This window comes from Pseudomonas turukhanskensis, from assembly GCF_027922365.1.
GTDB lineage: Bacteria > Pseudomonadota > Gammaproteobacteria > Pseudomonadales > Pseudomonadaceae > Aquipseudomonas > Aquipseudomonas turukhanskensis.
The window spans coordinates 114,226-171,896 of record NZ_BSFN01000006.1 but is presented as its reverse complement, the minus strand read 5'-3'; the positions used below and the strand labels follow the sequence as shown (position 1 = coordinate 171,896).

The 57,671-nt window shown below is 60.7% G+C and carries 49 protein-coding genes (2 of these 49 only partly in view); 19 read left to right on the top strand and 30 right to left on the bottom strand.

Features of this window, described 5'->3' with window-relative positions; all coding sequences use genetic code 11:
• From xdhA to guaD, 4 genes are all read left to right on the top strand, one after another.
• Nucleotides 1-564, top strand: the end of a protein-coding gene (gene xdhA, locus PKE98_RS12825) for a xanthine dehydrogenase small subunit (RefSeq protein ID WP_271195682.1). It extends 888 nt beyond the left edge of the window; the window shows 564 of its 1,452 coding nt (coding positions 889-1,452); its start codon lies beyond the left edge, outside the window; it ends in the stop codon at nucleotides 562-564.
• Nucleotides 557-2,950 (top strand): xanthine dehydrogenase molybdopterin binding subunit, encoded by a 2,394-nt coding sequence (xdhB, locus tag PKE98_RS12820; RefSeq protein ID WP_271195681.1) that lies wholly within the window; start codon nucleotides 557-559, stop codon nucleotides 2,948-2,950. The genes xdhA and xdhB overlap by 8 nt, the downstream gene beginning before the upstream one ends.
• Nucleotides 2,951-3,220: 270 nt before the next feature.
• Nucleotides 3,221-4,054 carry a xanthine dehydrogenase accessory protein XdhC gene (gene xdhC / locus PKE98_RS12815; protein WP_271195680.1) on the top strand — a complete coding sequence of 278 codons (834 nt, stop codon included), beginning with the start codon at nucleotides 3,221-3,223 and terminating at the stop codon, nucleotides 4,052-4,054.
• Nucleotides 4,055-4,098: 44 nt separating this feature from the next.
• Nucleotides 4,099-5,400, top strand: a complete 1,302-nt coding sequence (gene guaD / locus PKE98_RS12810) for a guanine deaminase (RefSeq protein ID WP_271195678.1) — start codon at nucleotides 4,099-4,101, stop codon at nucleotides 5,398-5,400.
• A 131-nt stretch (nucleotides 5,401-5,531) separates the two neighbouring features.
• On the opposite strand, the gene PKE98_RS12805 is transcribed toward guaD, so the two are convergent.
• The gene (locus PKE98_RS12805) at nucleotides 5,532-6,299 is read right to left on the bottom strand and encodes a GntR family transcriptional regulator (RefSeq protein ID WP_271195804.1); all 768 of its coding nucleotides are present in this window, start codon (nucleotides 6,297-6,299) and stop codon (nucleotides 5,532-5,534) included.
• A gap of 609 nt (nucleotides 6,300-6,908) precedes the next feature.
• On the opposite strand from PKE98_RS12805, the gene PKE98_RS12800 reads away from it, so the two are divergent.
• Nucleotides 6,909-8,252, top strand: coding sequence for an NCS2 family permease (locus tag PKE98_RS12800; protein WP_271195677.1), 1,344 nt, complete (start codon nucleotides 6,909-6,911; stop codon nucleotides 8,250-8,252).
• Between the two features lie 80 nt (nucleotides 8,253-8,332).
• Entirely contained in the window at nucleotides 8,333-8,962 is a 630-nt protein-coding gene (locus tag PKE98_RS12795) for a LysE family translocator (RefSeq protein ID WP_271195676.1), read from the top strand.
• 111 nt (nucleotides 8,963-9,073) lie between these two features.
• Here PKE98_RS12795 and uraH read toward each other — a convergent pair whose 3' ends face one another.
• On the bottom strand, nucleotides 9,074-9,427 hold the full coding sequence (gene uraH / locus PKE98_RS12790) for a hydroxyisourate hydrolase (RefSeq protein ID WP_122451424.1): 354 nt from the start codon (nucleotides 9,425-9,427) through the stop codon (nucleotides 9,074-9,076).
• Nucleotides 9,428-9,835: 408 nt separating this feature from the next.
• On the opposite strand from uraH, the gene puuE reads away from it, so the two are divergent.
• From puuE to PKE98_RS12765, 5 genes are all read left to right on the top strand, one after another.
• Nucleotides 9,836-10,765 carry an allantoinase PuuE gene (gene puuE, locus PKE98_RS12785; protein WP_271195675.1) on the top strand — a complete coding sequence of 310 codons (930 nt, stop codon included), beginning with the start codon at nucleotides 9,836-9,838 and terminating at the stop codon, nucleotides 10,763-10,765.
• On the top strand, nucleotides 10,762-11,277 hold the full coding sequence (gene uraD / locus PKE98_RS12780; protein WP_271195674.1) for a 2-oxo-4-hydroxy-4-carboxy-5-ureidoimidazoline decarboxylase: 516 nt from the start codon (nucleotides 10,762-10,764) through the stop codon (nucleotides 11,275-11,277). The genes puuE and uraD overlap by 4 nt, the downstream gene beginning before the upstream one ends.
• Nucleotides 11,278-11,333: 56 nt before the next feature.
• Nucleotides 11,334-12,329: an allantoicase gene (gene alc, locus PKE98_RS12775; protein WP_271195673.1), complete on the top strand. Its 996-nt coding sequence runs from the start codon at nucleotides 11,334-11,336 to the stop codon at nucleotides 12,327-12,329.
• A 156-nt stretch (nucleotides 12,330-12,485) separates the two neighbouring features.
• A complete protein-coding gene (locus tag PKE98_RS12770) occupies nucleotides 12,486-12,989 on the top strand; it encodes an ureidoglycolate lyase (protein WP_271195672.1) in 504 nt (167 codons plus the stop codon).
• 48 nt (nucleotides 12,990-13,037) lie between these two features.
• Nucleotides 13,038-14,366, top strand: coding sequence for a urate hydroxylase PuuD (locus PKE98_RS12765; RefSeq protein ID WP_271195671.1), 1,329 nt, complete (start codon nucleotides 13,038-13,040; stop codon nucleotides 14,364-14,366).
• A 164-nt stretch (nucleotides 14,367-14,530) separates the two neighbouring features.
• Here the strand turns inward: PKE98_RS12765 and murB are convergent, their stop codons facing one another.
• From murB to PKE98_RS12725, 8 genes are all read right to left on the bottom strand, one after another.
• Nucleotides 14,531-15,541 (bottom strand): UDP-N-acetylmuramate dehydrogenase, encoded by a 1,011-nt coding sequence (murB, locus tag PKE98_RS12760; protein WP_271195670.1) that lies wholly within the window; start codon nucleotides 15,539-15,541, stop codon nucleotides 14,531-14,533.
• Entirely contained in the window at nucleotides 15,538-16,002 is a 465-nt protein-coding gene (locus tag PKE98_RS12755) for a low molecular weight protein-tyrosine-phosphatase (protein WP_271195669.1), read from the bottom strand. The genes murB and PKE98_RS12755 overlap by 4 nt, the downstream gene beginning before the upstream one ends.
• The gene (kdsB, locus tag PKE98_RS12750; protein ID WP_271195668.1) at nucleotides 16,002-16,766 is read right to left on the bottom strand and encodes a 3-deoxy-manno-octulosonate cytidylyltransferase; all 765 of its coding nucleotides are present in this window, start codon (nucleotides 16,764-16,766) and stop codon (nucleotides 16,002-16,004) included. The genes PKE98_RS12755 and kdsB overlap by 1 nt, the downstream gene beginning before the upstream one ends.
• Nucleotides 16,767-16,952, bottom strand: coding sequence for a Trm112 family protein (locus tag PKE98_RS12745; RefSeq protein ID WP_108097092.1), 186 nt, complete (start codon nucleotides 16,950-16,952; stop codon nucleotides 16,767-16,769). It abuts the gene before it with no gap.
• Between the two features lie 36 nt (nucleotides 16,953-16,988).
• Entirely contained in the window at nucleotides 16,989-17,990 is a 1,002-nt protein-coding gene (gene lpxK, locus PKE98_RS12740; protein ID WP_271195667.1) for a tetraacyldisaccharide 4'-kinase, read from the bottom strand.
• A gap of 13 nt (nucleotides 17,991-18,003) precedes the next feature.
• On the bottom strand, nucleotides 18,004-18,444 hold the full coding sequence (pocB, locus tag PKE98_RS12735) for a flagellar polar localization protein PocB (protein WP_271195666.1): 441 nt from the start codon (nucleotides 18,442-18,444) through the stop codon (nucleotides 18,004-18,006).
• A complete protein-coding gene (gene pocA / locus PKE98_RS12730) occupies nucleotides 18,441-19,076 on the bottom strand; it encodes a flagellar polar localization protein PocA (RefSeq protein ID WP_271195665.1) in 636 nt (211 codons plus the stop codon). The genes pocB and pocA overlap by 4 nt, the downstream gene beginning before the upstream one ends.
• 100 nt (nucleotides 19,077-19,176) lie before the next feature.
• Nucleotides 19,177-21,417 (bottom strand): DNA internalization-related competence protein ComEC/Rec2, encoded by a 2,241-nt coding sequence (locus PKE98_RS12725; protein ID WP_271195664.1) that lies wholly within the window; start codon nucleotides 21,415-21,417, stop codon nucleotides 19,177-19,179.
• 136 nt (nucleotides 21,418-21,553) lie between these two features.
• Here PKE98_RS12725 and PKE98_RS12720 point away from each other — a divergent pair, with 136 nt between their 5' ends.
• Nucleotides 21,554-22,117, top strand: coding sequence for a DUF2062 domain-containing protein (locus PKE98_RS12720; protein ID WP_271195663.1), 564 nt, complete (start codon nucleotides 21,554-21,556; stop codon nucleotides 22,115-22,117).
• 349 nt (nucleotides 22,118-22,466) lie between these two features.
• Nucleotides 22,467-23,825, top strand: coding sequence for a hypothetical protein (locus PKE98_RS12715; protein WP_271195662.1), 1,359 nt, complete (start codon nucleotides 22,467-22,469; stop codon nucleotides 23,823-23,825).
• A gap of 66 nt (nucleotides 23,826-23,891) precedes the next feature.
• On the opposite strand, the gene PKE98_RS12710 is transcribed toward PKE98_RS12715, so the two are convergent.
• Genes PKE98_RS12710 through PKE98_RS12700 form a run of 3 tightly spaced genes read right to left on the bottom strand, consistent with a single transcriptional unit; the run spans nucleotide 23,892 to nucleotide 27,086 of the window.
• Nucleotides 23,892-25,136 carry a lipoprotein-releasing ABC transporter permease subunit gene (locus PKE98_RS12710; protein ID WP_271195661.1) on the bottom strand — a complete coding sequence of 415 codons (1,245 nt, stop codon included), beginning with the start codon at nucleotides 25,134-25,136 and terminating at the stop codon, nucleotides 23,892-23,894.
• Nucleotides 25,136-25,828, bottom strand: a complete 693-nt coding sequence (gene lolD / locus PKE98_RS12705; RefSeq protein ID WP_271195803.1) for a lipoprotein-releasing ABC transporter ATP-binding protein LolD — start codon at nucleotides 25,826-25,828, stop codon at nucleotides 25,136-25,138. Before lolD ends, PKE98_RS12710 begins: the two co-directional genes overlap by 1 nt.
• 7 nt (nucleotides 25,829-25,835) lie before the next feature.
• The gene (locus tag PKE98_RS12700) at nucleotides 25,836-27,086 is read right to left on the bottom strand and encodes a lipoprotein-releasing ABC transporter permease subunit (RefSeq protein ID WP_271195660.1); all 1,251 of its coding nucleotides are present in this window, start codon (nucleotides 27,084-27,086) and stop codon (nucleotides 25,836-25,838) included.
• 155 nt (nucleotides 27,087-27,241) lie between these two features.
• Between PKE98_RS12700 and PKE98_RS12695 the strand changes: the two genes are divergently transcribed.
• Genes PKE98_RS12695 through PKE98_RS12685 form a run of 3 tightly spaced genes read left to right on the top strand, consistent with a single transcriptional unit; the run spans nucleotide 27,242 to nucleotide 28,925 of the window.
• Nucleotides 27,242-27,820 (top strand): PilZ domain-containing protein, encoded by a 579-nt coding sequence (locus PKE98_RS12695; RefSeq protein WP_271195659.1) that lies wholly within the window; start codon nucleotides 27,242-27,244, stop codon nucleotides 27,818-27,820.
• 31 nt (nucleotides 27,821-27,851) lie between these two features.
• A complete protein-coding gene (locus PKE98_RS12690) occupies nucleotides 27,852-28,178 on the top strand; it encodes a phosphodiesterase (RefSeq protein WP_271195658.1) in 327 nt (108 codons plus the stop codon).
• Nucleotides 28,179-28,202: 24 nt separating this feature from the next.
• Nucleotides 28,203-28,925: a glycerophosphodiester phosphodiesterase gene (locus PKE98_RS12685; RefSeq protein ID WP_271195657.1), complete on the top strand. Its 723-nt coding sequence runs from the start codon at nucleotides 28,203-28,205 to the stop codon at nucleotides 28,923-28,925.
• A 51-nt stretch (nucleotides 28,926-28,976) separates the two neighbouring features.
• Here the strand turns inward: PKE98_RS12685 and sthA are convergent, their stop codons facing one another.
• Nucleotides 28,977-30,371, bottom strand: a complete 1,395-nt coding sequence (sthA, locus tag PKE98_RS12680) for a Si-specific NAD(P)(+) transhydrogenase (RefSeq protein ID WP_271195656.1) — start codon at nucleotides 30,369-30,371, stop codon at nucleotides 28,977-28,979.
• Nucleotides 30,372-30,625: 254 nt separating this feature from the next.
• Nucleotides 30,626-31,627, bottom strand: a complete 1,002-nt coding sequence (locus PKE98_RS12675) for an FAD:protein FMN transferase (RefSeq protein ID WP_271195655.1) — start codon at nucleotides 31,625-31,627, stop codon at nucleotides 30,626-30,628.
• Nucleotides 31,628-31,782: 155 nt separating this feature from the next.
• Here PKE98_RS12675 and PKE98_RS12670 point away from each other — a divergent pair, with 155 nt between their 5' ends.
• Nucleotides 31,783-32,337 carry a chalcone isomerase family protein gene (locus tag PKE98_RS12670; protein WP_271195654.1) on the top strand — a complete coding sequence of 185 codons (555 nt, stop codon included), beginning with the start codon at nucleotides 31,783-31,785 and terminating at the stop codon, nucleotides 32,335-32,337.
• Nucleotides 32,338-32,521: 184 nt separating this feature from the next.
• Here PKE98_RS12670 and PKE98_RS12665 read toward each other — a convergent pair whose 3' ends face one another.
• The gene (locus PKE98_RS12665; RefSeq protein ID WP_271195653.1) at nucleotides 32,522-33,970 is read right to left on the bottom strand and encodes a glyceraldehyde-3-phosphate dehydrogenase; all 1,449 of its coding nucleotides are present in this window, start codon (nucleotides 33,968-33,970) and stop codon (nucleotides 32,522-32,524) included.
• A gap of 160 nt (nucleotides 33,971-34,130) precedes the next feature.
• Here PKE98_RS12665 and mfd point away from each other — a divergent pair, with 160 nt between their 5' ends.
• Together mfd and PKE98_RS12655 are read left to right on the top strand one after the other, a co-directional pair.
• Nucleotides 34,131-37,580: a transcription-repair coupling factor gene (gene mfd / locus PKE98_RS12660; RefSeq protein WP_271195652.1), complete on the top strand. Its 3,450-nt coding sequence runs from the start codon at nucleotides 34,131-34,133 to the stop codon at nucleotides 37,578-37,580.
• Between the two features lie 18 nt (nucleotides 37,581-37,598).
• Nucleotides 37,599-38,123, top strand: a complete 525-nt coding sequence (locus PKE98_RS12655; RefSeq protein ID WP_271195651.1) for a CsiV family protein — start codon at nucleotides 37,599-37,601, stop codon at nucleotides 38,121-38,123.
• A 121-nt stretch (nucleotides 38,124-38,244) separates the two neighbouring features.
• Here PKE98_RS12655 and PKE98_RS12650 read toward each other — a convergent pair whose 3' ends face one another.
• The 14 genes from PKE98_RS12650 to flgK all read right to left on the bottom strand — a co-directional run.
• On the bottom strand, nucleotides 38,245-39,654 hold the full coding sequence (locus PKE98_RS12650) for a sigma-54-dependent transcriptional regulator (RefSeq protein WP_271195650.1): 1,410 nt from the start codon (nucleotides 39,652-39,654) through the stop codon (nucleotides 38,245-38,247).
• Nucleotides 39,655-39,660: 6 nt separating this feature from the next.
• Entirely contained in the window at nucleotides 39,661-40,863 is a 1,203-nt protein-coding gene (locus PKE98_RS12645) for a sensor histidine kinase (protein ID WP_271195649.1), read from the bottom strand.
• 121 nt (nucleotides 40,864-40,984) lie between these two features.
• On the bottom strand, nucleotides 40,985-42,457 hold the full coding sequence (locus PKE98_RS12640; protein WP_271195648.1) for a sigma-54-dependent transcriptional regulator: 1,473 nt from the start codon (nucleotides 42,455-42,457) through the stop codon (nucleotides 40,985-40,987).
• 221 nt (nucleotides 42,458-42,678) lie between these two features.
• Nucleotides 42,679-42,978: a flagellar protein FliT gene (gene fliT, locus PKE98_RS12635; protein WP_271195647.1), complete on the bottom strand. Its 300-nt coding sequence runs from the start codon at nucleotides 42,976-42,978 to the stop codon at nucleotides 42,679-42,681.
• A gap of 19 nt (nucleotides 42,979-42,997) precedes the next feature.
• On the bottom strand, nucleotides 42,998-43,378 hold the full coding sequence (gene fliS / locus PKE98_RS12630) for a flagellar export chaperone FliS (RefSeq protein WP_271195646.1): 381 nt from the start codon (nucleotides 43,376-43,378) through the stop codon (nucleotides 42,998-43,000).
• Nucleotides 43,379-43,504: 126 nt separating this feature from the next.
• Nucleotides 43,505-44,953: a flagellar filament capping protein FliD gene (fliD, locus tag PKE98_RS12625; RefSeq protein ID WP_271195645.1), complete on the bottom strand. Its 1,449-nt coding sequence runs from the start codon at nucleotides 44,951-44,953 to the stop codon at nucleotides 43,505-43,507.
• 79 nt (nucleotides 44,954-45,032) lie between these two features.
• Entirely contained in the window at nucleotides 45,033-45,398 is a 366-nt protein-coding gene (locus PKE98_RS12620; protein ID WP_271195644.1) for a flagellar protein FlaG, read from the bottom strand.
• 77 nt (nucleotides 45,399-45,475) lie between these two features.
• Entirely contained in the window at nucleotides 45,476-46,936 is a 1,461-nt protein-coding gene (locus PKE98_RS12615; RefSeq protein ID WP_271195643.1) for a flagellin, read from the bottom strand.
• 435 nt (nucleotides 46,937-47,371) lie between these two features.
• A complete protein-coding gene (locus PKE98_RS12610; RefSeq protein ID WP_271195642.1) occupies nucleotides 47,372-52,684 on the bottom strand; it encodes a glycosyltransferase in 5,313 nt (1,770 codons plus the stop codon).
• Nucleotides 52,677-53,339, bottom strand: a complete 663-nt coding sequence (locus PKE98_RS12605; RefSeq protein WP_271195641.1) for an NTP transferase domain-containing protein — start codon at nucleotides 53,337-53,339, stop codon at nucleotides 52,677-52,679. Before PKE98_RS12605 ends, PKE98_RS12610 begins: the two co-directional genes overlap by 8 nt.
• Nucleotides 53,315-53,917 (bottom strand): HAD family hydrolase, encoded by a 603-nt coding sequence (locus PKE98_RS12600; RefSeq protein ID WP_271195802.1) that lies wholly within the window; start codon nucleotides 53,915-53,917, stop codon nucleotides 53,315-53,317. Before PKE98_RS12600 ends, PKE98_RS12605 begins: the two co-directional genes overlap by 25 nt.
• Nucleotides 53,918-53,922: 5 nt before the next feature.
• Entirely contained in the window at nucleotides 53,923-54,684 is a 762-nt protein-coding gene (locus PKE98_RS12595; protein WP_271195640.1) for a class I SAM-dependent methyltransferase, read from the bottom strand.
• A 176-nt stretch (nucleotides 54,685-54,860) separates the two neighbouring features.
• Nucleotides 54,861-56,171: a flagellar hook-associated protein FlgL gene (gene flgL / locus PKE98_RS12590; protein ID WP_271195639.1), complete on the bottom strand. Its 1,311-nt coding sequence runs from the start codon at nucleotides 56,169-56,171 to the stop codon at nucleotides 54,861-54,863.
• 12 nt (nucleotides 56,172-56,183) lie between these two features.
• Nucleotides 56,184-57,671 carry the 3' portion of a flagellar hook-associated protein FlgK gene (gene flgK / locus PKE98_RS12585; protein WP_271195637.1) on the bottom strand. Its footprint extends 543 nt past the window's final position, so only the last 1,488 of its 2,031 coding nucleotides appear in the window; its start codon lies beyond the right edge, outside the window; it ends in the stop codon at nucleotides 56,184-56,186.

Sequence of the window (57,671 nt, the reverse complement as noted above, 5' to 3'; positions counted from 1 at the left end):
GGCACCCTGGGCGGCAATATCGGCAACGCCTCGCCCATCGGCGACGCCCCACCCCTGCTGATCGCCCTCGGCGCCCGTGTGGTGCTGCGCAAAGGCGGCCAGACCCGCAGCCTGCCGATCGAAGATTACTTCCTCGATTACAAGGTGACGGCCCGTCAGGAAGCCGAATTTATTGAAAAGGTGATCGTGCCGCGTCACCAGACCAACCAGGCGTTCCGCGCCTACAAGGTGTCCAAGCGTCTGGACGACGATATTTCCGCCGTATGCGCCGCCTTCAACATTGTGGTGGCCGATGGTGTGGTGCAAAGCGCCCGCGTGGCCTTCGGTGGCATGGCCGCCATCCCGAAACGCGCCGCTGCCTGTGAAGCCGTGCTGCAAGGCGCAGCCTGGTACCCGGATGTGATCGAACAGGCCTGCGAAGCCCTGGCCCAGGACTTCAGCCCGCTGAGCGACTTCCGCGCCAGCAAGGAATACCGCCTGCTCACCGCACAGAACCTGCTGCGTAAATTCTTCCTCGAGCTGCAAGCTCCAGACGTCGAAACACGGGTGACCGCTTATGTCTAACCACCACGCCCCGAAAAGCCAGGAAGAGCTGGCCGAATTGTTCCGCGCCGGCATCACCACTGGCGTTGGCAAGAGCGTCAAACACGAAAGTGCCGACAAGCATGTGTCCGGCGAAGCCGTGTACGTAGACGACCGCCTGGAATTCCCCAATCAGTTGCACGTGTATGCCCGCATGAGCGACCGCGCCCATGCCCGCGTTACCAAGATTGACGTGTCGCCCTGCTACGCCATTCCCGGCGTGGCCATCGCCATCACCCATAAAGACGTACCCGGCTTGCTGGATATCGGCGCCGTGGCGCCCGGCGACCCGTTGCTGGCCGACGGCCTGGTGCAGTACGTGGGCCAGGTAGTGATTGCGGTGGCTGCCGACACCCATGAAAACGCCCGCAAAGGCGCCATGGCGGCAATCATTGAATACGAAGACCTGGAGCCGGTGCTCGACGTGGTCGACGCGCTGCGTAAAAAACACTTTGTGCTCGACAGCCACCAGCACCGCATCGGTGATTCGGCCAGCAAACTGGCTACGGCGCCGCGCCGCCTGCAAGGCTCGTTGCATATCGGCGGCCAGGAGCACTTCTACCTGGAAACCCAGATTTCCTCAGTAATGCCCACCGAAGACGGCGGCATGATCGTGTACACCTCCACCCAGAACGCCACCGAAGTGCAAAAACTGGTGGCCGAAGTGCTGGGCGTGCCGATGCATAAAATCGTTATCGACATGCGCCGCATGGGCGGCGGTTTCGGCGGCAAGGAAACCCAGGCGGCCAGCCCGGCGTGCCTGTGCGCGGTGATCGCGCACCTGACCAAACGCCCGACCAAAATGCGCCTGCCGCGCGTTGAAGACATGCAGATGACCGGCAAGCGTCACCCGTTCTACGTCGAGTACGACGTGGGCTTTGACGACGACGGCTTGCTGCACGGCATCGAGATCGAGCTGGCCGGTAACTGCGGCTACTCGCCGGACCTGTCGAACTCCATCGTCGACCGCGCCATGTTCCACTCCGACAATGCCTACTTCCTCGGCAACGCGACCGTGAATGGCCATCGCTGCAAGACCAACACCGCGTCGAACACCGCCTACCGTGGCTTCGGTGGCCCGCAGGGCATGGTTGCAATCGAGCAGATCATGGACCACATCGCCCGTGACCTGGGCAAAGATCCGCTGCAGGTGCGCAAGCTCAACTATTACGGCAAGACCGAACGCAACGTCACCCACTACCACCAGACCGTCGAGCACAACGTTATCCACGAGATGACCGCCGAACTTGAGGCCAGCAGCGACTACGCCAAGCGTCGTGAAGAGATTGCCGAATTCAACAAGAAGAGCCCGGTGCTGAAAAAAGGCCTGGCCCTGACCCCGGTTAAATTCGGTATCAGCTTTACCGCCAGCTTCCTCAACCAGGCCGGCGCGCTGATTCATATTTACACCGACGGCAGCATTCACCTTAACCACGGCGGCACCGAGATGGGCCAGGGCCTGAACACCAAGGTGGCGCAGATTGTCGCCGAGGTGCTGCAGGTGGATATCGCCCGTATCCAGATCACCGCCACCAACACCGACAAGGTGCCGAACACCTCGCCGACTGCGGCTTCCAGTGGCGCCGACCTCAACGGCATGGCGGCCAAGAATGCGGCCGAAACCATCAAGGCGCGCCTGGTGGACTTCCTTACCCGCGAATACCGCGTCACCCCAGAAGACGTGGAATTCAGCAACGGCCAGGTGCGTGTGCGGGACCAGTACCTGTCGTTTGAAGAGATGATTCAGAAGGCCTACTTCGGCCAGATCTCGCTGTCGGCCACCGGCTTCTACCGCACGCCGAAAATCTTCTACGACCGCAGCAAAGCCGCGGGCCGTCCGTTCTACTACTTCGCCTATGGCGCAGCCTGCATCGAAGTGATCGTCGACACCCTGACCGGCGAATACAAATTCCTGCGTGGCGACATCCTCCACGACGTGGGCAACTCGCTGAACCCGGCCATCGATATCGGTCAGGTGGAAGGTGCGTTCGTGCAAGGCATGGGCTGGCTGACCATGGAAGAGTTGGTGTGGAACGCCAAGGGCAAGCTAATGACCAACGGCCCGGCCAGCTACAAGATTCCGGCCATCGCCGACATGCCACTCGATCTGCGGGTAAAACTGGTGGAAAACCGCAAGAACCCGGAAGACACCGTGTTCCACTCCAAGGCCGTGGGCGAGCCGCCGTTTATGCTCGGCATCGCCGCCTGGTGCGCGATCAAGGACGCCGTCGCCAGCCTGGCTGACTACCGCGTACAACCTCTGATCGACGCCCCGGCCACACCGGAGCGCGTGCTCTGGGGTGTGGAGCAGATGAAGAAAGTAATGAAGGCGCAGAAGGCCGAAATCACCGCGACAGAACCTGCTTAACGCAAAACCCTGTGTAGGAGCGAGCTTGCTCGCGAAGCTTTAGATCTTTCGCGAGCAAGCTCGCTCCTACAGGTAATACGATTGCCCCAACAAACGGTGAACAACAATGACAACACACACCGAACAGACAACAACACCAGCCGCACAAAAGAGCCCTGATGCTCTGCCGCGTCTGGTCCTGCTGGAACAGCCCGCTGCGCCATCGAAAGCCGATGACGATTGGCGCCTGTCCCGTTCCGCCAAACCGCTTCGCACCTGGAGGCTGAGCAAATGAGTTGGATCAGCGCCCTCGCCGACTTGCAGCAACAGGGCCAGCCCTGCGTGCTGGTGACCATCATCGAAGAACTGGGCTCCACCCCACGTAATGCCGGTTCGAAAATGGTCGTCACCGCTGACCGCATTTTTGAAACCGTAGGTGGCGGCCATCTGGAATTCAAAGCGATGGAGCTGGCCCGCGAGATGCTCGCCAGCCGCACCCAGGACACCCGCCTGGAGCGCTTCAGCCTCGGCGCCAGCCTAGGCCAATGTTGCGGCGGCGCCACGGTGCTGCTGTTCGAACCCATGGGCCAACCGCAGGCGCATATCGCCGTGTTTGGCGCCGGCCATGTCGGCCGTGCATTGGTGCCGTTACTGGCCAGCCTGCCCTGCAAGGTGCGCTGGATCGATTCGCGGGAAAACGAATTTCCCGAGCACATTCCCCACGGCGCCACCAAGGTGGTGAACGAGGAAGTGGTGGATGAGGTAGAAAACATGCCGCCGGGCAGTTACTACATCGTCATGACCCACAACCACCAGTTGGACCTGGAACTGACCGCCGCCATTCTCAAGCGCAACGATTTCGCCTACTACGGCCTGATCGGTTCGCAGACCAAGCGTGTGAAGTTCGAACACCGCCTGCGTGATCGCGGTTTTAGCCCCGAGCTCATGCAGAAAATGCGCTGCCCCATGGGTATCGCCGAAGTCAAAGGCAAGCTGCCGGTGGAGATCGCCATCTCCATTGCCGGTGAAGTGATCGCCACCTACAACGCCAATTTTGGCCAGGGCGAAAAGAGCGGCGAAAGCGTCGCCAAGCTCATGCCCGCCTCGCGCCGCGCCAAGGCGTGAGGCGCCCTACCGCATACCAATAAATACGTACCACGAGACTGCCCATGACTAGCCACGTAAAAGCCTACCGCGCCGCCATCTTGCACAGCATTGCCGACCCCGCCCTGGTGGGCGACGCGCAGTCCTATGAGTATTTCGAAGATGGCGTGCTGGTGGTCGACAATGGCCAGGTGGCCAAAATCGGCCACGCCAAGGACCTGCTGCCAACCCTCAAGGGCGTGGACGTCACTGAATACCGCGACGCGCTGATTACCCCAGGCTTTATCGACACCCATATCCACTACCCGCAAACCGGCATGATTGCCGCCTATGGCGAGCAACTGCTGGACTGGCTGAACACCTACACCTTCCCCACCGAAAAGCAGTTCGCCGACCCGGCTCACGCCGCGGATGTGGCCAACATTTTCCTCAAGGAATTGCTGCGTAACGGCACCACCACCGCGCTGGTATTTGCCAGCGTGCACAAGCAGTCGGTAGACGCTTTCTTCGAGGCCAGCCAGGCACTGAACCTGCGCATGATCGCCGGCAAGGTGATGATGGATCGCAACGCCCCGGACTACCTCACCGACACCGCGCAATCAAGCTACGACGACAGCAAGGAACTGATCGAACGCTGGCATGGCAAGGCACGTCTGCACTATGCCGTTACCCCGCGCTTTGCCCCGACCAGTACCCCGGAGCAACTGACTGCCGCTGGCAAACTGCTCGCCGAATACGACGACCTGTATATGCACACCCACCTCTCGGAAAACCTCGACGAGATTGCCTGGGTCAAGTCGCTGTTCCCCGAGCAGAAGGGTTACCTGGATGTCTACGACCACTTCCAACTGCTGAGCGAGCGCTCAATGTTCGCCCACGGCGTGCACCTGTGCGACGAGGAATGCCAGCGCCTGGCCGAAACCGGTTCGGCGGTCTCGCACTGCCCCACTTCCAACCTGTTCCTGGGCAGCGGCCTGTTCAACCTCAAGCAGGCCGAGCAGTTCGGCGTGAATGTGGGCCTGGGTACCGACGTGGGTGCCGGCACCAGTTTCTCCATGCTGCAAACGCTGAACGAGGCGTACAAGGTGCAGCAGTTGCAGCGCAATAAATTGAGCCCGTTCAAATCGTTGTATCTGGCGACCCTGGGCGGTGCACAGGCTCTCCGTCTGGACGACAGGATTGGCAGCTTTGCCAGCGGCAACGACGCTGACTTTATCGTGCTCGACTACCACGCCACACCGCTGCTGTCGTACCGCTTGCAGCAAGCCAAGAACCTGGAAGAAAAGTTGTTTGTGCTGATGACAATTGGCGATGATCGGGCGGTGCAAGAGACCTTTGCGGCCGGCCAGAGCGTACACAAACGCTAAGCCGTACCTCGACGTAGGGTGTGCTGTGCGCACCGCTGCGTATCAGCACGTATCGCTGGTGCGCGGAGCACACCCTACGCAGAGCAAAAAAAACCGCCCTATCGAGGGCGGTTTTTTATTGGCCGAAGAAACTAGCGCGGCGCCGCAGTACGCGGTGCTTTTTTCTTGGTTTGCAGCAGGTGCGAGAACACCGCGTGCAAATCGTCCGAGGCGCTGTCCTCGTCCAGGTTGAGCTTGCTGTCGATGTGGTCCATGTGATGCATCATCAGGCTCACAGCCTTCACCGCATCGCGCGCTTCGATGGCGTCGATCAACTGGTTGTGTTCATCGTACGAGCAGTGCGAGCGGCTGCCGCTTTCGTACTGGGCGATGATCAACGAGGTCTGGGATACCAGGCTGCGCTGGAAGCTGATCAGCGGGGCGTTTTTCGCCGCCTCGGCCAGCTTGAGGTGGAACTCACCGGAAAGCCGAATACCGGCACCGCGGTCGCCACGGGAAAAGCTGGTTTGCTCATCGGCCACCATCTGCCGCAGTTCGGCCAGTTGCTCGGCGGTGGCGTGTTCCACCGCCAGCTCGGTGATGGCGCGCTCGACCATGCGGCGGGCGTAGAAAATCTGCCGGGCGTCTTCAACGCTGGGGCTGGCCACCACCGCGCCACGGTTGGGGCGCAGCAGCACCACGCTTTCGTGGGCCAGACGCGACAAGGCGCGACGAATGATGGTGCGGCTGACGCCGAAGATCTCGCCCAGCGCTTCTTCGCTCAGCTTGGTGCCGGGCGCCAGGCGTTGTTCAAGAATGGCATCGAAGATGTGCGCGTAAACCACGTCATCCTGCGTGCCGCTGTGGCTGGCTTTACCAGCACGCGGTTGCTTCTTTAGGGGCTGCAATTGTTCGTTCATTCGGGCTCGCGTCAGAAGTTCTGCGGTCATGCGCGACTCTACTGCGTTTCCCCCCAGTGCTGGCAAGCCTTTGGCGGGAAAATAGAGGGTAAAAATACCCGCGCATTGTACACAATCGAAGCGGCAGCTCCTAACCCACCCAATTTGTCGGCCGAGGCCTCGCTGTATGGTCGCGCCCCCTCCCCTACAAATTTTTTAGTTTTTTCCGGCGTAACCAGACAAAAACACCGACGTTTTTGCATGTAAAGGCGCCGTCTCAGCCGCATAACCAGACCGAATCATTGCCACTTGGTTGCTTAGCTAAAAAACGAAAATCATCTATCTATTTGTTTTTAAACATATTTACTAAATAACGGAAACAAAACTGTCGCATACAATTTGCTTATCGAACGCCAAACAATCGATAAGAGCAATTTGCGCAACAGTTAAAACATTAATTGCTTTTTTTGTATACAAACGCATAATCGCGCTCGTGTGACTTCCTGACCAAAGAGTCAACAAACCACCAGCAAGCGCACCACGCAAGCCACCTACCTCAGAGCCCTGCCACCTTACTTATAGGAACGCAGGACTCGGTGACCAAAATAAGAGAATTGAGGAGTACCCGCTGTGGAAAGCACAAAACAAGAACAACTCTACGCCGCGACGCCTGCGCGCACCGGCCTGCTGGAACGGCTGTTCAAGCTGAGCCTGCACGGCACCACCGTCAAAACCGAGCTCGCCGCCGGCCTGACCACCTTTATCACCATGGCGTACATCATCTTCGTTAACCCCAACATCATGGCCGACGCCGGCATCGATCACGGTGCGGCCTTCGTCGCCACCTGCATCGCCGCTGCCTTCGGTTGCTTCCTGATGGGGCTCTACGCCAACTGGCCGGTTGGCCTTGCACCGGGCATGGGCTTGAACGCGTTCTTTACCTACACCGTGGTTGGCACCATGGGTTACAGCTGGCAGATCGCGCTGGGGGCGGTATTCCTCTCCGGCATTCTGTTTATGATTCTCACCTTCTCGCGCATCCGTGAGTGGCTGCTCAACAGCATCCCGGCGAGCCTGCGCTTTGCCATGGGTGCCGGGGTGGGTCTGTTTCTTGGCCTTATCGGCTTGAAAACCGCCGGCATCGTAGTCGCAAGCCCGGCCACCCTGATCAAGATGGGCGACCTCACCGCCGCTGGCCCGCTGCTGGCAGCCATCTGCTTCTTGATGATTGCCGTGCTGGAATACCACCGCGTATTCGGCGGCATTCTGATCAGCATCCTCACCGTTACCTTGATTGGCTGGGGTTTGGGTGAAGTGCAATTCGGCGGCATCTTCTCGATGCCACCGAGCCTGGCGCCTACCTGGCTTGCCATGGATATTTCCGGCGCGCTGAACGTCGGCATGATCAGCGTGGTGCTGGCATTCCTGTTTGTGCATATGTTCGACACCGCCGGCACCTTGATGGGCGTTGCCCAGCGTGCCGGGCTGGTGGACGACAACGGCCACATCGAAAACCTCAGCAAGGCCATGAAGGCTGACAGTACCTCCAGCGCCTTCGGTGCCCTGGTTGGCTGCCCGCCCGTGACCAGCTACGTGGAAAGCGCCGCTGGCGTGGCCTCCGGTGGCCGTACCGGGCTGACCGCCGTCACCGTTGGCGTGCTGTTTATCGCCGCGATGTTCTTCGCGCCGCTGGCCGGCATGATTCCGGCCTACGCCACCGCCGGCGCGCTGATTTATGTAGCGATGCTAATGATGAGCGGCATGGCGCACATCGACTGGGAAGACCACACCAACACCATCCCGGCGATTATTACCGTGGTGATGATGCCGCTGACCTTCTCGGTCACTGATGGTCTGGCCATGGGTTTCATCACCTTCGTGGTGCTGAAACTGGCCACCGGTAAACACAAGGAAATCACCCCCAGCCTGTATGTGCTGTCGATTATTTGCGCGGCTAAATTCGCCTTCTTGTAATCTTTGCACCACTGGTCACACGCAATAAAAAGCCCCGACGTTCGAGCGTCGGGGCTTTGCTGCATTTAAAGAGAGACGTTATGAACCTGGAAACTTGGCTGCTGTTTAGCAGCGCCGCGCTGATCGTAATTCTGATCCCCGGCCCGTTGTCATTGCTGATGGTCAGCAACAGCTTGAACTACGGCCTGCGCCGCTCGGCCCCGGCTTTTCTCGGCGGCGTCAGCGCTTCAATCTGTTTGCTCAGCGCTTCGGCACTGGGCCTGGGCGCCCTGCTGCTGGCTTCGGAAAAGCTGTTCAGCGTGTTGAAAGTGGTTGGCGCGCTGTACCTGTTCTACCTCGCCTACCAGGCTTGGCAAGACTCCCGCCAGGCAGCTAAACCGGCGAAAGCCGACGAGGCACCACTGACCTCGCCCAGCCGGCGCAGCATGTTTCTCAAAGCCTTCGGCCTGGGCGCCAGCAACCCGAAAGACATTCTGTTTTTCGCCGCGTTTTTGCCGCAGTTCATCAGCGCCGACGCGCCGATGCTCAACCAACTGGCCGTGATGATCGCCACCTGGGCGGTTCTGGACCTGGGCTGCAAGCTGTTCTACGGCTTGAGTGCCCGCGGCGCGGCAACGTTTCTGCGCTCGGGCAAGGGCCAGGTGTGGTTTAACCGCATCAGCGCTGCGCTGTTTGCCGGAGCCGGCACGGCGTCGCTGTTGAGTCGGTAAAAGAAGAGCATTTCGAGGGAGAGGCGTAGGGCGAATATCGCCAAAGGCGATATCCGCCGTCACGATCGCAGCGGCGGATATCCGCGATGCGGATATTCGCCCTACGAGGTATTAGCTGCCGCGGTACGTCGAATAGCTATACGGCGAAATCAGCAACGGCACATGGTAGTGATCCTGCCCGGCATCAATGCCAAAGCGCAGCACTACCACATCCAGAAACGCCGGTTCCGGCAGTTGCACACCACGGGCGCGGTAGTAGTCGCCAGCGTGGAAGTGCAGTTGGTAAACGCCGGAGGCGTAGTCTTCACCTTGCAGCACCGGCGCGTCGCAACGGCCGTCATCATTGGTGTGCAGGGTGTTGATCAGTACCACGCTCGATCCTTCTACGCGGTACAACTCAACCTTGATATTGCTACCTGGGCAGCCGTGCGCGGCGTCCAGTACGTGGGTGGTTAAACGTCCCATCGGTTTCGGGCAACTGCGCCGAACGCAGTCGCCACGCCTCCTCTATGCAGTTGAATTCGGAGCGCCAGGCCAGCGTCTTCGCCGGGGCGCGGTCGGAGCATAGCACGGCCAAATTGTCTTTCGAGACATTCCACAGAAACATTGTACACAATCACCGAGAACAATTTCCCCCAGGGTTTCTCGCCCACTCGCGGCGCGCCATTTGCGCCAATGCACCACAATGGCACGCCATGCAGCCAAGGGCGGGCGTTGAGCTACGCTTGATGGTATGGAGCAAATGGAAAAATTGGTGAAATTTACCATTTACAAAACACCTATCACTTTGTATACAATCACTCCATCACGGTTGCCCACCGCCCACCCGGCATTTGCAGCGACCGCACCCATTCACAAGAAGGAATACCTGCAGTGAGCGCTGACTACCCTCGCGACCTGATCGGTTACGGCAACGACATCCCCCATCCGCACTGGCCGGGCAATGCCCGTATCGCCATCTCCTTTGTGCTCAATTACGAGGAAGGCGGCGAGCGTAACGTGTTGCACGGCGACAAAGAGTCGGAGGCCTTTCTCTCGGAAATGGTCGCTGCTCAGCCGCTGCAAGGCGCGCGCAACATGAGCATGGAGTCGTTGTACGAATACGGCAGCCGCGCCGGCGTCTGGCGCATTCTCAAGCTGTTCGAAAAGACCGGTATTCCGCTCACCATCTTCGCCGTGGCCATGGCCGCCCAGCGCCACCCCGACCTGATCCGCGCCATGGCCGCTGCCGGCCACGAGATCTGCAGCCACGGCTACCGCTGGATCGACTACCAATATATGGACGAGGCCCAGGAGCGCGAGCACATGCTCGAAGCCATCCGCATCCTCACCGAAATCACCGGCGAACGCCCACTGGGCTGGTACACCGGCCGCACCGGCCCCAATACCCGGCGCCTGGTGATGGAGGAAGGCGGCTTCCTCTACGACTCCGATACCTACGACGACGACCTGCCCTACTGGGAACCGAACAACCCGACCGGCAAAGCGCACCTGGTGATCCCGTACACCCTGGACACCAACGACATGCGCTTCACCCAGGTGCAGGGTTTCAACAGCGGTGACGACTTCTTCAACTACCTGAAAGACGCCTTTGACGTGCTGTACGCCGAAGGTGGCGAGGCGCCGAAAATGTTGTCCATCGGCCTGCACTGCCGCCTGATCGGCCGCCCGGCACGCCTAGCGTCGTTGCAACGTTTTATTGAATACGTACAGGGCTTCGAGCAGGTGTGGTTCGCCCGCCGCGTCGACATCGCCAAGCACTGGCACGCCACTCACCCCTTCAGCCAAGAGAGCGCGAAATGAGCCGCTTCCAGACCCTGACCCCTTCCACGTTGAGCCGCGATGCGTTCGTTGCCGCCTTCGCCGATATCTACGAGCATTCCCCCTGGGTCGCCGAAAAGGCTTTTGACCTGGGCCTGGACGGCAGCGTCGACGATATCGAAGGCCTGCACAGCCGCATGGCCGACATTCTGCTGAGCGCCGACCACGCCGCTCAACTGGCCCTGATCAACGCTCACCCGGACCTCGCCGGCAAAGCGGCGGTCCGTGGCGAACTCACGCAAGCCAGCACCTCGGAGCAATCCGGTGCCGGCATCCACGAATGCACGGCTGAAGAGTTCCAACGCTTCACCGAGCTGAACGACGCCTACAAAGCGAAGTTCGCGTTTCCCTTCATCATGGCGGTCAAGGGCAGCAATCGGCACCAGATTCTCGCGGCATTTGAGGAGCGTATTCATAACTCCAAGGAAGCAGAGTTCACGCGGGCGCTGGCCGAAATCAACAAGATCGCGCTGTTCCGTTTGCAGACCTTATAAGGCCTGCAACTCCTGACACCGCCACCTCTCCCCGCCCCACTTAAGGCAGACAACCAATGAAAGCTTACGCCGTACCCTTCGAGAAATACGTCAACCTCGCCGACGCCCGCCTGGGCACCAAAGCCATCTCGGTTACCGATGACTGGTTCGCCGACGTCAACCGTCTGTTCCAACCCACCCCGGCGGTGTGGAAAGAAGGCGTGTTCGATGACAACGGCAAGTGGATGGATGGTTGGGAATCGCGCCGCAAGCGTTTCGAAGGCTACGACAGCGCCGTGATCAAACTGGGCGTGCCCGGCTCGATCAAGGGCGTGGATATCGACACCAGCTTCTTCACCGGTAACTTCCCGCCGTCGGCGTCCCTGGAAGGCTGCTTTGTCGCCGAAGGCGACCCGAGCGACAGCACCGAGTGGACCGAAGTACTGGGCGCCGTGGAACTCAAAGGCGACAGCCACCACTACCACGAAATCGCCACCAGCCAGGCGTTCACGCACCTGCGCTTCAACATTTACCCGGACGGCGGCGTTGCCCGTCTGCGCGTGTACGGCATTCCGTTCCGCGACTGGTCCAACGTGGGCGACAACGAACAGGTCGACCTGGCCAGCGCCCTCAACGGCGGCCGCGCTCTGGCGTGCTCGGATGAGCACTTCGGCCGTATGAGCAACATCCTCAACCCAGGCCGTGGCATCAACATGGGCGATGGCTGGGAAACCGCCCGCCGCCGTACCCCAGGCAACGACTGGGTGATCGTCGCCCTCGGCCATCCCGGCGAGATCGAGCGCATCGTGGTCGACACCCTGCACTTCAAAGGCAACTACCCGGACAGCTGCTCCATCCAGGGAGCCTTCGTAAAAGGCGGCACCGACAGCCAGATCGAAACCCAGAGCCTGTTCTGGCGCGAACTGCTGCCAAGCCAGAAGCTGCAGATGCACGCCGAGCACGAGTTCGCCGAGCAGATCAAAGCACTGGGCCCGATCACCCACATTCGTTTGAACGTGTTCCCGGATGGTGGCGTGAGCCGGTTGCGCTTGTTTGGCAAGGTTGCCAAATAACACCCGGTCGGTCCCCTCTCCCTCTGGGAGAGGGTTAGGGTGAGGGGCTTGCAGGGCACAACACATCGTTTGGCCCGGCCCTCACCCCCAGCCCCTCTCCCGCACGCGGGAGAGGGGAGCCTAAAAGCCTTAATCACGAATAATGTAGAAACCAACATGCGCACACTGATCATCGAACCGCTGACCAAAGAAGCCTTCGCCCCCTTCGGCGATGTGATTGAAACCGAAGGCAGCGACTACTTCATGATCAACAACGGCTCCACCCGCCGTTACCACAAGTTGGCAACGGTCGAGACCGCGCAGCCGGACGACAAGGCGATCATCAGCATTTTCAGCGCTGAAAAGCTGGCGTATCCCTTGACCATCCGCATGTTGGAGCGCCATCCGCAGGGCAGCCAGGCGTTTATACCGCTGCTCGGCAACCCCTTTCTGATCGTGGTCGCGCCACTTGGCGATGCACCTGAATCAGAGTTGGCCCGTGCGTTTGTCAGCAATGGCAAGCAGGGCATTAATTACCATCGCGGCGTTTGGCACCACCCGGTGCTGACGATCGAAAAGCGGGATGACTTCCTGGTGGTTGATCGCAGTGGTTCAGGCAACAACTGCGATGAGCATTTTTTTACCGAGGATGAACAACTTCTCCTCAACCCCCACCAATAAGAGAAGCCCGGGCGTTGGCGTGCCGAGCCTGGGAAAGAGGTAAAGACTGTGGAAGCACATTTGATTGAATGGGCGAACCTGGCGGTACGCTGGGTTCACATGATCGTCGGCATCGCCTGGATCGGTGCCTCGTTCTACTTCGTCTGGCTGGAAAACAACCTCAACCGGGTAAACCCGCGCGACGGTCTGGCGGGTGACCTGTGGGCGATCCACGGTGGCGGTATCTACCACCTGGAAAAATACAAACTCGCGCCGCCGAAAATGCCGGATAACCTGCACTGGTTCAAATGGGAAGCCTATTGGACCTGGATGTCGGGCGTTACCCTGCTGCTGATCGTGTACTACCTCAACCCTTCGCTGTACCTGATCATGCCCGGCAGCGACCTGAGCCCGGCAGCGGCCATCGCCATCGGCGTCGGCTCCTTGGTCAGCGGCTGGTTTATCTACAACTTCCTCTGCGACTCGCCGCTGGGCAAACAACCGGCCCTGCTCGGCCTGGTGCTGTTCGCCTTGCTGGTAGCTGCAGCGTACGGCCTGAGCCAGGTGTTCAGCGGGCGCGGTGCGTATATCCATGTGGGCGCCATCATCGGCACCATCATGGTCGGTAACGTGTTCAACACGATCATGCCGGCCCAGCGCGCGCTGGTAAAAGCCATCGAAGAAAACCGCACGCCAGACCCGGCCCTGCCGGCCAAAGGCCTGCTGCGTTCGCGCCACAACAACTACTTCACCTTGCCGGTGCTGTTCATCATGATCAGCAACCACTTCCCGAGCACCTACGGCAGCCACTACAACTGGCTGATCCTGTCGGGCATCGCGGTACTGGCAGTGATCGTGCGTCACTACTTCAACACCCGCCACACCAGCAACAGCTTCAGCTGGGCGCTGCCGGCCGGCGCGCTGGGCATGATCTGCCTGGCGTTCGTGACCGGCCCGAGCCTGACAACCGTCACCGGCGCCAGCGATGCGCAAGCAGCGAAAACCATCGAGTACCAACCGCTGCCCGCGAGCGCCATTGGTGGCAAGACAGCCAAGCAAGCGGCAGAAGACGCGGCCAAGCAACCGGCCCCAGCCGAGCAACCGGTTGCCCAGGCCACTGCGCCAGCGGCCGGAGCGCCGGGCTTTGACAAGGTGCATGAAGTGATTCAGGTGCGTTGCGCGGTATGCCATTCGGCCAAGCCCACCAACAGCATGTTCAGCGCGGCACCGGCCGGGGTGATGTTTGATACGCCGGCGCAGATTCAGCAGATGGCGCCGCGTATTCAGGCCCAGGCTGTGGCGACCCAGGCCATGCCGCTGGGTAACCTGACCCAGATGACACCGCAAGAGCGGGAGTTGATCGGGGCGTGGATTGCCAAGGGTGCGCAGGTGAATTAAGCCACCCTCCGTAAACAAAAAACCGCGCCTTGTGCGCGGTTTTTTTTGTTTTGGTTTGGGCTTGCCCTCAGCCCCGGCCCCTCTCCCGCACGCGGGAGAGGGGAGCCAATCACCGTCTAGCCCCCTCTCCCTCTGGGAGAGGGCTGGGGTGAGGGGCCGTCGACTTACAACACGTTGGGCTCAATCTCCAACTCAACCCCGAACTTCGCCACCACATCCGCCTGAATCCGTTTGGCCAACGCCAATAATTCGCTGCCGGTAGCGCCGCCGTAATTGACCAACACCAGCGCCTGCAACTTATGCACGCCAGCATCACCCTCACGAAAGCCCTTCCACCCTGCCCGCTCGATCAGCCAGCCAGCGGCCAGTTTCACCTGGCCATCGGCCTGGGGATACGCCACCACATCGGCATGCGCGGCGCGCACTTTTGCAGCCAATTCGGCACTCACCACCGGGTTCTTGAAAAAACTACCGGCATTGCCGAGTACCGCCGGGTCTGGCAGTTTTTCCGCGCGAATGGAGCAGATGGCGCGGCTCACATCGCTGGCCGTCGGGCGGTCGATGCCCTGCTCGGTCAGGCGTTGGCGCACCGGCCCGTATTCCAGATGCAACGTTTGCTGGCGGCTCAATACAAAGCGCACGCGCAGAATCAGCCAACGCCCGGCCTGCTGTTTGAACAGGCTGTCGCGGTAGGCGAAGTTGCAGTCGGCCAGGCCGAACTCGCGCAGCTCGCCGGTTTGGCGGTCCAGTGCTGTCAAGCTGTGAAAGACGTCCTTGATCTCGACGCCATAGGCACCGATGTTCTGCATCGGCGCAGCGCCCACGGTGCCGGGAATCAGGCTGAGGTTTTCCAGACCGGCGAACCCTTGGGCCAACGTCCATTGCACAAATGGGTGCCACGGCTCGCCGGCCTCGGCTTCGATCAGCACCTGCTCGCCGTCTTCAACCAGGCGAATACCGCGGCTGGCCATACGCAGCACCAGCGCCCGGACGTCACCGGTGAGCAACAGGTTGCTGCCGCCACCCATCACCAGCAGTGGCAGTTGCCGCTCTTGAGCCAGTTGCAGGGCAGCGCGCACTTCGGCGTCGTTATGGGCTTGGGCAAACAGCGCCGCGTTTACGTCGACACCAAAGCTGTTGAACGGCTTGAGCGAAACCTGCTCGGCCAGGTTCATAGGCGGCCCCGCACTTCATTGAGCAATTGCGCGCCGGCGTTTTCCAGCAGGTCCAGCACATGCTCGAAGCCATCGGCGCCGCCGTAGTACGGGTCGGGCACTTCGTCTTCATCGAGCTGATAGCGGCGCAGGTACAGGTCCAGCTCGGCGCGGCTGTTGGCTGGTTGCAAGGCTTTGAGGTCAGCGAAGTTACTGTGGTCCATCGCCAGAATCAGGTCGAACCGGTCGAAGTCGGCACGGCTGACCTGCCGACCGCGCAGGGCCGAAAGGTCGTAGCCACGCTGTAAGGCGGCAGCAGTGGCGCGGCTGTCAGCGGGTTTGCCCACATGCCAGGGGCCGGTGCCGGCGGAATCGACGTCCACCAGGCCATCAAGCCCGGCCTGGAGCAATTGCTGGCGGAATACGCCTTCGGCCGAGGGTGAGCGGCAGATATTGCCCAGGCACACAAACAGTACGCGCATCAGGCCCCCAGCAGGCGCCGCACGCGCTCCAGGTCTTCCTGGGTATCCACACCGGCTTGCGGCGCTTCCAGGGCGTCGGCCACATGAATGCGCTCACCGTGGAACAAGGCACGCAGCTGCTCCAGGCATTCAGTGTCTTCCAGCCAGCACGGGCCCCAGCTCACAAAGTTGTGCAGGAACTGCGCGCGGTAGGCGTAGATGCCGATATGGCGACGGTACGGCACACCGGCCGGCAGTTGCTCGCGGCTGGCGGCAAAGGCATCGCGGGCCCAGGGCAATGGCGCACGGCTGAAGGTCAGGGCCAGGCCGTTCTGGTCGGTGACGACCTTGACGACATTGGGGTTGAACAGCGCCGCAACCTCTTCGATCGGCTCGGCCAGGGTGGACATCGCCGCCTCGGAATGTGCAGCCAGGTTGGCGGCAACCTGGTCGATCACCGCCGGTGGAATCAACGGTTCATCGCCCTGCACGTTGACCACGATGGCATCGCCGGCCAAACCTAGGGCGCTGGCCACTTCGGCGAGGCGGTCGGTGCCGGAGTTGTGGTCGACGCGGGTCAGTACGACCTCGGCACCGAAGCCCTTGCAGGCCTCGACGATGCGCGCGTCATCGGTGGCAACCACCACACGCTGGGCGCTGCTTTTGCAGGCCTGTTCCCAGACGTGCTGGATCATCGGCTTGCCGCAGATGTCCTGCAGCGGTTTGCCCGGCAAGCGGGTGGAGGCGTAGCGGGCAGGAATAACGACGGTAAAGGCTGTGCTCATTTATTTGTCCAGGCGCTCATCGACATTCAGGCTGCGGGCTTCGGTTTCCAGCATCACCGGGATGCCTTCACGCACGGGAAAGGCCAGGGCGTCGGCTTTGCATACCAGCTCGGACTTGTCGTCGGCCAGTTTCAACGGGCCTTTGCACAGGGGGCAGGCGAGGATATCGAGCAGTTTCGGGTCCATTTCATAGTCCTAGAAAACAGTTGAATGGAGAGCGGTTCAGACGGTGGCCTGTAATGCGGCCAAACGCGCATCGAACCAGGTAAAAAATGCCGGTGAAGGCGCGGCATCAACGGCCAGGTACCACCAGTTTTCGGCGGCAAAGGCGCGGCACTTCACGGCGTCCTTCTCGGTCATTACCAGCGGCAATGCGGGGCTGAAGGTCAGCTGCGCGGCGTCGAACTGGGCATGGTCGGCAAAGGCATGGGGAATCGGGCGCCAGTGTAGCGCCTCGAGGGTGTTGAAGAAACGCTGCGGGTTGCCGATGCCGGCCACCGCGTGCAGGGTCTGGCCGGCGGGAAAATGGTCGAGACCCACGTGCTCGCCGGAGCGCAGATTGACCAGCGCTGCAGGCTGCAAGGTAAAACCGAAACCGTCCGGGCTGTCGCTGGCGGCGCCATTGAGCAGCACCGCATCCACGCTGTGCAGGCGCTCCACCGGCTCACGCAACGGCCCGGCGGGCAGGCAACGACGGTTGCCCAGACCTCGGGCGGCGTCGATCAGCACCAGTTCGATGTCGCGCGCCAGGCGGTAGTGCTGCATGCCGTCGTCGCACAGGATCAGGTCCAGCGGTTCGGCGGCAAGCAAGGCACGCACGGCGCGCGAGCGGTCGGGGTCGATCATCAACGGCACACCCGTGCGCTGCACAATAAGCAGCGGCTCATCACCGGCTTCGCTGGCCGACTGTTCGGCACGGACTCGCCATGGCAACTGCGGCGGCGTGGCGCCATAGCCGCGACTGACCACGCCGACCTTGAGGCCGCGCGCCTGGCAGTGCGCGATCAGGCTGAGGATCATCGGCGTCTTGCCGGTGCCGCCGACGGTGATATTGCCCACCACCACAACCGGCACCGGCGCGCGGTAGATATCGCCCTGCCCGGCCAGAAACCGCCGGCGCTTGCGCTGCACCACCGCGCGGTACAGGCACTCCAGCGGCCACAGCAGACGCAGGGCCGGATGGCCCTGGTACCAGGCGTTAAGCAGTTTTTCGGAAGCTGCCATCAGAGACAGACGATCAAGGCGCCGACGGCGCCTCGATGGTGGTGATGCGCAGGTGGCTAAAACCCAGCTTGCCGGCGGCGTCCATGGCGGTGACCACGGCCTGGTGAGTGGCCTTGCCATCGGCGTTGATGGTCAGCGGCAGGCTGTTGTCGCCCTCGGACTCACGCTGGATAGCGGCCATCAGGGTCGCCAGATCGCTCTTGGCCAGCACCTGATCGTTCAGCGAGTAGGTGCCGTCGGCGGCAATCGCCACCTCCAACTGTTTCAACTGCGTGGCTTCCGGCGGCGTTCCGCTGGCGGCTTCCGGCAGGTCGATTTTCAGCTGAGTGGGGCGGCTGAATGTGGTGGTGACGACAAAGAACAGCAGCAGCACGAAAATCACGTCGATCAGCGACGTCAGGTTCAGAAACACCTCGTCGCGGGCGACACTGTTGGCTCTGCGGCGGAATTTCACGGCTTGCTGTCCTCGACGAAATCGACTTCGCGATCACCCTGGGTCACTTCCACCAGCTTGATGGCTTCCTGCTCCATGGTGATGACGATTTCATCGACGCGGCGCAGCAGGTAGCGGTGGAAGAACACCGCCGGAATGGCGACGATCAGGCCGGCAGCAGTGGTCACCAGCGCCTTGCCGATACCACCAGCCAATTGCCCGGCGTTGGCCTGGCCGCTGTCCATAAAGCCGGAAAAGATTTCGATCATGCCGAACACGGTACCGAGCAAGCCCAGCAGTGGGGCCATGGCGGCGATGGTGCCCAGGGCATTGAGGTAGCGTTCCATCTCATGGATAACGCGGCTGGCCGACTCTTCGATGCACTCTTTCATGATCTCGCGACCATGCTTGGAATTGGTCAGGCCCGCGGCCAGGATTTGCCCCAGCGGCGAGTTATTGCGCAGTTCCTTGAGCTTGTCTTTGTTCAACTGCTTGTCTTTGATCATGCGCCATACCTGCCCAAGCAGATGAGGCGGTGCCACGCGGTTTACGCGCAGGGTCCACAGGCGTTCGGCAACGATGGCCACGGTAGCGATGGAACACAGAATGATCGGTAGCATCATCCAGCCACCTGCTTTGACTAGCTCCCACACGGTGTCGACTCTCCTGGTTATCCGTGGCCTGGTTGATCTGGCCTGACAAAAGTGGCGCCACTCTAGCATAGGGCCGGCGCCTCGCCGACCGTCGCGGTTCTCATTTTTCCCGCCAGAATCGACCTTCTTTACGCAAGCCGCCGGCCGGCGCAAAGGCACCCAGGCGAAGCCGTACAGCGCCGTGCTCCACACTGTCGTATACAGCCAGGCCAAGGGCCTGATAACGGGCCAGCACCTGTGGGTGTGGATGCCCGTACGCGTTGTGTGCACCGCGTGAAACCAGCACCGAATGGCTGGCCAGGCCGCGCAGGAACGCCGCTGAAGAGGACGTGCGACTGCCATGGTGCGGCGCCTGCAACCACTGAACCTGAATGTCGGGATGAGCGGCCAGCCAGGCCGCTTCGGCCGGTACATCGATATCGCCGGTGAGCAGCAGGCGCTCGCCGCCGGCATCGATCAGCAACACGCAGGACGCCTGATTGCCCGAGGTCGCCTTTGCCCAACGCCAGGTTTGAAAGTGCACACCATCCCACTGCCAGCGGGCGCCGCTGGTACAGGCTTTCGCCTGCAGCGCGGGAGGCAGCTCGTCGGGCTCGCCACTCACTACTTCGGTCACCACCAAGCCACGCTGCACGGCCAGGGCGCCGCCGGCGTGGTCGTTGTCGGCGTGGCTGATCAGCATTCGGTCCAGCCGTGCTATGCCCAGGCTGCGCAAAGTCGGCACCACAAGACGTTCGCCGCTATCGAAGTCACCGTAGCGTGGACCGGCGTCATACAGCAGCGTGTGTTGACGGGTGCGGACCACAATGGCTAGCCCCTGCCCCACGTCCACTTGCAGAACCTCGGCCAGCCCCTCTGGCACCGCGTGCTGCGGCGGATAGAACAAAGGCACCAGCATGGCCAGGCCCAGCGCACGGACCGGCACACCGGTCGGCGCCACTACCAGTAGCGCGCCCGTTGCGCCAAGCGCCCAAACCCATGCTGGCACCTGCGGTGCTTGCCAGGCAGGTTGCCAGTCGGCCAGAAGCCCGAGCAGGCGAAACAGCACCTCCAGCAAACCGCCCGCCAGTTGCAGCATGCCTTCACCCACCCAGGGAATGGGCAATGCCAACGTGCCGAACAGCGCCAGCGGCACCACGGCCAGGCTGACCCAGGGCACCGCCAGCAAATTGGCGAGTGGCGCGCTAAGGCTGATGGGCAAGCCAAGGCCCAGTAATAAAGGCAACAGGCCGATGCTCATCGTCCACTGTGCCCGCCCCCAGCTACGCCACCAGGGCCAGGCACCCAAGCGCCCGCCGAACACCCAGACCAATATCGCCACCGCACCGAACGACAGCCAGAAGCCGGGTTGCAGACTGGCCAGCGGCTCGGCCAACAGCACCAGATCAATAGCCAGCAGTATCGGCAACGCTACGCCCAGGTGGCGAAAACGCAGACGCCAGATCAACATCAGCAGCAACATCACGCAGGCACGTTGTACGGGCACCTGAAAGCCAGCGAGTACGCCGTAACCCAGCGCACCGACCGCGGCCAGAAAACAGGCCGACGGTAACCACGGCAGACGTTGCGGCCACAGGCCCAGACGCGCCAGACCGGCCACCAGACCATAGAGCAGGCCGGCAAACAGGCCGATATGTTGCCCGGAGATAACCAGCAGGTGCACGGTGCCGGTGTCCTGCAACGCGCGCCAGTCGGCACTCGACAGCCCCGAGTCATCGCCCAGCACCAGCGCCGCCAGGCCGCCTTCGCGACCGAATGCCTCGACTGCCAGCAACCGCTGGCGCAGTTGGTCGCGCCAGGCCAAGGGGCCAGCGGCCGCACTGAGGCGTTCGCCCTGTTTGACCGTGCCCAAGGCGCCAATGCGCTTGGCGAGCAACCAGGCTTCGTAGTCAAACCCTTGCGGATTGACCAGGCCTCGTGGGCGCTTGAGCTTGACCGCCAGGCGCCAGGTTTCGCCGGCCTTTACGGCTGGGCCGCCATGCCAGGTGACGCGCATGCGGGCAGGTAGCACGGCGCGGCGGGCGCTGGTTTGCTCCAGCTGAAAACGCACCACACCGCCGCTCTCGGCCGGCAGGCCCACCACCCGGCCCTGCAACCAGCGAGTCTGACCGTCGAGCGCTGGGCTTAGCCGATCCTCAAGTGCGCTCTGCGCCGACCAGCAGGCCCAGCAAAAACCCAACAACGCCAACCCCAGGGGCCGGCGCAGATGCGATTGCCAACCGCCCAGCAACGCCAAGGCACCCAGTACCGCCAGTACCGCCAATAACCAGCCCGGCGGCAACGCCGGCAGCCAGCGCAGCGCAACCAAGCCCAGCGCGAGCGCGAACATCCCTGTACGCATTCTTTACTGCTCCTTGAAGCGCCGCCTTACGTCGCTTTGAGCAAACCGGCCGCGCTTATTTGTTGTCACAAAGTCAACGTATAACGCCCGAACAATCGGGGCATAATCCGCCTTTTTCCGCCTGCCAGAGATGCCTATGCCGCGCCGCCTGTTCAAGCGCTACATGCCCAACCCCGAGCTGATACGCGAGCACAAGTCACTGCGCTTTCTCGGCACGCTGATGCATGACCCCAACCTCTGGCACCTCAATCGTCATTCCGTTGCGCGCGCCATGGCCGTCGGCTTGTTCGCAGCCTTCATACCCCTGCCTCTGCAAATGCTGATAGCCGCTTCTTTGGCCATTCCGATGCGCGCCAACCTGCCGATCTCAGTCGGCCTGGTGTGGCTCACCAATCCCATCACCATGCCGCCGGTGTTTTACTGCACCTACAAGCTCGGCTCGTGGGTGATGCAAGTGCCGGTCGGGGAGATCACCACCAACGTGTGGCCGCGTATCAGCCACTTTTTCGAAGCGCCGTCTTGGGAGCTGATTCAACTGTTGTGGAAACCGATTCTGGCGCCCTTTCTACTGGGCTCGTTATTGGCCGGGCTGATTGCCGGGGCCTTGGGCTATGTGCTGACCATGCTGTACTGGCGCTGGTGGGTGCGCAGTAGCTGGAAGAAACGCCAGGCCAGACGGCGGGAAAAATTAGCTGGCTGATCCAGCGTACTCACTCCAGCCCAGGTAACGCCGCATAACGCGGCGTTTTTTGTTTGGCGCTATCGGCGGGCGGCCCGGCCGCCGATTCCACCCGCAGAGCGTTGGATTTCTGCTCGCGGTTGTTTATCCCTCCGATGCCTCAGGCCGAACCTGCTGGGCCGCGTTGCAGTGCGAGCTGACAGCAGCGCCCTGCTCGTCTCTCGACACTGACCAGGTGGAGAACACTCTCCCGACCGTCGTTCTCGACGGCTATCTGGCCCGGGTTTCTGGATCGCGCCGGAACAAGCCCGTGCTCGCGGTGGCTTGAACGGCACATCGACCCGTGGCGCATCATAAGGACGGACTCGATATGAATATGCTGCACGCGTCGCTCAATCGTTTTGCTGCCCGCAGCCTGCTAGCGCTTGCGGTAACCGCTGGCCTGCAGCAGGCCAATGCCTTCTCCAACAACCACATAATTCCCGACGGGCAGGTACCGCATTGGGCCGGATTTGCGTTCACCGACTATACGGAGTTGACGAACTGTGCGGCGATCCGGCTCACGCCTCGCATAACCATCAGCGCTCGAGACTGCCTATCTACCGACTACAGTCGCCTGTACTTTCCCGCAGACCTAAGTTATGTCGGGGGTTACACCGGCGTGAATTACGACGGACCTGACAGCAATCATGCCGAGCTAGGCAACCTAAGCCTGTATCTATCGGATCCACTGGGCCCAGGTGCAAACATTCTTAGTTATGAAGAAGAAAAGCGGGCGCTGGTGGATGGCAACGAAACGTTAACCATCGGCGCACCGATGGTTCTGTATGGCGGCACCGTGGCGCCTACCTTTGATGCGAGAAAGGTTGCCACCAGCGCCTCGTATGTCAATCGTATCGGTCCGGTAGGTGCTCGCCCGCTGATCTTTCGATCAATCCCCAAGTACCGCCAGCTGGAACCAGAACGGTTCAACCCGAGCGTTTCCAATGCGCTCTTCTCTGCTGATGCTTTGGACTTTTTCGCCCAGCGCAAACTTAGCGATGAACAAATAAACAGCATGGTGTTGCTGACCGCAGGGCTGCAGAACGATGCGGGCGATGGGTTTAGCACACCGATTACCAGCGACGACACCGGCAGCGGGATTTTTTATCAGGCGCCGGACGGAACGCGCGCGCTGGTGGGTATAACCTCGACCACAACCGTTCACACACGCCTGAGCCACTACTGGCCTTGGGTTTTTAACACCATGATCGCTCACAACATTCGCGACGACGCTATTACGTTCAGTCAGCGAGTACTGGGAACCGGAAGATGGGGCAGCAACGACCGCAAGGGCAAGATTGGCGAGATTTACGTTTACGACAATCCATACACCAAGGATGTTGAGTTTTTCCGCCTGGTGGGTTTGGGGCCCGATCAGCGCTATTGGTATTTCCCCACCCACAAAGGTAACAACCAGTACTGGCAGTATATGGGCACTGATTTGCCCAGCTTTGAAGAAGCTACGCAACCGATGCGCACATGGGGCGAAAACGACCGCCTGGGCCAATTGGGCGATACCTACAGGTATGCCAACCCTTACACCAAGGAGATCGAGTATTTCAAGTTGGTGCGTCTGGGCCCTGACCAACGCTACTGGCACTTCCCGACCAACAAGAGCAACAACCACTATTGGCAATACCTGGGCACTTCGTGGCCGAAGCCTACTACCGGGACCAGCAGTTTCTAAAGCACAGCTCTAACAAAAACGCCGCCTTTTCAGGCGGCGTTTTTGTTTCAGCGTCAAGGCTGCAACTTACTCGTAGCGCAGCGCTTCGGCCGGCTGTATTTGCGCCGCTCGCCAGGAGGGGTAAAGCGTGGCGAGAAAGCTCAGCACAAACGCCACGGTGCAGATCAGCACCACATCCGGGCTTTGCAGGTCGGACGGCAAGTTGCTGACGAAGTACACATCGGAACTGAAAATATGCTGCCCGCTGATGCGCTCCAGCCAGCCCACCACGGCGCTGACATTCAATGCCAGCAGCACGCCGAGCAAGCCGCCTGCCACGGTGCCGATCACGCCGATCACCGTGCCCTGCACCATAAACACCGCCATGATTTGCCCCGGGGTGGCGCCGAGGGTGCGCAGAATGGCGATATCGGCCCCTTTATCGGCCACCACCATGATCAGAGTGGCGATGATATTGAACGCAGCCACGGCCACGATCAGCGACAGCAGCAGACCGATCATGGTCTTTTCCATTTTCATGGCGCTGAACAGGCTGCCCTGGGTCAGGGTCCAGTCGCTTGGGCGATAACCCTCACCCAGCTGTTTAGCCACATCGGCCGACACCTGCGGCGCCTGGTACAAGTCTTTGAGCGCCAGGCGCACGCTTTGTACCTGGCCGCTTTGCATGCGTTGCAGTTGAGCCGCATCGGCCACGTTGATCATCGCGAGCGAGCTATCGAGCTCGGCGCCCACTTTAAATACACCCACAACATTCAAGCGCTGCATACGCGGGGTAATGCCACCGGCAGCGTTGCTCAGTTCGGGAATAATCAGGGTCAGCACGTCGCCTACGTTCAGACGAAAACGCCGTGCGGTGATCTCACCCACCACCACGCCGAACTCGCCGGGCTTCAGGTCGTCCAGCCGGCCCTGCACGATGTGCTGGCCAACGATCGATACCTTGGTTTCTTCCTGCGGGTCGATGCCGTTGATTTGTACCGGCTGCATTACGCCTTTGTACGACAGCATGCCCTCGAGTTCGGCAAACGGTACCGCGGCGGTTACCTGCGGGTTCTTGCGCGCCTCGGCGGCGATCTGGCGCCAGTCGGAAATAGGCTGCGTGCCGGTGATGGTCGCGTGCGGCACCATGCCGAGAATCCGCGAGCTCATTTCCCGCTGAAAGCCGTTCATAACCGACAACACAGTAATCATCGCCATCACGCCCAGGGCCAGACCGATCATCGAGGCCAGGGAAATAAACGAGATGTACTGGTTGCGGCGCTTGGCGCCGGTGTAGCGCAGGCCGATGAAGATGCTGAGCGGGCGGAACATCAGACAGCCACCAATTTGCCGTCTTCCAGACGCCAGATCCGGTCCATTTGTTCGGCCAGCTCCAGAGAGTGGGTCACCACCAGAAAGGCGGTTTTGGAGTCGCGGCTCAGCTCCAGCATCAGGTCTTGAATGCCTTGGGCGGTGTGGTGGTCGAGGTTGCCGGTGGGCTCATCAAGCAGCACCAGGCCAGGGTTGTTGACCAGCGCCCGGGCAATTGCCACACGCTGACGCTCGCCGCCGGAAAGCTCGGCCGGTTTGTGCGCCAAGCGGTGGCCCAGGCCCACACGGGTGAGCAGCCTGGTTGCGCGCTCGCGTGCTTCGGGAATGCCGACCTTGCCGATCAACAGCGGCATGCACACGTTTTCCAGCGCGGTGAATTCCGGCAGCAAGTGGTGGAACTGGTATACGAAGCCCAGCGCCCGGTTACGCAGCAGGCCGCGCTTTTTCTCGCTCAAGGCGGACAGTTCTTCACCGGCCAGCCAGACGCTGCCGGTGCTCGGGGTGTCGAGGCCGCCGAGCATATTCAGCAACGTGCTTTTGCCCGAGCCGGAGCTGCCGACAATGGCCACGCGCTCGCCGGGGTGCAGTTCCAGCTGCAGGCCGGACAGCACGACCACCGATTGCGGGCCCTCGTCGTAGCTTTTGCCCAGGTTGCGGCAGCTCAGCACGGCTTTATTGGATGTGGTTTGCATGGCGACATTACTCATAACGCAGGGCCTCCGCAGGCTGGGTGCGCGCCGCGCGCCAGGCCGGGTAAAGAGTGGCGAGGAAACTCAGCAACAAGGCCGCGCCGCACACCTGCAGCACGTCCTGGGCCATCAATTGCGAAGGCAGGTAGTCGATGAAATAGACATCGGCATTGAGGAACTTGAACCCCAACAGTTTCTCGATACCGGCGATCCAGCTGCTGATATTGAGCGCGGCAATAATGCCCAGCACGGCGCCGATGAGGGTACCGACCACGCCAATCACGGTGCCCTGCACCATGAATATGCGCATGATCTGCCCGGGCGTTGAGCCCAGGGTACGCAGAATGGCGATATCACCTTTCTTGTCGGTCACCACCATCACCAGGGTGGAAATGATGTTGAACGCTGCTACCGCGATAATTAGCAGCAGCAACAGGCCGATCATGGATTTCTCCATGCGGATGGCCTGGTAGAGGTTACCTTGCGAGCGGGTCCAGTCGCGGGCGACATAGTTGCGATCACCCAACTGCCCGGCGATCTCCCAAGCAACCCGCGGGGCCTGGAACAGATCGTCGAACTTCAAACGCAGGCCCTGCACCTGGTTGGGCTTCCAGCGGTGCAGGCGGCCGACGTCGTGGATATTGGCCAGGGCCATATAGCCGTCGATTTCCCCGGCGCCGACGTGAAAGATGCCGGCTACGGTAAAGCGTTTAAGGCGCGGAAACAGGCCGGCGGGGGTGACCGTCACATCCGGGGCCACAAAGGTGACCTTATCGCCCACCTTCACGCCGAGCTTGGTGGCCGCCTTGTCGCCGATAAGCAAGGCAAACTCGCCCTGCTTGAGGTCGGCCAGGCTGCCTTGCAGGAAGAATTTGTCGATGATCGAGACCTTGGCCTCTTCCGCTGGGTCGACGGCGTTGATCAACACCTTCTGCACCTTGCCATCGTTGGTCAGCAACCCTTGCATCTGGCTAAAAGGCGCAACCGCCACCACCTGGCGGTGCTTGAGCACCTTGTCGGCCATGGCGTGCCAGTCGCTGATAGGCTCGTAAGCCTCCACGGTGGCATGGGGCACCATGCCCAGCACGCGGGTGCGCATTTCATAGTCGAAGCCATTCATCACCGACAGTACCACGATCATCACCACCACGCCCAGGGCGAGGCCAATCATCGAGGTCAGGGAGATGAACGAAACAAAGTGGTTTCGGCGTTTGGCACGGGTATAACGTGCACCGATAAAAACGGACAGCGGTCTGAACATAGAAGGAGAGTATTCGCTGCGAAGGAAGGGGCATCCTGCTGTACACAGTCCAACAGTGATTAGGCAACAGTGGCGAGGCTCGGCTTGCGGCCTTACACTTCTGACACACTGTGCGGAGCTCTGGCTCTGACAACCACCGCTGCCATGGGTTCGCCATGACGTCTAACGATGCAAGTGATCGCCGCGAATACTATCGCATCAACGATACGATCGCACTGGAATTCAGCCTTCTGTCAGGCGCCGAAGCGGTGGCCAGCGAAGCCCTGCACGACGACTCCCCGCTGTTCAATCTGCTCAGCGATCTGCACCTTTCAGACTTCGAATCGCAACATTTGCTGCGCCATATCGGCGAGCGTGATCGCACGCTGGCCAGCTACCTGAAGGTGGTGAACAAGCGTATCGACTTACTGGGGCAAGCGCTGGCGCAGAACCTGGTACGCGAAGTCGGCGCGCCAAAACGGGTGACGTTGTCCGAGGGCGGCGTGAGTTTCGAACACCCCCAGGCCGTTGCCGTGGATAGCCATCTGGCCATCAAGATGGTGCTGATGCCCCAGGCGCTCGGCTTGCTGTTGCGCGGCCAGGTGGTGCATTGCCGCCAACAGGAAAACGGCCAGTTCGAGATTGGCACCGAGTTCGAAGCGTTGACCGACGCACAGCGGCAATTGCTGGCCCGGCATATTCTGCAAAAGCAGGCGATGGAACGTCGCCAGGCCCGAGAAACATCCAGCGACTAAGCTGCTGGTAGCCCTTCGAAGAAGACCCTAAATGCACAGCCCTACTCTGTTGTTAAGCCTGCTGCTTGGCCTACTGCCCCTGGCAGCACACGCTGACACCCTTGAAATTCCCCTTGGCGAGCAAGGTGCGAGCAATACGCCGCTGCCGGTGCGCGGCCAGTTGCAGCGCAGCGTGCTCGACCAGTTCGGCCTGCCGGACGAAGAACACAAGCCGGTCGGTAATCCGCCGATCACCCGCTGGGACTACCGCGATTTCAGCGTGTATTTCGAAAACACCCATGTGGTCGACGCCGTTCGCCACTTTCAGCCGCGTGCCGCCCAACCGGCGCCCGCCGCCACCCCACCCGCTTCCAACTAAGCACAACCCCAGCAAGGAGCAACCGTGACCCTGATCTACGGCCACCGCGGCGCCAAGGGCGAAGCACCGGAAAACACCCTCGCCAGCTTCCAGCAGTGCCTCAAGCACGGCGTGCGCCGCTGCGAACTGGATCTGCATCTGTCCCGCGATGGCGAGCTGATGGTGATCCACGACCCAACCCTCAAACGCACCACCGGCCACCGCGGCAAGGTGGTGGAGCATGACGCCGCCGAACTGGTGACCTACGACGCCCGCAAAGGCGGCCCGGGTGCGGTGCAACCCACGCCCATTCCGCGCCTGGCGGAGCTCTTCGAGAAATGCGATTTCGAGCACTGGCAGTTGGAAGTGAAAAGCGCCTCGCGGGTACGTGCTGCGCGTACCGTGCTGGCCATTCGTGCGTTGGCCGAGGAATACAACCTGTTGGACAAGGTGACGGTCACCTCAAGCTCGCGCGAAGTGTTGCGCGCGCTGGTGCGCCTGACGCCGGACCTGGCCCGCGGCCTGGTGGCCGAGTACGCCTGGCTCGACCCACTGAAAGTGGCGCAGAACTACGGCTGTACCCTTTTGGCGTTGAACTGGACGCTGTGCACCCCCGAACGTCTGCTCAAAGCGCAGAAGCAAGGGCTGCATGTATCGGTGTGGACGGTCAACGAACCGGCGCTGATGCGCCGGCTCGCCGACTTTGGCGTGGACAGCCTGATTACAGACTTTCCCGGTTTGGCCAGCGCCACTCTCGCGAATCGCTGAACCCGAAACAGTCCGCCTCCCCGACCGGCTCAGGCCGCCGGTCGGTGCCGCTCAAAAAAGCCGGTTGAGGCCGTCGAACGCCGCCACCCGATAGGCTTCAGCCATGGTCGGGTAGTTGAACGTGGTGTTGACGAAGTATTTGATGGTATTGGCTTCACCCGGCTGGTTCATGATCGCCTGGCCGATATGCACAATCTCCGAGGCCTGATAGCCGAAGCAGTGCACGCCGAGAATCTCCAGAGTTTCGCGGTGGAACAGGAGCTTGAGCATGCCCACCGGCTCGATGGCGATCTGCGCCCGCGCCATGCCTTTGAAAAAGGCCTTGCCCACTTCGTAGGGGATTTTTGCCGCGGTCAGTTCCTGCTCGGTTTTACCGATGGAGCTGATTTCCGGAATTGTATAAATGCCGGTCGGCACGTCGTTAACAAAGCGCCAGCTGCCATTTTCAATAATGCTGCCAGCGGCGGAACGGCCCTGGTCGAACGCGGCACTGGCCAGGCTTGGCCAACCGATTACATCGCCCGCGGCAAAGACGTTGGAGACGCTGGTGCGGTAGCTCTCGTCCACTTCGACCTGGCCACGGCTGTTGACCTTGATGCCAATGTTTTCCAGGCCCAGCTTGTCGGTGTTGCCGGTACGGCCGTTACACCAGAGCAAGGCGTCGGCCTTGATCTTCTTGCCGGACTTGAGGTGCAGCACCACGCCGTTGTCCATGCCCTCGATGCGCTCGTATTCCTCGTTGTGGCGCACCAGCACATTGTTATTGCGCAGGTGATAGCTCAAGGCATCGGAGATTTCGCCGTCGAGGAAACTCAGCAGTTGGTCGCGGTTGTCGATCAGGTCGACCAATACACCGAGGCCGCTGAAGATCGAGGCGTATTCGCAACCGATCACGCCGGCGCCGTAAATGATCAGGCGGCGCGGGGTGTGGCTCAAGGTGAGGATGGTGTCGCTGTCGTAGACGCGTTCGTGGTGGAAGTCGATATCGGCCGGACGATACGGGCGCGAGCCGGTAGCGATGATGATCTGCGAGGCCACCAGCTTTTCCACTACGCCGTTGGGGCAGACCACTTCGATGGTTTGCTCATCGGAAAAGCTGCCAGTGCCGTAGAACAGGTCGACGCGGTTGCGTGCGTAGTAACTGGTGCGCGAGGTGACCTGCTTGGAAATCACTCGCTCGGCGCTTTTGAGCACGTCCGGGAAGGAGAACCAACGCGGCTCACCAATCTGGCGAAACATCGGGTTGGTGTTGAACTGCATGATCTGCCGAACCGAGTGACGCAGCGCCTTGGACGGGATGGTGCCCAGGTGCAGGCAGTTGCCGCCCACCTCGCGACGGTTGTCGACCACCGCCACTTTTTTCCCGGCCTTGGCAGCGTTCATTGCTGCGCCCTCGCCCGCCGGGCCCGAACCCAATACCACCACGTCGTAGTTGTAGACCGCCATGTTCACTCCTCTGGAACAGCTTAAAACTGCTGCGCAGCTTACCTGCGACTTTGTGTTGCGCACATTAGCGATTGGTCGCTACGTAGGCGAGCGTTGAATGCACTACATCGCGAGTTACTACCTTTTCATGCCAACTCGGTTGGTCCCCTCGCCCCAACGGGGAGAGGGCTAGGGTGAGGGGGGACGTTGATCTGCTTGCACGCTCAGCAAAGCCCCTCTCCCCCAGCCCCTCTGCCGCACGCGGGAGAGGGGGACTAATCGGCGCCAACTTGTTGGGTAAAGGCCGCACTAGCCTGACTCTGAAAACCGTTTGCCGTGCGGCTGACAAACAACGCCGCTATGCCGTGTTCTTGGGCAAAAGCAAAACCGCGTTCCGGGCCCAGCACCATCAGTAAAGTCGATAGTCCGTCGGCGCGCAGGGTCGAGGCGTCGAGCACCGTCACTTCGGCCAACTGATGGGTAATGGGCGCGCCGGTGCGCGGGTCCAGCGTATGGGAATAACGCTGGCCGTTGCGCTCGAAATAATTGTGATAATCGCCCGATGTCGACACGCCTAAACCGTCCAGCTCAAGCACCTGCTCGGCCACCTGAACGTCTTCGCGCGGCGCCTCAATGGCGACTTTCCACGGCGTGCCGTCAGGCTTCTTGCCGGCGGCTTTGAGTTCGCCGGTAACGTTCAGCAGGTAGTTGTCGATGCCCAGCGTGCCGAGCAAGGTGGCAATGCGGTCCACCGTGTAGCCGGCAACGATGCTGTTGAGGTCCAGTTGCAGGGCGATGTCTTTGCACAGCTGTTCACCGTCCATGCGCAGATACGCTTGCCCGACCAAGGCCTTGGCCGCTGCAATCTGCTCGGCCGTCGGCACCTGCTGACCACGCGATTGCGGGCCGAAACCCCAGAGGTCCATCAGCGGCTCGACGGTGATATCAAAGGCGCCGTCGCTGTCTTGCCAGAGCACGTTGGCGAACGTCACCAGGTCGCGCACAGGTTCGGTCATGCGCGCGCAACTGCCGGCGGGCAAGCCGTTGAAGCGGGATAAAGCGGAGTCGGCGCGCCAAGTGGACATCTGCTGGTCGACTTCGGCCAACACCGCTTCCACCTGAGCCTGCACCTCGGCCTGGCCAGGCGTCTGGCTGCCGGCCACATACTTGATGGAGTAGTGACTGCCCATGGTCGGCCCGCCGAACTCCTCGACCTGTGGGCCACAACCGGCCAAGGCCAACAGGCAAACCAGAACAGGCAGATAGCGACGGGACAAGGCGGCACTCGACGGTCAAAGCAGGCGAGCAAGGATAGCGCGCAGGCGCTGCACTCGACAGCGGCGTTTGCGACCAACACCTGGTAGCACCCGGCAACAGTGACAGGCAAACAACTGTCATCGCCAACGTCGTATGCTGGCCGGGATTTGTTCCCATGAGCACCGCCATGCGCCTGACCTTCGCCCTGTTGTTCCTGCTATCAAGCCATGCCCTGTGGGCCAGCGAGCCTTTGCAGCAAGCGGCCTTCCCCGCCGAGCGCGACCACCTGCAGCTAAAGACCCAGACGGTGCTCACCTACCTGTGGGTGGACTTGTATGCCGCCGCGTTTTACACCGATGCCGGCGTCAGCCCGCGTGATGCCGTAGGCCAGATGCGCGACCAGCGCCTGGAGCTTTACTACTTGCGCGCCATAGACCGCAACGACGTGATTAAAGCCGCCTGGGCAACCCTCGAACGGCAACAGCCGCCGGAAAAGCTGCACGCATTGCGCGCCGAAATTGAACCGATGGAAGCCAACTTCAAGGACATCCAGCCCGGCGACCGCTATGCCCTCAACTACAGCGCCGAGGGTGGGCTGGTGTTGGAGCTAAATGGCAAGCAGGTGTATCGCAACCACAATGCCGAGTTTGCGCGGGCGTACCTGGGACTGTGGTTGGCACGGGATGGGCTGTCGGACGACCTGCGCGAACAATTGCTCGCTACTGAGTAAGTGCCAGGCGCCCGATTCTGGATTTCCGCCTTCGCGGGAATGACGGTGAGAGAACGGACAACCTCTGTCGTCTTCGCGAAGGCGGGGGCCCAGAGTTTTGGATGGAAAGGCGTTGGACGACAAAGCGTTTATCCATAAAAAAAGGGAGCCCAATGGGCTCCCTTTTTTATGCGCTAACCGCTGATTACTGCGGGAAAGCCGGTGGATTCACATCCGCCATATCTTCCATCACACGCACAACCTGGCAGCTGTAACCGAATTCGTTGTCATACCAGACGTACAGCACAACGCGGTTGTCGTTGCAGATGGTGGCTTCAGCGTCAACCACACCGGCAAAACGCGAACCGACGAAGTCGGTGGAAACCACTTCCAGCGAATTGACGAAGTCGATCTGGCGATGCAGATCCGAGTGCAGCGCCACGTAGCGCAGGTACTCGTTCATCTCTTCACGGGTGGAAGCTTTTTCCAGGTTCAGGTTGAGGATGGCCATCGACACGTTCGGTGTCGGTACGCGAATGGCGTTACCAGTCAACTTGCCAGCCAGTTCCGGCAGGGCTTTGGCAGCGGCTGTGGCAGCACCGGTTTCGGTGATCACCATGTTCAGCGGCGCGCTGCGACCACGACGGTCGCCCTTGTGGAAGTTGTCGATCAGGTTCTGGTCGTTGGTGTACGAGTGAACGGTTTCGACGTGGCCGTTGACGATGCCGAACTTGTCATTCACCGCCTTGAGCACCGGCACGATGGCGTTGGTGGTGCACGAAGCGGCGGAGATGATCTTGTCGTCCGGGGTGATTTCACCGTGGTTGATGCCGTGCACGATGTTTTTCAGCTTGCCTTTGCCCGGTGCGGTCAGCACCACGCGGTCAACGCCTGGGCACGCCAGGTGCTGGCCGAGGCCCTCGGCGTCACGCCATACACCGGTGTTGTCGACCAGCAGGGCATTGCTGATGCCGTACTGGGTGTAGTCGACTTCTTTCGGGTCTTTGGCGTAGATGATCTGAATCAGGTTGCCGTTGGCGGTGAGGGTGTTGTTTTCCTCGTCAACGGTGATGGTGCCGTTGAACGGACCGTGTACCGAGTCACGACGCAGCAGGCTTGCGCGTTTCACCAGGTCGTTGCTGGCGCCTTTGCGCACAACGATGGCGCGCAGACGCAGGCCGTCGCCACCACCGGTTTTCTCGATCAGGATGCGCGCCAGCAGGCGGCCGATACGACCGAAGCCGTACAGCACAACGTCGGTGCCTTTGCGCGGGGTGCCGTTTTGCTTGCCAACCACGCTCGCCAGTTCGTCACGCACGAACTGCTCGATGGCGCGGCCATTGCCTTCGGCTTTGAACTTGACCACGAGCTTGCCCAGGTCAACCGAGGCGGCGCCCAGTTTCAGGATGCTCATTTCCTTGAGAACAGCGAAGGTCTCGTGAACCGAGAGTTCGCTTTCGTCAGATTGGCGGTGACGGGCAAAGCGGTGGGCTTTGAGAATCTGGATGACCGAGCGATTGATCATGCTGCGGCCGTAAATCGAGGTCACCACATTGTTATTGCGGTAGAGCTGACCAATCAGCGGAATCATCGCCTCCGCGAGTGCTTCACGATCAATCCATTCACCAAGACACTGATCAGGCTTCTGAGTCACGGGCAATACCTTTAACAAGTATGTAGGGGCTGAAAAAACGGGCTACATTATGACGGCCTGTGCAACCGGCGGCAATCTGCAGCGGACGAAACACTGACAGCGTAACGCCGGGATAGTTACAATCGGCCGGGTTAATCCTCAACCGGAGCCACGACCTCTCGTGTCCGTATTGCGCTTACCCAGCCTTCCTGCCGCCTCCGGCAAACAAACATGGGGCAACCTCCCAGGCGCAGCACTAAGCCTGGCGATTGCCGAAGCCGCTAACGCTGCCAAACGCTTCACCTTGCTACTGACTGCCGACAGCCAGAGCGCCGAGCGTTTGGAGCAGGAGCTGAAGTTTTTCGCTCCAGCGCTGCCCGTGCTGCATTTTCCCGACTGGGAAACCCTGCCGTACGACCTGTTTTCGCCGCACCAGGACATTATTTCCCAGCGCATTGCCAGTCTCTACCGCTTGCCGGAGCTGAGCCACGGCATTCTTGTAGTGCCGATTACCACCGCCCTTCACCGTCTCGCTCCCAAGCGTTTTCTGCTGGGCAGCAGCCTGGTGCTGGACGTCGGCCAGAAGCTGGACGTGGAGCAGATGCGCACGCGCCTTGAGGCCACCGGCTACCGTTACGTGGAAACGGTGTACGAGCACGGCGAATTCACCGTGCGCGGGGCGATCATCGACTTGTTCCCCATGGGCACGCCGCAGCCCTACCGCATCGACCTGTTCGATGACGAAATCGAAACGCTGCGTACCTTCGACCCGGAAACCCAGCGTTCCATCGACAAGGTCGACTCGATCCGCCTGCTGCCGGCCCGTGAGTTCCCGCTGAATAAAGAAGCGGTCACTGGCTTTCGCGCCCGCTTTCGCGACCGTTTCGATGTGGATTTCCGCCGCTGCACCATTTACCAAGACCTCAGCAGCGGCATTACCCCGGCCGGCATCGAATACTACCTGCCGCTGTTTTTCGATGAGACCGACACCCTGTTCGACTACTTGCCCAGCGACACCCAGGTGTTCTCGCTGCCGGGTATCGAGCAGGCCAGCGAAAATTTCTGGAACGACGTGCGCAACCGCTACGAAGAGCGCCGCGTCGACCCTGAGCGCCCGCTGGTGCCGCCGGCCGAATTGTTCTTGCCGGTGGAAGACTGCTTTGCCCGTCTGAAAAACTGGCCGCGCGTGGTGGTTAGCCAGCAGGACGTGGACGTAGGCGTCGGTCGCGAGCGTTTCCCGGCACAAGCTCTGCCGGACCTGGCCATTCAGGCCAAAGCCCAGCAGCCGATGGCGGCGCTGGAAGCCTTCCTCAACGACTTCCCCGGCCGCGTGCTGTTTACCGCCGAATCGGCCGGTCGCCGCGAAGTATTGCTGGAGTTGCTGGCCCGCCTGCGCCTCAAGCCTGTCGAGGTTGAAGGCTGGAACGAGTTCACCAGCGGCAAAGAGCGCCTGGCGATCACCATTGCCCCGCTCGACGATGGCTTGCAGCTGGACGACCCCGCCCTGGCGCTGATTGCCGAAAGCCCGTTGTTTGGCCAGCGCGTAATGCAGCGTCGGCGCCGGGAGAAAACCCGCGGCGACCACGGCGATGCGGTAATCAAAAACCTTACCGAGCTGCGTGAAGGCGCGCCGGTGGTGCATATCGACCATGGCGTGGGCCGCTACTTGGGCCTGGCCACGCTGGAAGTAGACAACCAGACCGCCGAATTCCTCATGCTCGCTTATGCCGACGAGGCCAAGCTGTATGTGCCGGTAGCCAATCTGCACCTCATCGCCCGCTACACCGGTAGCGACGACGCCTTGGCGCCGCTGCACCGCCTGGGTTCGGAAACCTGGCAGAAGGCCAAGCGCAAAGCCGCCGAGCAGGTGCGTGATGTGGCCGCCGAACTGCTGGACATCTACGCCCGCCGGGCAGCGCGTGAGGGCTATGCCTTCGCCGACCCGAAACTAGATTACGCCACCTTCAGTGCCGGCTTCCCATTCGAGGAAACGCCAGACCAGCAAACCACCATCGAAGCGGTGATGGCCGACATGCTCGCGCCCAAGCCGATGGACCGTCTGGTGTGCGGCGACGTGGGTTTTGGCAAGACCGAAGTGGCCATGCGCGCGGCCTTTATTGCCGTGCACAGCGGCAAGCAGGTGGCGATTCTGGTACCCACTACCCTGCTCGCCCAGCAGCACTACAACAGCTTTCGCGACCGCTTTGCCGATTGGCCGGTGACTGTGGAAGTGATGAGCCGCTTCAAGTCCGACAAAGAAGTGAAAGCCGCTGTCGCGCAACTGGCCGAGGGCAAGATCGATATCGTGATCGGCACCCACAAGCTGTTGCAGGACGACGTAAAGATCAAAAACCTTGGCCTGGTAATCATCGACGAAGAACACCGGTTTGGCGTGCGCCAGAAGGAACAGCTCAAGGCCCTGCGCAGCGAGGTGGATATTCTCACCCTGACGGCCACGCCGATTCCGCGCACCTTGAACATGGCCGTGTCCGGCATGCGCGACCTGTCGATCATCGCCACGCCGCCGGCCCGGCGTTTGTCGGTGCGCACCTTTGTGATGGAGCAGCAAAAGCCCGTCATCAAGGAGGCCCTGCTGCGCGAGCTGCTACGCGGCGGCCAGGTGTATTACCTGCACAACGATGTGAAAACCATCGAGAAATGCGCCGCCGACTTGGCCGAATTGGTGCCGGAAGCACGTATCGGCATTGGCCATGGGCAGATGCACGAGCGTGAGCTGGAACAGGTGATGAGCGACTTCTACCACAAGCGCTTCAACGTGCTGATCGCCTCGACCATCATTGAAACCGGCATCGACGTGCCGAGCGCCAACACCATCATCATCGAGCGCGCCGACAAGTTCGGCCTGGCCCAGTTGCACCAGCTGCGTGGCCGCGTTGGCCGCAGTCACCACCAGGCCTACGCCTACCTGCTGACGCCGCCACGCAAGCAAATGACCCCGGACGCCGAAAAGCGCCTGGAGGCCATCGCCAACACCCAGGACCTGGGCGCCGGCTTTGTGCTGGCCACCAACGACCTGGAAATCCGTGGCGCCGGCGAACTGCTCGGCGACGGCCAGAGTGGGCAAATTCAGGCGGTGGGTTTCACCCTGTATATGGAAATGCTCGAGCGCGCGGTAAAAGCCATCCGCAAAGGCGAGCAGCCCAACCTTGAGCAACCGCTTGGCGGCGGCCCGGAAATCAACCTGCGCGTACCAGCGCTGATTCCCGATGCCTATCTGCCGGATGTGCACACGCGGCTGATCCTGTACAAACGCATTGCTTCGGCGGCCGATGAAGACGCGCTGAAGGAATTGCAGGTGGAAATGATCGACCGCTTTGGCCTGTTGCCTGAGCCGACCAAGAACCTGATGCGCCTGACCCTGCTCAAACTGCAGGCCGAGCAACTGGGCATCAAGAAACTGGACGCTGGCCCGCAAGGCGGCAAGATTGAATTTGCCGCCGATACTCAGGTCGATCCACTGGTGCTGATCAAGCTGATTCAAGGCCAGCCCAACCGCTATAAATTCGAAGGCGCTACCCAGTTCAAATTCCAGGTGCCCATGGAGCGCCCGGAAGAGCGCTTCAATACCCTCGAGGCTTTATTTGAACGCCTCACGCCCAAACAAGCTTGATTACCAAAGGACTACTGAATGCGTGCCCTCCGTTGTGTCGCCCTGCTCCTGAGCCTTGTTACGCCGATGGCATTTGCCGATGGCCTGTACCAGGTTGAGCTGATCATCTTCCGCCAGGCCGGCGAGCCGATTCCTGCCAGCCAGACCGCGCCAGATGACTGGGCTGCCGGTGTGCAAGGCAGCGCCGCCGACAATGCCCGCGGCACCGCGCTCAATGGCGAGGCGGCCAAGCTGAACGAGAAAAACGGCTATACCGTGCTGCTGCACCAGGCCTGGCAACAGAGCATGGGCGAAGCGCCGACCAAGATTGCGGTGAACACCGGCAACCAGCAGTTCGGCCACTACCCGGTGGAAGGCACGCTCAGCCTGAAGCAGGTGAGATTTGTAGATCTGGATGCCAATTTCTGGATCAACCAGTTCGATGGCACTGGGCTGTTGACCAGCAGTGAGCGCTTGAAGCAGAGCGCGCGCCTGAAAACCGGCGAACTGACGTACCTGGATCACTCGAATCTGGGCATGCTGATTCGTATCAGCCCGCTGTAACCGCTTTTGCAGGGTGTGCTACGCGCACCAGGCGATCTACGCGCAAACCCATTGATGCGCAGCTCACACCCTACAAAAGCAAAAGCCCCGCATAGGCGGGGCTTTTTATTGGGCGACAGGCTTAGCTGGCAAACAGATACGCCTCAACATCCATCCCAGCATCGCGCATCTGCGCCAGTTTGTAGCGCAGGGTACGCGGGCTGATGCCCAGGCGTTCGGCGGCTTCCTTGCGACGGCCACGCTCGGCCCGCAGCGTGTCGATGATCATCTGGAACTCATGCCGACGCAGGTCATCGCCCAGGGCGCTGCTGTCGCTGCCCTCCTCGCTCAACGGCAACACGGCATTGCCGCTGGCTACCGCAACCAGCGTGGGCACGGGGCTGGCTATGGGCGCCAGACCAATCGGGCCGCTCAGGCACAGGTCCTGCGGCTGAATCATGCCGCCCTGCTGCAGAATCAACGCCCGCTGAATGGCGTTATCCAGCTCACGCACATTGCCCGGCCACGGGTAGTGGGTCAGCGCATGTTGCGCCTCGGCAGAAAGCCGCGCCGGGGCGTGGTTCATTTTCTTTGCGTGCTTGGCCAGCAGACGCTCGGCCAGCGGCAGAATATCGGCAGTACGCTCGCGCAGCGGGCGCCAGCCGAGCGGAAATACCGACAAGCGATAGAACAGGTCTTCACGGAAACGCCCCGCCGCCACTTCGCCGGCCAGATCGCGGTTACTGGTGGCCAGCACGCGAATATCCAGGTCGATTGGCTTGCGCGCACCCACCCGCTCCACCTCGCGCTCCTGCAACACGCGCAGCAGCTTGGCTTGCAGGCCCAGCGGCATTTCAGAAATCTCGTCCAGCAAAATGGTGCCGCCTTCGGCCATCTCGAACTTGCCAGGCTGCGAGGCCACTGCACCGGTAAAGGCGCCCTTCTCGTGGCCGAACAACGTGGCTTCAAGCATGTTGTCGGGAATGGCCGCGCAGTTGATGGCGATAAAGGGTTTGTTGGCCCGTGGCGATTGCTGGTGAATGAACCGCGCCAGGACTTCCTTGCCGGTACCAGACTCACCGGAAATCAGCACCGTGGAGTCGCTTTGCGCCACGCGTTTGGCCAACTCCAGCAATTGTTGGCTGGCCGGCTCCAGCGCCACCGGGCCGTCGCCCTCGTCTTTGCTCAGGCGACCCAGGGCGTGGCGTTCCACCAGCTCCAGCAGCGCTTTGGGCTCGAACGGTTTGACCAGGTAATCGGCGGCGCCACGGCGCATGGCGTCCACCGCGCGCTCGACGGCGCCAAAGGCCGTCATCAGCAGCACCGGCAGTTGCGGGTAGCGGTTGCGGATCTGGTTGAGCAGTTGGTGGCCGTCCATGCCGGGCATGTTGACGTCGCTGACCACCATGGAAAACGAATCGCGGCCCAGCGCCGTCAGTGCCGCTTCGGCACTGTCTACCGCGCAGAAATCGTAGCCGCCAATGACCAGGGTATCGGCCAACGCTTCGCGCAGGGCGCGGTCGTCTTCTACCAACAGAACTTTGCTAGCCATGGGCTGTTACTCCTGGGAAACCCGTGGGGCCACTGAAATCAGCGGCAGTACCAGAATGGCGCAGGTGCCCCGTCCGGGGCGCGAGCGCAGCAGCAGCTCACCCTGGTGAGCACGGGCCACCGCTTTGACCACCGCCAGGCCAAGGCCGGTGCCGGTGGTTTTGGTGGTAAAGAACGGTTCGCCCAGGCGCGCCAGGGTGGTGGCGTCGATGCCGGGGCCGTTGTCGCTGATGCACAGCCGCAATGTTTGACCACGGCTGTAAAAATGAATTTTCAGACTCGCCTCGCGACCGGCTGCCTGAATGGCGTTCTCCACCAGATTCAGTACGGTGCCGACCAGGGTGTCGCGGTTGCACAACAACTCGCCGGTATGGGCATCACATTGCCAGCGTACGTTCATGCCTTGCACGTGGGGCTCGGCCGCAGAACGCAGGGCGTCGTAGAGTTTTTTCGGCGCCAGGCGGTCTGGCAGAGGCAGTTCGCCACGGGCGAACACCAACATGTCACGCACCTGATGTTCCAGTTCGTGCAGGCGTTCTTTCAGGCGGCTGGCAAAGCGTTGTTGCTGATCGACCGGCAGCACCTGCTCCGTCAAATGACTGGCATACAGCAGCGCGGCCGACAACGGCGTACGAATCTGGTGGGCCAGCGAGGCCACCATACGGCCCAGCGCCGACAGGCGCTCGTGACGGGCGAGTTGGTCTTGCAGCTGACGGGTTTCGGTGAGGTCGTTTAGCAGGACTAATTGGCCAGGCTCGGCGGAGAGGGACCGAGTGGCAATAGAGAGGCGACGACCGTTTTTTAACGAAACTTCGTGGCCGTCGTCTTTGCGCGGGGCAAAGTTACGGGCGATCACTTCACGCCAAAGCATGCCCACCAGCGGCTTGCCCAACAGCGCGCAGGCCACGGGGTTGGCTTCACGCACCACGCCCTGGCCGTCGATCACGATCACCCCGCCGGGCAGCACATCCAGCAGGCTCTGCAGCCGGTGCGCCAGGCGCTCCTTCTCGGCCAGTTCCTGCATACGCTGGGCGCTGACCAAGGCCAGCTGGCCCTTGAGCTCGGTTACCCGCGCTTCCAACAGGTTGTAGGAGTCACTGAGCTGAGTGGACATCTGGCTGAACATGGCGAACGCCTGCTCAAGCCCTTCGCGGCTGGAGGCTTCGATGTCGTCAACAGTGCTGGTCGTTGGGAGTGCGGTTTGCTTCATGGTTCTCTCTCACCCGGTGAGCCGCCATAAGACGGTCAGTCGAGAGAGAACTAGCAATAGCCGTGCCTAAAAAAATATCCTTATTTTTCAAGGCACTAGAGATAGCTTAGGAATTTACGCGTCAATCATCCGACTGTTCGTCATCATCCCGACGGCTCATGCCGTATTTGCGCATCTTCTCCACCAGGGTGGTACGTCGGATACGCAAGCGTTCGGCGGCACGGGCCACCACGCCACCGGCATCGTCCAGCGCCTGTTGAATCAGGCCCTGTTCGAGGTTGCCGAGGTAGTCCTTGAGGTCCAGACCTTCGGGCGGCAGCATCGCTGAGTTTTCAGTGCTCGGCATACTGCTGTTGAAGGAGAACCGCTCTTCCAGGTCGTCGCGCACGCTGGCCGCCTGCTGGTCGTGCTCGTCGTCCACCTGACGGAATTTCTTCGGCAGCTCCAGTACCCCGATCACGCCATAGGGATGCATGATCGCCATGCGTTCCACCAGGTTGGCCAGCTCGCGCACGTTGCCAGCCCAATCGTGGCGGCACAGCGACATGATGGCGGCGGAGTTGAAGCGGATCGAACCGCGCTTCTCCACTTCCATCCGCGAAATCAGCTCGTTCATCAGCAGCGGAATATCTTCCACACGCTCACGCAGCGGCGCCATTTCGATGGGGAACACGTTGAGGCGGTAATAGAGGTCTTCGCGGAAAGTGCCCGCTTCGATCATCTGCTCAAGGTTCTTGTGGGTCGCGGCAATGATGCGCACATCGGCGCTCTGGGTCTTGTTGCTGCCCACGCGCTCGAAGGTGCGTTCTTGCAGCACGCGCAGCAGCTTGACCTGCATCGGCAGCGGCATATCGCCGATTTCGTCGAGAAACAGGGTGCCGCCGTTGGCCAGTTCAAAGCGCCCTGCCCGGCTGGTAATGGCACCGGTGAAGGCACCTTTCTCGTGGCCGAACAGCTCGCTTTCCAGCAACTCGGCGGGAATGGCACCGCAGTTGACCGGCACAAAGGGCGCGTCGCGGCGCTTGGAGTGGTAGTGCAGGTTCCGCGCGACCACTTCTTTACCAGTGCCGGACTCGCCGAGGATCAGCACGCTGGCCTCGGTGTCGGCCACTTGCGACATCATCTGTCGTACTTGCTGAATGGCGCGGCTGGTGCCGACCAGGCTGCGGAACAGGTTGGGCTCGCGCGCACGGGCGCCACGCGCCTGGTCGTACATTTCGCGGTACACCTGGGCACGGTGCAGGGAATCGAGGAGTTTGTTGTAGCTGGGCGGCATTTCAAGGGTGCTGAGCACGCGCCGACGCACGTCTTCTGGCCACTCCGGTGGTGCGGCATCGCCCACCAGCAGCACGGGCAGTTGCTCGTCCCAGGCGGCCAGTTGCTTGAGTAATTCCAGGGAGCCACCTTTGGCGGTGACCTCGCCGAGCAATACGCTCAGCACATCGCGCGGGCTTTCGAGCGCGTCGACCGTCTCACGCCAATTCTGGCTGGTGCACGCCAGATGTTCTTCACCAAGGAAATTTAGAATCACCGCTAAATCGCGGCGGCGTTCGCTGTTGTCGTCGACCAGTAAAATTTTGGTTTCACGCCACATAGTGTCTGGTTCTGATCCGGGGAGTGAAGAAAGCGCCGTATGCCAACACGATAAAATGACGCCAGCAATTGGCCACTAGTAGAGTCAATTTTTTGTACGCAGTCAATTTTATGACGTGTTTTTTTCTACCCAGTTCAATCAGGTACGACATTCTATTGGGAATTAACGCAGAGGTTTGCAGCTAACGCCCCCTAGAAGGAAGGTTAGCCACAAAGAATTGACTAGCCAAACATCTGATAGATTTTGGCGCTTTGATTGGACTTGACCAGCTGGGTCAGTTCTTCGGCGACGGCTTCACGTTTGCGTACGCACGCGGCGGTCAGGTGGCGATAGACCTCCACCAGTGCTTCCATTTGCTCGCGCAGGGCTTCTTCGATATCAGTGCTGTCGGCCATTGCCGCGCTGACTTGCTCGCGGCAGGTGCTGTCCAGGGCGCCAATACGCTCCCAATCTTGCTGTTGAAAAGCGTCGATCAGGGCCAGGCGGGTACTTTCGATTTGTTGCAGCATGGAATTGGCCATTATTTTTCCCTCACCCGCATTACGGAGCGATCGCATCCCAACCGGATTTGACTTCGCGCAGCAGACCCGAGACCTCGACGAGCGGGGTTGGATCGTTGCTTTTGTTGGCTTCGAGCATGCGGGCGATCATGTATTCGTAAACGCGATCAAGGTTCTGCGCCACGTCGCCGCCTTTGCTCATGTCCAGGCCTTCACGCAAGCCGCCAACGATGCCGATGGCTTTGCTGATCAGCTCGCCTTTGGTCGAAGCCTGGCCGCGCGCCATAGCGCCCTGAGCCTGAGCCAGACGTTCCAGACCGCCTTCCATCAGCATCTGGATCAAACGATGAGGACTTGCTTCAAACACTTGAGACGAAACGCTCACTTGTTTGTACTGATTCATCGCCGACATCGCTCTCATTTTGCAAACCCTCGTGAACCGTTGTTTCGATATTCAAGCTATCGGCGGCTTTCGCGGGAGCTTTAAGCCTGACGCCAACTTTTCTTCATCAAAAAAAGCTATCGGCCAGGCCCTGATGAGTAGCAATTAACTCTTCTTGACCAGACCCGGCAGGCTGTCGAGCCCCGCCGTCAGGCTACTACTGGTGCTGGTAAGCTGCGACACCAGCGCGTCCATCGCGTTGTACTGCTTGTAGAGCCGCGTCTGCAGGGCAGTCATACGCAGATCCAGGGCTTCCTGCTGTTTGTCCAACCCCGAGATGGTATTGGTCAACTGCGTGGTGCGCGACTCAAGAATGCCGCCACCGTCGGTGTAGGGCTTGAGTTTAGACGTAAGCCGAGTGGCCAGCCCCTCATCACCAGTGAAATAAGCGGCCACGCCTTCATAGTTATCGCTGATGGCGGTGTCGAGCTTGGTGGTGTTGACCTCAAGCGTGCCATCTTGCTTGGTAGTGATACCCAAATTGGCCAGCGCGGTAATTGCACCGCCACCGGTCTGATTGGAAACCAGCTCATTGCGGATAGAGCTCACCAAGGAGCGCGCGGTCGAATCGCCGGCCAACCCGGCAACCACCGGATCGCTACCGGTAACCGTAGTCACCTTGGTCAACGAGTTGATGGTGCTCATCATCTTGTTGTAGGCGGTGACGAAGTTCTGCACGTTGGTTTTCACCGCCGTGGTGTTATCGGCCACGGTCAACGTCAGGGGCTCGTCGGCTTTGGTCACCCCAGTGAGCTTGATGGTAATGCCATCAACAGCCTTATCGATGGTGTTTGAATCGCTCACCACTTCCAGGCCGTCAATTGTCATTCGGGCGCTTGCAGCGGTGCTCAAGGTTTTGCCGGCCTTGGCGACTGCAGTGTCGTACTCGGCCGTGGTGGCGAAGTCGGCTGCATCAAGGGTGGCGCCGGGAAAGGTCAGATCTTCCAACGACCCACTGCCAGTTCCGGTGCTGGTACCGGTCATCGTGATGTCGTTGCCATCGCCCATTTTCGAGCTGCTTAAGACCAGGCGCGAGCCCTGGCTGTCGCTGACGATGGTGGCGGTGATTCCGGCCGTCTTGCCCTGCGCGTTTATGGCGTCGCGTACACCGGCCAGGGTGTTGTTGGTGCTGTCGACATTGATCGTCAGCGCATCGTCACCGCCGAGCTTGATGTCCAGCGTGCCGGTGTTGAAGGCTGCGGTGCTGCCGCCGGTGATTGCAGCAGAAGCGATCTTGCTGCCACTGGCCAGCTTGGACACTTCGATCTTGTAGCTGCCTGCTACGGCGCTAGCCGAGCCAGTGGCGCTCAGGGCCGAGGTGTTCGAAGAGGTTGCTGATTTAGACAGAAAGCTGGTCGGGCTGTTGAGCAGCGCAAGCGCAGTTTGAAACTCGCTGACCGCACTTTTCAGCGACCCCAGAGAAGTCAGTTTGGTGGTCGTCTTTTTTTCGAGTGTATCGATCTGGTTCTGCTTTGGCGCTTTTTCCGCCGCTACAGATGCCGTCACGATCGCGTCAATGTCGACCCCCGAACCAATGCCGGTAATCCCAGCCATCTCGCACCTCCGTCAAAATAACGTCCCGAATTCCCTTCTGGAACCGATCTAGCGAGTTGCACTCAAGAACTGTACCAACTCACGCTTTAGCCTCGAACATGAGGCTGCGAATGTCTTCCAGGCGTTCAGCCAGTTTCAACAGTTCCTCGGAAGGAATTTGCCGCACCAACTTGCCTGAGTCTGTGTCGATAACTTTGACCACGACTTCGCCGCTTGAGTCATCGACATTGAAATTCAAACCACGCTTGACGGTCTGCACGAACGACTGAATATCAGCAACCGCTGCATCAATACTGCCGCCATCCGCTTGCCCGTCAGAAGTGGAATCGGTGCCGCCGCTGGCTTGTGCCACCGAAGCAGCCTGTTGACCCGACCCTACCGCCGCTGCCCCGTCGCGTGACTGTCTGGGCAAACCAGCTACCGACGTAATATTGGAAACATCCATTTTAGATACCTCACAATGGCCAAATGGGAGAAAGGGTTAGCCCCTTTCCCCCATTGTTTTTGGCGACGCTTACTGCGTTATTGCAGCAGGCTGAGTACCGATTGTGGCAGCTGGTTAGCTTGAGCCAGAATCGCGGTGCCAGCTTGTTGCAGCACTTGGTTTTTCGACAGTGTTGCAGTTTCAGCAGCGAAGTCGGTGTCTTTGATGCGGCTGCGAGCAGCGTCAGCGTTCTCAGAAATGTTCTGCAGGTTGCTGATGGTGTTGTCGAAGCGGTTTTGTACAGCACCGAGGTCCGCACGCTGGGAGTCGATGTTCGCCAAGGCGTTGTCGATTACAGCGATTGCACGTTGAGCGCCATCAGCAGTCGAGATATCCACGTCTGCCACGGTGTTCAGGGTCGAAGAGGTATCACCAAACACTTCAGTGGTGTCACCAGTCAGGGCGTAGGAGGTCGGCGAGTTCAGTTGAACATAACCGATTGCTTTACCGCCACCTGCTGCGATCACATCAGTTTCAGCGCTGAAAGTACCATCCGAACCCTGAGCAGCCAGGTTGATCGTACCGCCTGCACCGCTTACTGCGCCGAAGGAGATATTCTCACCGGTGGCCGAAGTAATGGTGACCTTGTCAGTTTTCGAATCGTAGTTGGCCGTTACATTGAGCTTACCGGCGTTCGAGTTGATCTGGTCAGCCAGCGACTTGCTGTCAGTAGCACCTACGATCGCAACATCCTGGCTACCAACAGTCAGGGTGAAGCTGGCAGCGCCGGAAGTCAGACTTACACCGGCTTGCACAACGTTACGAGCAGTTGCGGTGAGGCCCGAGATCGCGCCGTCAAACTTGGCCGCCAGGCTCTTGGCGCTGTCACCCGAAGCGATAGCGACGTCTTTGGTCTGACCACCACCAACAACGGTGACAGTGCCGGAGGCGAAAGATGCACCGCTGCCACCAATGCTACCGGCAATGGTAGTACCCGAAGCCGAAGCGCCGGCGCTGGTAGTCGAAGCACCACCACCGATCTGGTAAGCACCCAGAGAAGTAGAGGAAGCGTCTTTCAGCGAAACGTCGATGGTTTCGTAAGCGTTGGAACCGACCTGGAAGCTGGTGGTGCCGAACGAGCCGTCGAGCAGTTTGCGACCACCGAAGGTAGTGGTGTCAGCAATACGGCTCAGTTCAGCTTGTTGAGCCGAAACTTCTTTTTGCAGAGCGGCACGGTCGGTGTCGCTGTTCGAACCGTTGGCTGCCTGAATGGACAGGTCACGGATACGCTGCAGAATGTTGGTGGACTGCTGCAATGCACCTTCAGCGGTCTGCGCCAGCGAGATACCGTCATTGGCGTTGCGGGTCGCTACGTTCAGGCCGCTGATCTGGTTGGTCAGACGGTTAGAGATCTGCAGACCGGCAGCGTCGTCTTTGGCGCTGTTGATGCGGTTACCGGTGGACAGACGTTGCAGCGAGGTATTCAGCGAGCTGGACGAGGCGTTCAGGTTGCGCTGAGTGTTGAGCGAAGCAATGTTCGTGTTAACTGTAAGTGCCATTTGGGCGTCTCCCGAGTACCTAGTATTTGCCTGAGCTTGCGACGTTCAGGGCCTGCAGCTCAGGCGCCCCTAGAATTCGCATTCGAAGTGTTTATCGGCGCTAGTTCTTGGAGCTTTAGCAAAATTTTCAATTTTTTTGCTGGCTGCTTGCTGAACCGCTGCAAACCGTTTCCACACCTTCTGTATCGGCAGGGCCCGCATAACTAAAGGGCTCTTCTGAAATTTTTGTCCTCACTGAGCAAAAAACGATCAACAAAACAGCATCGAAAATTCCGATCAAGCAATTTCATGGCGCCAAAATTCAAGCCTGATCGGCACTTAGCAGCGGTGCTCAAATCGCGCGCCTTTTTTGACGCGGATAAAAAAAGGCCAGTTATTTTCATAACTGGCCTTTCTGTTCAGGCGAAAGCTTAGCCCACAAGCGCTGCGGGCGCCTTAACCCGGGAGCCAGGCCTTGGCCCAGTTCTGCAGATTGGCACCCTCGAGCATCCAGTCGCGGCGGATGATTTGCCGCAACTCATCACCGGCTTTGGCCGTCGCATCCAGGTCAGACAGGTGCATGCGGATGGCATCCATCCAATCCTTGTAGCGGTTTTTCACCCGCGTCACGGGCAAGCCATCGCGGTAGCACACCACATCGCTGCAAATCACCGGGAAGCCCAGTACGCCGTATTCCAGCAAGCGCAAGTTGCTCTTGCAGTCGTTGAACTGGTTCTGCTCCAGTGGCGCCAGGGCCAGGTCCAGGTCCAGCGAGGCCAACAGCTCGGGGTACTTATCAATCGACACCCCTGAGTGGAACTCATGCACATAGGGGCGCAGCCGCTCCGGGCACAGGCCGAAGAACACCCACTCCACCTCGTCGGCCAGGTCGCGAACCACATCGATGATCAACTCCAGATCACCGGTGTGCCCTACCCCGCCCGCCCAGCCTACGCGTGGCTTGCGGCCAACCCGACGCTGGCTGCTCAGGCCACCCCACCAATCGGTGGGCAGCCGGTTGGGCACCACGCGAATATCGCCGTGCAAATCAGCGAAGGCTTCCGCCAATGGCTGCGTGGAGACCACAAAACGGTCCACCAGCCCCAACGCCCGGCGCAGCGAACGCAGAATATCCTTGGGCATATCCGCGCGATGCAGGCTTTTGAGCGGCAGATTCGGCAGGTAGTCGTCCAGTTCGTAAACCCGGAACGCGCGGCTGAACGATTTGAACCGGGTGATGGTTTCCAACTGCTCATCGGTCACCTGGCGCTGCAGAATGAGCACGTCGGTGTCGAAGCGCTCCAGCTCGATGGGCGTCAACAGGTGTTCGCTGATCGCTCCATCTATGAGGCCGGCATTCTGCATGGCGCGAAACGGCTGACGTACCCGGTAATGGCCACAGCCGGAGCGATCGGCCGGGTGTGCAACCACGCGCGGCAACGGCGCAAAGGTAAACGGCTGCCAGGTCAGGTTGCGGCTGTGATCGAGCTCGAAGCCTTTCCTGTCCAGCGACAGGTTGCGGTTGTACGCCGGGTCACGCGCCAGCAACGGCAACCACTTGCGGTACATGGCCTCTTGCTCGGAGCGGAAGCGTTGGAGCTTTTTCTCCTGGGCCAAGGTATCGACATTACTTTTCTGGCTGACGCTGCCTTCGTGCAGCACCACTGAGTACGGCGTCCATACAGTGAGGTAGCCGGCCTGGCGCACCTTGAGACACAGGTCGACATCGTTGTACGACACCTTGAAATCGACCTCGTCCAAACCGCCCACTTCGCGGTACACCTCGGTACGAATCATCAAACAGGCGGCGGTAACGGCCGAGTAGTTCTGCGTCACCAGCAAGCGGTGCATATAGCCGGCGCTGTCGCCTGGGTCGCGGATAAAGGGATGGTCCGCCGGACCATTGAGCCCCAACACCACACCGCCGTGCTGAATGGCGCCGTCGGGGTACAGCAGCTTGGCGCCGACAATGCCCACTTCCGGACGCCGGGCATGGTTAAGCAGTTCGTCCAGCCAATCGCTGCGCAAAATCGCCGTGTCGTTATTGAGCAGCACCAGGTACTCGCCACGTGCCTGCTCGATGGCGCCGTTGTTGATGGCGGAAAAATTGAACGGGCCGGGTTGGCGAATAACGCGGATTTGCTCGCTGTTCATCTGCTCGATGCCGTTCAGCCAGTCTTTGGCTTCGGCGGTTTCGCTGGCGTTGTCGACAATCAGCACTTCGTAGTGCGGATAGGCCGTTTTCTCCAGCAAGGTTTCGACGCAGCGTTGCAGCAACGGCAGCTGGTCCTTGGTCGGGATAACAATCGAGACCAGTGGCTGCTCCGGATACAGGTAGGTAATGCGGTTGATCACCGGCAAATGGCCGGCTGCGACGGCGTGGGCGACGCCCAGGCGGTCCAGGTGCGCGTCCACCACCGAGGCGGTATGGGCCTGCACCTCGGCGCTGGCCAACCATTGCCCGAAACTTTGCGCCGCGTGGTAGAGCACCTCGGCCACGTGGCCGACACTGTCCAGGCCCAACTGCTCGGCCGCGCGGAAGGTAAAGTCTTGCAGCGCCAAACCGGCAAACTGCTTGCTAAGCCCGCCCAGGTCCAACAACGCCTGGCGTTTGATCGCCAACGACCGGCCGGTATACGGGTAGCTGCGCAGCAAATCCAGGTTGAAGTCGGGCTTGAGCAAAGGGTCGGAAAAATGACCGAGCACCGAGTTGTCTTCGTCGCTGTAGCAGCACGCCAGGCCAGCTTGCGCCTGGGCCCGCTCGGCCAGCAGCAACAGCGCGCTGTCCGCCAACTCGTCGCCGGCATGAATAACCAGCAGCCAGTCGGCCGAGCTGGCCGCAGCCACGGCGTTGACGAAAGCGATCCAATCGCCCTGCTCGGTATGCCAGTGCACCGTTTGGTCGGCACCGGCATGCTCGCTAAATACGTGCACGCCAGTGGCCGCCAACACCTGGCGCTGGAGGCTATCGAGGGTGTGCTGCACGGCAGAGGCCTCGGCACCGGCGGCGCACACCAGCACCTGGATCTGTACAGATGAGGCCAATTGCTGGATCAGCGGCTGATAGCGTTGCACCGCCTCGTCACCCAATTGGCGGTGAGCAAGCCAGGTGGAGTACTCCGACACGCGCGGCGCTGACGCTTCATCGGCAGCAGCCGTCTGGGTGGCCGAGGCGCCACCAAGCGCTGGGCAATAAGAAGACAATGCCGGCGCCAATTGCACATCCGCCAACAACGAAACTGGCGCGCTCAACCCGTTGAGACCGGCAAAGCTGCCGTGGCTGATCACCTCGATCTGCATCTGGCCATCGGCATCGGGGCGAAATGGCAGCGTCAGCGCATGCAAGCTGGTATCGGCTACCAGCAGTTCGGCGTAACGCTGGCCATTGCTGCGGATTTCCACCCGGAATGGAAAGCGCGAATATTCCTGACCGGCAAACGCCGACAGCGCCAGCTTCACCGAAGCATTCTGCGGCGGTCGCCCGACGACCGTCGGTACGGCCACCAGGAGCGCCCGCTCGGCAAACATATGCCGCCCCTTCCCAACCAGGCGCAACACACCCTCGCCTGGAATCAGGTTGAGCGCGTCAACCGGCCACACGCAGCTCGCGCGCGCCAGCGCCAGGGTTTGCCACCAGAGTTCGATGTTCGCCTCGCTCGGCGCCGCCGGCAGCAGCGCCAGCTCGCGAGCCAAGGTGCTGCCGGGCAGCAGCAGCCACGGCGAGTCGGCCTGTTGGCGTTGCAGAATCTGCGCGAGCCGCTGTTCTTCCCAATTGGCTGAGCCCGCGGCGGATGGCTGAGCAAAATGCGCGGGCAGCTGCAATTGCGCCGCCTGCAGTTGCTCCCAATTGACACCCGGCAACAGATCACTGACCTGATGGGCGCTACCCGGCGCCAGGGCGAACGCGCCTTCCACCAGAAGCACAGCTGAGGCGTGTTCGTGCTGGGCCATCGCACCGGCCCAGGCTTGCAGGCTCGCGAATACGCGTACACCGTCGGTGGGTGGGAGGTCGCCAATGACATGCAGGTGCTTAAATGCGAAGCAGCGGTCATAGCGTTCAACCAGCTCAGCCAGGTGCTCGGCGTTGCGGCCGTCGATCACCACCAGTAGACGCGGTGCCTGCGCAATGGCGGCGGCCACCCGCTGCACCGACTGGCCGTCCTGATGGCGGCCGTACAATTGCTGAGAACGCTGCTTTTGCGCCGCGCTGCACTGCTGCGCATGCTGGGTGAACGGGTCGCGCAGCAGCGCCAGCAATTCGTCGTCGCTACTGAACTCAAGCCCGATGTCGCGCCACGCATTGCCCGGCGCCTCGGGGTTGTATTCCCAATGGGCAACGCGCGCCTCGCTGGAAAACAGCAGGATTGGCCGGTCCAGGGTCATAAACTCGAACAGCAAGGACGAGCGGTCGGCCAGCAGAATATCGGCCTCGGCAAAGCTGTCGGCAATGCTCGCCTCGGGGTCGTCCACCAGGCTGACCAGGGGATCGGCCTTGGCCTGTTCACGCCAGGTGGTCATCAGACCGCGGAACAGATCCTTGTCGGTCACAAATGCATGTTCGTGGCTGACGATAGCCGGATGCGGCTTGATGATGATTTTCGACTGGGGATACACCTGCCGAATCAACGCCACCACCCGCTCACCAAAGTGCACGGCGGCGCTCAGCTCGGGGTTGTAAGTCGGAGCGAACAGAATGGTCGGCTGCGGCGGGTTGGCAGCTCGTGCCGGCAGGCGAAACACCTGGTCGACCCAAGAGTTGCCGGTCAACAGAAAGCCACTGCGCGGCATCACATGGGAGGCCAGAGTGTCGTCGATATCCCAGACGCTGCCGCACAGGTAATCGGCGCACGCATATTGCGGCTCGGCAAAGCCATAGCGGGTAACCGAGCCGTGGCGCATGCCGATCAACAGCACGTTGTGGGCATCGCAGTAGTCGCGCCAGAACTCCACCGACCAGCCATCGGCCACGGCAATGACTTGCGGTTTCCAGGCCATGACTTCATCAATGGACAGGCTTAGCAGGCTGTCCTGGAAACACTCGGCCAGCGGGCGCAGCGAACGGAAATGGAACGGCATACTTCCGTAGCACGCCACGCGTACGCCCTTGTGGGGTTGAGCCTGGGGCTGCGCCAGTGCCTGCTTGAAGATGTAAAGGGTGCTGGTCTGGCCGAAGTTGTCCATGGTCAGCAACGGATAGCGGCCGACCAACTGCAACCCCAGGGCCTTCACCTGCTTGAGGTAGTCCGCCTCGGGGCGGTACTTGGCTTCGTAGCTGCCGGTATTCATCACCCGCGCTTGGCTGGCATCGAGCAGCACGGAGTCTTTGAGCACCAGATAGCCGTCGTCTTTGAGCGCGGCTACGGCGCGCAACAGAATGCGAGCGGCGGCCAGGTCATCGGAAATGGTGGTGAGCACGCCCATCAGGCTGACCATCTCGAAGCGCTCAGTGCTGTCAAAGGAAAAGACGTCGGTCACCGAGAACGTCACATTCTCCAAGCCGGCGGTGCGACTCTTGTCGCGCGCCTGGGCAATCAGGCTTTCGCTTAAATCGAAGCCTTGTACCGCGCCTGCCGCCTGGGCAAACAACAGGGTGAAATCGCCGTCGGCGCAACCCATGTCGAGCACGTGATCGGTCTTGGCCAGCAATGGCAAAACATGCTGCGCGAGTACGTCACGCTGACGCTGGTACAGCTGTTCGGGGCCGATCTTGCCGCGCGCGGTGTCTGCCCAGAACTGCCGGGCAATGGTGCCCTGTCCCTGTTTACTCATTTTTGCCCCATTGGGTGAGCGTGATATGGCGGGCCATATCCAGATCGCTGGTGGTGTCGATATCGAAGGCGTTCAATTCGAATGCCGGGAGCGGCAGGTAGGCTTCGAGCGCCTGGTATACATAAATTGGCTTATCCACGACCATGGCCGGGTCGATAACGGCAATGCCGGTCCACTCGAACTCCGGCACCGGGTCGCGGGTAAAACCCAGCACCTGGGTGCCGGACTCATCCAGCAGCGTGCGCACGCCGTCACTGGTGGTGTAGCGCGACACGCCGATCAGGCTCGCATGCTGCTGGGCCGCGGCGAGAAAGCGCTCGAACGATTCATTCTCGATCACCGTGTCGGCATCCAGCGTCAGAAAACGCCCAGGCAGAAACCGCGAGATGCGGTGAATGCTTTGCAGGGTGTTGGTGCGGGCATAGTCGGGGTTGCGCACCACAATCACATCCGGGCGCAACGACAGCACCAGGGCGATCACCTCTTCTTCCTGGAAGCCCACCACCAGCCATACATTCTTGGCCCATGTCAGGCGTTCGATATGCAGCTCCAACAGGGTTTTGCCCAGCACTTCCACCAGGCACTTGGCCTTGTTCAACCCCAGGCGCGAGCCGATGCCCGCGGCGCTGATTACAACATGCTCAAGAGGCGACATAAGGCTTCCCCTTCGTGGACGACAAAATCGCTGAGCTTGGTCAGCGTGGCATTGGGTTTATGTACACCGCCATAGGCGATGCGCAGGTCGGCGGCTTCGAACATGGGCACATCGTTCATGCCCTCGCCTATTGCCACAATGCGCTCGAACGTGGGTCGCAACGACGACACCGCGTCGCCCTTGTGCAGGATGTTCTTGACGCTGACCAGACGATCGCCGTCCATTTCTGCGATCGAGGTAAAGCTCTGCAGCCCCAGGCGTTCCAGCACCGGTTTGACCCAGTAATCGAGATTGCCGGTCACCACGAAACACTGATCGGGACGCTCGGCGATAAACGCCATGATGTGCGGATCGAATTCGACCTGCTCCAACAGCGCAGCGTGAATCCATTCCACATTGGCATCGCGCAGCAAGCGCACCCGCAATTTGAAGGATTTGTCGAACGGCAGCAGACCGTGAATGGTCGCGTGGGTCAGCACTTCAATTTCGTCTTGCAGCCCCACCGAGGAGGCAATCAGCGGCAGCAACTCCTGGCGGGTCAATGTACCGTCCAGGTCGAAACAGTAAGCAGTGTGCATCGGCATCAACCCCGTCGTTGCATAACCATGAAGTATTGGCGGGTTTCGACCCGCTTCTCCAATGTTTCGGGAAACAGAAAATCGGCATTTACCGTGTCGAAAGCCACCCCGGCCAACGCCTCATCCAGCATGGTGTTGAGCTCCTCGATGGTGCGATAGATGGCCGAGTACTCATGGGACAGTTCGTTGGAGTAGAACCGGTTGAGGGTAAACCGTGCATCCACGCCCACCGGCTCGCGCAGATAGATACGCCCACCGGGTGCGCATAACCGCGCGGCGGCATGCAGCAGGCTCAGGCAGTCAGCGTCATTGAGGTAAATCAGCAGACCGGAAATCAGCACCAGGTCATAAGGCGGTGCGAGAGTGAGTTCGGCTGGGCGAATGTCGGTGGCCGACATGGTTTGGAAACTCAGCCCCGGGTGACCGCGATTGACGGCTTCGGCACGTGCCTTCTCGACCAGGGCGGGTGAGAAATCGATTCCCAGGTAACGGGCCTGTGGCGCATGTTCGCCAATCAACCAGCCCCAGCGGCCAATGCCGCAGCCGATGTCGAGTACGCTGCTGATTCGGTCCAGCCCCAGCAACGGCGCGATGAGTTGCTTCTCGCGCTGGTCACGTTGTTCTACCAATTGGGGCTCGTTGTCCTGGTACATGGTCGAGCTGAGCGCACTGGTGTACTCACGTGTGCCGCGCTCTTCGAAAAACGCCAGCGTATCGTCGTAGTCGATCGCGATGCGTTTTCCTTTGACTCGGCTGTCCTCAGGCATTGGTTTGCTCCTTAAACACACAGGCAAAAAGGGCTGACGCGGTCATAGACCTCAACGTTAGCCAACCTTTTGGCGCGAAAGCGCTGGTGTCGAGATCATAAGCAAAACAAGCGCCACAATTGCGTATTTCACAGGGCGCGCTTTAACGCAGCGGCCCTGAAAAAACGAAAGCCGGTTCAACTGATGTAGTTGAACAAACTCAGGTTGGCGATTTTTACGTAGCTCTGCTGGGCCGCCGAGAGGATGGTCGATTGCAGAGACAGGCGGGAGATGGCGTCGGCGTAATCGAGGTCTTCGAGGTCCGACTGTACGGATTTATTCACCAACGTGACGTCGGCGATAAAGTCGCCGGTGGAGTCCAGGGTGTTCAACCGCGCCCCCACCGAACCGCGCACGGCGTCGACCTTGCTGTACACGGTGTCCAGGTTCGAGAGCGCCACGGCGGCCGTATCACGAATAACGCGGTTGTCTTCGGCCGAGTTACCAGAGCCTTGCAGTGCTTTGCGCAAATCGGAAACGGTGTTGAGCAGGCTGCGCTTTTCTTCGTCCGGCTTGCGGTTGATGGCGAAGTCATCGCCCTCTTGCGGCACGCCGTCGATCTGCACGCGCACGCCGCCGTAGGTAATGAAGTCGGACGTCGCAGTATTGGTGTCGATGGAGCCGGTGGCCAACTGACCAGTCGGTGGCGTGGTCGGGTCGTAGGTGGTCCAGTCCGGTACGTCAGCCTGGTCGTACACCACGTAGTCGGTGCTGTTGAGAAAATGAATGCCCACGCCGTCGGTGGCCACCGGCGGGTTGCTCGAGGGGAAGGTGTTGTCATAGGCCGCCTTGTCGGTCACCAGCCCCAGCGACACGCGCCCGGTGCTCACGGTGCCGTCGGCGTTGACGCCCACGGTGGGGTGGCTGGTGCTCACCCGGTTGGCGTTGACCACGTTCTCGAACAGGTCTTTACCGTCATCGCCCAGGTTGATGAACGTACTACTGGCCACCTGCACCGCACGCTCACTTTCATCACCCTGGTAGGTGTAAGTGCCGTCGGCGTTACGCACAAAGGGTTGCTGATCGGATTGCGAGCCGCCGAACAGGTAATGGCCGCTGGCGTCTTTGCTGTTCATCAGGCTCAGCAGTTCGTCTTCACGCTGCTGCACCTCGGTGCCCAGTGACGCGCGGTCGGTGGCGTCGAGGGTGCCGTTGCCGACCTGCACGCCGATTTCGCGGATACGCTGCAACACGGTTTCGATGGAGGTAAGGATGGCCTCCTCGGAGTTCAGGCTGTTCTGCGCGGCGGTGTTGTTCGAGGTGTACTGGGCGTTCAGCGCCTGTTCCTGGCTCAGTTGCAGCAGGCGCACGGAAGCCACCGGGTCATCGGCCGGGGTGAGAATGCGTTTGCCGGTACTGATCTGTTGCTGGGTACGGGAAACGTCGGCGTAGTTCTTCTGCATCCCGCTGACGGAACTGTTGAAGGCCTGGATAGTGGAAATTCGCATAACTAATCAGCCTCAGTTGAAGGCGCCTATGAGCGTATCGAACAACGACTGCGCAACTTTAATCACCTGTGCAGAAGCATTGTAGTACTGCTGGAACTGCACCAGGTTCGCGGCCTCTTCGTCCAGGCTCACGCCCGACAGCGAGTCACGGTTGTTTTGCGCCTGGGTCAACACGGTTTCGGCAGCATCGGCGTTCACGCGCACTTGCGCGGTCAGCGAGCCTACCCGCTCCACCAGGCCGCTGTAGGCGTTGTTGTAGGTGGCACCGGTGCCGGCCGCGCCAACCCCTACGGTTTTCTGGGTTTGCAGATCGATCAACTTGAGCGCGTTACGGTTATCGGCAACGCCTGCGGTGTTCTGCCCCAACGTAAAGGTATCGCCCGATTGCGGCGTTCCATTAATGGTGAATTCGTAGGAGTAGGTGTTGTTGGTCGACGGGTCGGTGTAATCCAGACGCAGGGTATTGGACTGCCCAGGCGTCAACGCGGTGGTCGAGGGCGACACATAGCTCAGGGTCGCGCCAGCCGGCAGCGTGCCGTTGAGGGTGTTGGTGGTCGAGTCGAAGGTCAGCGGCAGGCCGGTGCCAAACAGGTCTTGCAGGTCGGTGACATCAATTGGCGAGGGGCCGGACGTCAGGTTCGGCTGGCTGATGGTACCGGTGCCACGGTTATTAGTGGTGGCCTGGGCCCGGGCCGAACCGGCAAATGCCAACTGGTCGGCCGACTGCAAGTCGGTGCCGAAATCGAAGGCGCCCCGGCGGGTCGGTTGCAGGGTGAAACTGTCGCCGGCATTGGGCGTGCCGTTAATGGTGACTTCAAAGCCCTGGTCGGTCGCAGGCGTAGTGCTGGGGTCTGACAGCGTCAGCGTGCCGGTGCCGCTCACGTTGACGGTCATGGCCGCGTTATCACTTAAACGCCGGGCGGTGTAGTTGGTACCGTCGTAGGAAATCTTGTAATCGCTGGTGGTCAGCAGGCTGGAGTTGGTGATGTCCAGCGAGCCGGTGGCGTTGCCAGTGTTGTTGGCGTTGGCCAATACCCGCAAGGTGGCGGCAGTCGGGTCGTTGATATCGCTGAACAGCGGGCTGCCGGCGCGGCCTGCCAGGTCCAAGCCCTGCCCCAGCTGTTTGTTGACGGTATCGGCGAGCACAGTCGCCATCTGCCCGAGGCTGTTGTAGGTCTTGTCCAGCGTGGTGTCCCGATAGGCCAGCAGGCCGCCCATCTCCCCGCCGCTGATTTGCGAGGAGATGGTTTGCGACACACCGTTGATGCTGAGGTCGATCTGAAACTTGGTTGGGTCATCGACACCGGCATGGGCCGTCAACGTCGAGGCCGTATTGCCCACCACCAGCGGCTGGCCGGTGCCGACGAACAGGCTCACGCTGCCGTCGTTTTGCTCCACGCTCTGCACGCCGATGATTTCGGAGATCTGCCGAATGGTTTCTTCGCGGGCATCGAGCAGGTCGTTCGGCTCGGCGCCGGCACCGCGGGCGCGGGCAATGGC

Coding starts and splice junctions, on each gene's coding strand:
- xdhB (WP_271195681.1), top strand. CDS start 557: ATGTCTAACCACCACGCCCCGAAAAGCCAGGAAGAGCTGGCCGAATTG.
- xdhC (WP_271195680.1), top strand. CDS start 3,221: ATGAGTTGGATCAGCGCCCTCGCCGACTTGCAGCAACAGGGCCAGCCC.
- guaD (WP_271195678.1), top strand. CDS start 4,099: ATGACTAGCCACGTAAAAGCCTACCGCGCCGCCATCTTGCACAGCATT.
- PKE98_RS12805 (WP_271195804.1), bottom strand. CDS start 6,299: ATGAACGAACAATTGCAGCCCCTAAAGAAGCAACCGCGTGCTGGTAAA.
- PKE98_RS12795 (WP_271195676.1), top strand. CDS start 8,333: ATGAACCTGGAAACTTGGCTGCTGTTTAGCAGCGCCGCGCTGATCGTA.
- uraH (WP_122451424.1), bottom strand. CDS start 9,427: ATGGGACGTTTAACCACCCACGTACTGGACGCCGCGCACGGCTGCCCA.
- uraD (WP_271195674.1), top strand. CDS start 10,762: ATGAGCCGCTTCCAGACCCTGACCCCTTCCACGTTGAGCCGCGATGCG.
- alc (WP_271195673.1), top strand. CDS start 11,334: ATGAAAGCTTACGCCGTACCCTTCGAGAAATACGTCAACCTCGCCGAC.
- PKE98_RS12770 (WP_271195672.1), top strand. CDS start 12,486: ATGCGCACACTGATCATCGAACCGCTGACCAAAGAAGCCTTCGCCCCC.
- murB (WP_271195670.1), bottom strand. CDS start 15,541: ATGAACCTGGCCGAGCAGGTTTCGCTCAAGCCGTTCAACAGCTTTGGT.
- PKE98_RS12755 (WP_271195669.1), bottom strand. CDS start 16,002: ATGCGCGTACTGTTTGTGTGCCTGGGCAATATCTGCCGCTCACCCTCG.
- kdsB (WP_271195668.1), bottom strand. CDS start 16,766: ATGAGCACAGCCTTTACCGTCGTTATTCCTGCCCGCTACGCCTCCACC.
- PKE98_RS12745 (WP_108097092.1), bottom strand. CDS start 16,952: ATGGACCCGAAACTGCTCGATATCCTCGCCTGCCCCCTGTGCAAAGGC.
- lpxK (WP_271195667.1), bottom strand. CDS start 17,990: ATGGCAGCTTCCGAAAAACTGCTTAACGCCTGGTACCAGGGCCATCCG.
- PKE98_RS12725 (WP_271195664.1), bottom strand. CDS start 21,417: ATGCGTACAGGGATGTTCGCGCTCGCGCTGGGCTTGGTTGCGCTGCGC.
- PKE98_RS12720 (WP_271195663.1), top strand. CDS start 21,554: ATGCCGCGCCGCCTGTTCAAGCGCTACATGCCCAACCCCGAGCTGATA.
- PKE98_RS12715 (WP_271195662.1), top strand. CDS start 22,467: ATGAATATGCTGCACGCGTCGCTCAATCGTTTTGCTGCCCGCAGCCTG.
- PKE98_RS12710 (WP_271195661.1), bottom strand. CDS start 25,136: ATGTTCCGCCCGCTCAGCATCTTCATCGGCCTGCGCTACACCGGCGCC.
- lolD (WP_271195803.1), bottom strand. CDS start 25,828: ATGCAAACCACATCCAATAAAGCCGTGCTGAGCTGCCGCAACCTGGGC.
- PKE98_RS12700 (WP_271195660.1), bottom strand. CDS start 27,086: ATGTTCAGACCGCTGTCCGTTTTTATCGGTGCACGTTATACCCGTGCC.
- PKE98_RS12695 (WP_271195659.1), top strand. CDS start 27,242: ATGACGTCTAACGATGCAAGTGATCGCCGCGAATACTATCGCATCAAC.
- PKE98_RS12690 (WP_271195658.1), top strand. CDS start 27,852: ATGCACAGCCCTACTCTGTTGTTAAGCCTGCTGCTTGGCCTACTGCCC.
- sthA (WP_271195656.1), bottom strand. CDS start 30,371: ATGGCGGTCTACAACTACGACGTGGTGGTATTGGGTTCGGGCCCGGCG.
- PKE98_RS12670 (WP_271195654.1), top strand. CDS start 31,783: ATGAGCACCGCCATGCGCCTGACCTTCGCCCTGTTGTTCCTGCTATCA.
- PKE98_RS12655 (WP_271195651.1), top strand. CDS start 37,599: ATGCGTGCCCTCCGTTGTGTCGCCCTGCTCCTGAGCCTTGTTACGCCG.
- PKE98_RS12650 (WP_271195650.1), bottom strand. CDS start 39,654: ATGGCTAGCAAAGTTCTGTTGGTAGAAGACGACCGCGCCCTGCGCGAA.
- PKE98_RS12645 (WP_271195649.1), bottom strand. CDS start 40,863: ATGAAGCAAACCGCACTCCCAACGACCAGCACTGTTGACGACATCGAA.
- PKE98_RS12640 (WP_271195648.1), bottom strand. CDS start 42,457: ATGTGGCGTGAAACCAAAATTTTACTGGTCGACGACAACAGCGAACGC.
- fliT (WP_271195647.1), bottom strand. CDS start 42,978: ATGGCCAATTCCATGCTGCAACAAATCGAAAGTACCCGCCTGGCCCTG.
- fliS (WP_271195646.1), bottom strand. CDS start 43,378: ATGAGAGCGATGTCGGCGATGAATCAGTACAAACAAGTGAGCGTTTCG.
- fliD (WP_271195645.1), bottom strand. CDS start 44,953: ATGGCTGGGATTACCGGCATTGGTTCGGGGGTCGACATTGACGCGATC.
- PKE98_RS12620 (WP_271195644.1), bottom strand. CDS start 45,398: ATGGATGTTTCCAATATTACGTCGGTAGCTGGTTTGCCCAGACAGTCA.
- PKE98_RS12615 (WP_271195643.1), bottom strand. CDS start 46,936: ATGGCACTTACAGTTAACACGAACATTGCTTCGCTCAACACTCAGCGC.
- PKE98_RS12610 (WP_271195642.1), bottom strand. CDS start 52,684: ATGAGTAAACAGGGACAGGGCACCATTGCCCGGCAGTTCTGGGCAGAC.
- PKE98_RS12605 (WP_271195641.1), bottom strand. CDS start 53,339: ATGTCGCCTCTTGAGCATGTTGTAATCAGCGCCGCGGGCATCGGCTCG.
- PKE98_RS12600 (WP_271195802.1), bottom strand. CDS start 53,917: ATGCACACTGCTTACTGTTTCGACCTGGACGGTACATTGACCCGCCAG.
- PKE98_RS12595 (WP_271195640.1), bottom strand. CDS start 54,684: ATGCCTGAGGACAGCCGAGTCAAAGGAAAACGCATCGCGATCGACTAC.
- flgL (WP_271195639.1), bottom strand. CDS start 56,171: ATGCGAATTTCCACTATCCAGGCCTTCAACAGTTCCGTCAGCGGGATG.